Below are 42,245 nucleotides of genomic sequence, written 5' to 3'. Positions count from 1 at the left end.
CCCGCCGCACTCACCGGCACCGCGCCGGCCCCCGCCCACCGCACCCGCAAGGCGGCCCGGCGCCGTCAACTCGGCGCCTGTGGCGTCCTGATGGCGCCCTTCTTCGCCCTGCTGGTGACCGTCTTCCTGATCCCGGTCGGCACCGCCGTCTACCTCAGCTTCTACGGCGACGACCACCCGGGCCTCGGCTTCGGCACCGCCCGCACCATCTTCGTCGGGTTCCGCAGCTACACGGCCGTCCTGACCGACCCGACGTTCCTGTCCGGGCTCGGCACGGTCGCCCTGTACTGCCTGGTCTACATCCCGCTCATGGTGATCGGCTCCCTGGCCTTGGCGCTGCTGCTGGACTCCGGCGTCGTACGGCTGCGGGCCTCGGCCCAGCTCGGCCTGTTCCTGCCGCACGCCGTGCCCGGCATCATCGCCGCCCTGATCTGGCTCTACCTGTACACGCCCGGCATCAGCCCGGTCGTCGAACTGTTCGCCAAGGCCGACATCACGGTCGACTTCCTGGGGCTGCACACCGTGCTCCCGTCGATCGTGAACATCGCCCTGTGGAGCAACCTCGGCTACAACATGGTGGTCTTCTACGCCGCCCTGCAGGCCGTGCCCCGCGAGGTGATCGAGGCGTCGGTCGTCGACGGCGCGGGACCCGTGCGCACGGCACTGCAGGTCAAGACCCCGCTGGTGCGCGCCTCGGTCGTCATGGTCGCCATGTTCACCCTGATCTGGGGCCTGCAGCTGTTCACCGAGCCGATGCTGCTCAGCCAGTCCTCGCCGATGATCAGCTCCCGCTTCTCGCCGAGCATGTACATCTACGACGCCGCCTTCACCCGCAACAACTACAGCCTGGCCGCCGCCGCCTCGGTCGTCCTGCTGCTGTGCACCATCGCCCTGTCCTACGCCGTCACCCGCTGGACCAGCCGGCTCGACCGCACGGAGGCCCGATGAGCGCCGCCGACACCACCCTGCTGCGTCCGAGGATGCTGGGCCGGGCCACCGTCAACGTCGTGGTCGCCCTCTCCGTCCTCTACACCCTGCTGCCCGTGCTCTGGCTGGTGCTCGCCGCCGGCAAGACCCGCGACGCGTTGTTCGGCAGCAACATCCTGTCCCTGAAGGACTTCTCCTTCGGCCAGAACCTGCACGACCTGTTCGCCATGGACGGCGGCCAGTACGGCCGCTGGTACCTCAACAGCCTGCTGTACGCCGTCCTCGGCGCCGCGCTGGGCGCCCTGGTGAGCGTGGCCTGCGGCTACGCCTTCGACAAGTACCGCTTCCGGCACAAGGAAAAGCTGTTCGGGCTGGTCCTGGCGGCCGTCATGGTCCCGCAGACCGTCCTCGCCCTGCCCCTGTACCTGATGGCCTCCTGCACCGGGCTCGTCAACACCTTCTGGGCGGTTTTCCTCCCGGTCCTGTTCAACCCCTTCGGCGTCTACCTCGGCCGCATCTTCAGCCAGGGCTACGTCCCCGACGAGGTCCTGGAGGCCGCACGCATCGACGGCGCGGGGGAGCTGACCACGTACGCGCGGGTGGCGTTGCGCATGCTCGGTCCCGGCCTGGTGACCGTCTTCCTCTTCCAGCTCACCGCCATCTGGAACAACTTCTTCCTCCCGATGGTGATGCTCTCCAACCAGGACCTGTATCCCGTCAGCCTCGGCCTGTACACGTGGAACAGTCAGGCCACCGTCGAGCCCGACTACTACCCGGTGGTGATCATGGGCTCCCTGCTGGCCGTCCTCCCGCTCATCCTCGCCTTCGTCCTGCTGCAGCGCTTCTGGCGCAGCGGACTGACGGCGGGGTCCGTCAAGTAGACCGGCTCGCTGAGGAGTTCACGCGCCCCCATGACCGACTCGACGTTCCGTCCACGCGCCGCCCTCGCCATGTCCCGGGACGCGGCCGCGGCCGTCCTCGACCCCGAGTCCCTCGAAGCCCTGGCCGCGATCTGCGACCTCGCCCCACCCCCGGCGCTCGACGACCTCACCACCCCGCGCGCCCGGAAAGTCCTCGCCGACGTCGACCTGTTGATCACCGGCTGGGGCTGTCCGCCGCTGGACGCGGCCGCGCTGGCGGCGGCGCCCCGGCTGCGTGCGGTGGTCCACACCGCGGGCAGCGTCCGCGCACACATCACCGACGCCTGCTGGGACCGCGGCATCGAGGTCTCCTCGGCCGCCGCCGCCAACGCCCTGCCGGTCGCCGAGTACACCCTCGCCATGATCCTGCTGACCGGCAAACACGTCCTGGAGCGCGCCCGCGAGTACCACACCACCCGGGTCCGCGCCCCCTGGCTGCGCACCCCGCGCACCGTCGGCAACCACCGCCGTACCGTCGGCATCCTCTCCGCCTCCCTCACCGGCCGCCGCGTGATGGAGCTGCTGCGCTCCCACGACGTCGAGGTCCTCCTGCACGACCCCTACGTCACCGATGCCGATGCCGCCGAACTCGGCGCCGTACGCGTCGAGTTGGAGGAGCTGTTCGTGCGCAGCGACACCGTCAGCGTGCACACCCCGCTGCTGCCCGCCACCCGCGGCCTGGTCAGCCGGACCCTGATCGACGCGATGCGCCCCGGCGCCGTCCTCATCAATACCGCACGCGGCGCGGTGATCGACCAGGACGCCCTCACCGACGCCGCCCGGGCCGGCCGCATCCGTGCCGTCCTCGACGTCACCGACCCCGAAGTCCTGCCGTCCGAACACCCGTTGTGGGACTGCGACAACGTACTCATCACCCCGCACCTGGCCGGCTCCCAGGGCAACGAATGGGGCCGCCTGGCCGAACTCGCCGTCGCCGAGACGGCCCGCTGGGCCGCGGGCGCCGGTTTCCTGCATCCCGTACGACGCGAAAGGCTGGCGTACACGGCATGACCCTTCCCTTCCCACTTCCCCCGGAGGACCGGGAGTCGAGCCCGTACACCGGATACACCCGAGCCCACTGGGAGGCCGTCGCCGACGGTCTGCTGGCCGCCGCCTGGCGGTGGAGCACCCCGGGCAGCGCCCTGCTCGACCTGCCCGGACGGCCCTCCCGCTCGGGCGTGCGCTCCGACGGCCTGGAGGGCTACGCCCGTACCTTCCTCGCCGCCGCCTTCCGCGTCGCCGGGGCGGACGGCGCCGACCCGCACGGCTGGCTGGAGCGCTACGCGAGCGGCCTCACCGCAGGCACCCGCACCCCCGGCCGCGACGACACCGAGTCCTGGCCGCTCATCCTGGACCACCACGTCCAGGGCCAGCCCATGGTCGAGTCGGCGTCGATCGCGCTCGGCCTGCGTCTGACCGCGCCCTGGCTGTGGAAGAACCTCGACGCCGACGTCCAGGACCGCGCCGAGGAATGGCTGCGCGGCGCCCTGCGGCACACGCCCGCGCCGAACAACTGGTACCTCTTCCCCTACACCGTCGCCGGGTTCCTGGAGTCGGTGGGCCGCGGCGACGCCGAGACGGCGGCCGTACGGCAGCGCGCACGGGACCTGCTGGAGGGCTGGTACGTCGGCGACGGCTGGTACACCGACGGTGACGCCCGCGCCTTCGACCACTACAACGGCTGGGCCCTGCACCTGTACCCGGTCCTGGACGCGCATCTCGCCGGTACGGACGACGGCGTGTACGGCGCCCGCCTGCGCGAACACCTCGAAGCCTTCTCCCTGTTCTTCGCCGCGAACGGCGCGCCGCTGCACTACGGGCGCTCACTGACCTACCGCTTCGCCGCCTCGGCCGCCGTCGGCCTCGGCGCCGTCACCGGCCACACACCGCTCACCCCGGGCACCTCCCGTCGCCTGATCAGCGGCAGCCTGCGCCACTTCTTGGACCGGGGCGCCCTCACCGAGGACGGCCTGCTGAGCCTGGGCTGGTACGGCCCGCACGAGGCGACCCTGCAGATTTACTCCGGCCCCTCCTCGCCGTACTGGGCCTCGAAGGCCTTCGTCGCCCTGCTCGCTCCGCCGGACCATCCGCTGTGGACCGCCCCCGAGGAGCCCGCGCCGGTCGAGACGGCCGACCGTGTCCTCGCCCTGCCGGCCCCCGGACTGCTGCTCCAGTCGACCCGCGCCGACGGGATCGTACGACTGCACAACCACGGCACCGACCATGTACGGCCGCACGAGGGCGACTCGGCGGACGCGGACGATCCGCACTACGGGCGGCTGGCGTACTCGACCCACACCGGACCGACGGCGAAGGGAAATGCCGCCGACAACCATCTGTCCGTCGAGGTGGGCGGCCGGGGAAGCGTCCGGTGCCGCGTCCGTCCGCTGGGAGCGGGCGGTGGTGCCGGCTGGGGCTGGGCCGCCTCATGGCACCGACCGGTCTACGCCGCCGGCCCGCCGATGGTGCCCGGGCTGCGGGTGGAGAGCGTGACGGTGGCCCGGGGGCCGTACGAACTCCGTATCCACCGTGTCCTCGGCGCGCCCGCCAACTGCCGTGTCACACAGACCGGTTGGGCCATCGGCCCGGACGAGCCCCTCGTCTCGGCACTGCACGCCCTGCACGGCTGGGACGAGGAGCCCACCCCGATCCGCGCCCCCCAGGGAACGGCCTACACCCCATGGGCCCAGATCCCTCGCCTGGCCGGCCGCTCGGGCGGCACGACCGTCCATGTGTCCCTGGCCGCCCTCACCACGGAGCCCGTCGCGGTGTCGGAAGCCGTTTCCGGTGTGCAGGCCGGCGACTCCCGGGTGGAGATCACCTGGGCGCGGGACGGGGCACGGACACGGGTGGAGTGGGAGCCGCTCAGGGTGTCGCTCGTGGAGTAGGGGCGGCGGTCTCCTGCTCGCGGGGGCCGCCGTTGCGGGGATCTGGCAGTGGGCGGCGGGAGCGGTCGGCGTGCTGTACGGCGGCCCCCACGGCCGGTCCGCCGACCGGTCGATCCTCCTCGCCACCTGACTCACTGCGCGCCGGTGAGGCCGGGGCGTCCTTCGCAGTAGCACTCGGCGGCTGACCCCGGAAACGGGTCGCGCCGGCCGCCCTACCCTCCCACCCGGATCACCATGTACGCCTCACCGTCCCTCGGCGGACGTGTCCAGGAACGGGAGGCGAACGTGTGCAGCCGCCCGTTCACGATGGCATGCCGTGGCAGAGACGCACCGAACTCCCCGGCCACCGCTTCCAGAAGCGCCCGTTCCGCGTCGGACGCACCCTGCCAAGCACCGAAGAACCGGCTCGGATCCAGCGGCCCCGGTATCTCACCGGCCTTCTGGATCTCACCGCCTACGTAGGTGAACGCGTACTCCTCGGCACCGTCTCGCGCCACCGAAAGATGGAAGTACGGCTCCCGGTGCCCTGTCCGCAGGCCGCTCCACACCACCACCGCGCGGGTGCCGGCGCTGGCCGCCACGGCGGGTGAGACGAACCGTTGCCCGGCGAACGGAGCGGGGTCGCCGTCGAAGGCGAAACTCCACCCGGTGCCGGCCCGGCCGACCGCCATGAGAGCCCGGTCGTCGTACGACGAGAACTCGCGCCGGTCGCGCAGAGAGGCGCGGCGCGCCTCCCAGAAGGTCATGGGTGCGTTCAGCGCGGCGCCGTCCGCGTCCGCGAGACGTCCGGGCAGCTCCTCCGGCTCCACGCCCTCCACCAGGACGAACCGGTACGACGTGCGGTTGTTGCCCGGATCCGGTTCCGCGAGCCACGCCATGCCGCCCGGGTCGAGCCCGGCGCTCACACCCGGCGCCTCACCGGACTGCCCACCCCGTGGCGTGGACAGCAGTTCGCGTCCCCGCTCAGGCGTCAACAGCGGTCCCAGCAACGGGTCTGCCACCCAGGCCAGCGGCGCCAGATGGTCCGGACCCAGCGGCTCCCACAGCGGCAGGGCCCTCAACAGCGTCCGCCACGCCCCGTCGGTGTCCCCCCAGCGCGCCAACTCCCGTGCCGCGTCGACCGCTTCCCCGAACGGTCCCGCGGCCGTGTACCGGTAGGTGCCGTTCCTCACCTGCTCCAGCGTCGCGTAGGCCAGTGCCATGAGGTCGTCGTCCGCTCCGCGCAGATGGAAGGGCAGCGTGGAGTCGTCCCGGTACGAGTGCGCCGCGTGCTCGGCTACCAGCGGCGGCAGCAGCTCGGGAGCGTAACGCGGGTCCGTCACCAGTCCGTCGAAGTAGACCATGTAGGTCTGTCCGAGCAGACGGCGCAACTGGTCGCCCAGTCCGGCGGCACGCGGTCTGCCGTACGCCTTGGCCTCGTCCAACCCCTTCGCGGCGCGTTCCCAGTCACCGCGCAGCGCCTCCAGCCGGGCCTCGTCCATCAGGGCGTCCAACTCTCGCGTGGTGGCGTTGGCGAACGCGGGCTCCCCGTCTCTCCGGTTGGCCCGCAGGCTGTGGAACTCCCGGTGCATGTCCCGCATGAACTCGAGGAAGTTCGCATGCCGTTCGGGTGGCTCGGCCCGCCAGCTCGCCCATGTGTACACCGCCCACTCGCCGTCCTCGCCCACGTCCTCGGGGTCCATCAGGACGTAGGTGGCGTCGGACTCGGCGTCGAGCTGGAGTCCGCGCCTCCAGAGGTCCGCCTCCCGCCGTTCCTCGGGCCCCGCGTCCTCGTCCAGGTACTCCTCGAACATCTCCCCGAGTCCTGACGCGTCGTTGTGCCAGCGCGCGTCCTCGGTCCCCGCCAGCAGCCACACGAACCCACCCGCATGCCGCCACCCGTCGCTGACCGCCAGGAACTCCCGGTACGACGCGGGCATCCGTCGGCCGAGCCGCTCCTCCATCGCCGTGATCCGCTCCTGGGACGCGGCCGGGAACCCCAGCCACCGCGCCTGCCGGGCGGCCTCGTCGTCCTGGCTCCGCGTCTCGCCGTCGGCCAGGGAATCGGCCCACTCCTCGCTCCACCTGAGCAGAAAGGACCGCCAGTCGAATCCCGTGGTGTCCGTCATACGCCCGATGCTGCCACCCACCACTGACAACGCCCCGTCACGAGCCGCAAGCTCGCGGCCACGCGTGATCCGCGTGAAGGGTCGCGGTGCTGTGCGGTGCTACGGCGCGGTGGGCCGGTGTGGGGAGCGCAGTACCAGCAGGGTGATCTCGCTGGGGGCGAAGACGCGGAACGGAGGGCCCCAGAAGCCGGTGCCGCGGCTGGTGTAGAGGAGGGTGCGGGGGCCGTGGTGGGTGAGGCCGGCGAGGGCGGGCTGGTCGAGGCGGACCAGGTGGTGGAAGGGCCAGATCTGGCCGCCGTGGGTGTGGCCGGAGAGCTGGAGGTCGATGCCGGCGGCTGCCGCCCGGTCGACGAACTTGGGCTGGTGGGCCAGGAGCAGGACGGGCAGGTCGGGGTCGGCGCCGTCCAGGGCTCCGGCGAGGTGCGCGCGGTGGCCGGCCAGGCCGGAGGACTCGGCGGTGACGTCGTCCACGCCGGCGATCACGAGGGTGTCGCCTCCGCGTTCGAGCAGCAGATGACGGTTGCGCAGCGGCTCCCAGCCCAGTTCGTCCATCAGGTCGACCCAGCCCTGGGCCTCGCTGTAGTACTCGTGGTTGCCGGTGACGTACACACGAGCCCGGGTGGCCTTCACGGTGCCCAGCGGGACGGCCTGGGCGCGGCGGCGTTCGGCCGTGCCGTCCGCGATGTCGCCGGTGTGGCAGACCACGTCGGCCTCCAGGGCGTTCACCGTCTCGCACACCCGAGCCGACCAGCGGGCACGATCGAGTGGGCCGTAGTGGGTGTCGGTGATCAGGACGACCCGGAGCCCGTCCAACCCGGCACCCAGCCGCGGGAGCCGCACGTCGAGTCGGCGCACGCGTGGCACGCGGCGGGCCTCGGCGTATCCCCAGGCGAGAAGGACCGCGGTCACGGCGAGGACGGCCCAGGTGACGATCCGGGCCCGGTCCTGGCTCCCGCCGACGCCCGCCACGGTCAGGGCGAGCCGCAGCAGGATGCCGAGCAGCACCGACCAGGTGAACAGAACCCAGCTGCCGCCCAGCAGGCTGTCCCCGACGATCGCCATCCGGTCCTGCTGGCGCCGGCCGTGGCCGCGCACCATCGCGAGCGGCATACCGACCAGGCCCAGGGCGAACAAGGCGGTGCCGGCCAGCGTGACGGGCAGCGGCCAGTGCTGGCCGCCGTACAGCAGCACCCCACAGGGCACGGTCCACAGCAGGACGGGGGCGATCAGGGGCAGGTAGCGCATCAGGCGGTACAGTCCGCTCCGCCGCGGCGCCTGCGCCTCGCCCTCGGCGGGCCGGGTCTCGCTGGTGTCGGTCACGCTTCCCCTCCTGACCGGGCTGCCCTTTCGCGCACTGTATCCGGTCGGCCTCGGCATGAGCCGCGATCGGGGTGCCGCGGCCTCGGACACACGCGACCGCCGCGCCCATGACCAGCATGATGGCTGTGCCCGGGGCCGTCGATCCTTGCCAGAAGCCGTCCGTACCGGCCCTACGCCAGGCACGACCGTGACATGCCGCGATCCGCCGTGGCCGCCGCCATACGATGGGCCGCCGGCAGCACACCGACCGGGGCGCGGTCCGCGAGTCGCTTTTGGACGGGGCGGAGCCGAATCCAGTCACGGGCGTTCTGCTGCCGCCCATGTACATCTCCGTCGGACTCCAGCGCACGCAGATGCTGTGGCAGCGCAGCGTGCCGCTTCAGTCAATCCGGCCGGCGGGGAGGAGGGCATGGGTGTTGCCATGGCGATCCTCATTTGACCCGCAACGGGTGTGCCGCGGTGTTCACCGCTGATGGAATTCTTGAGTGGGAGTTCTAGCGAGGCCAGGCCTGTTCCCGCCCAAGAGTGCCTCTTTCCATGACGCACGGTGTCATGCGTGATTGCCTGGAGCGCAATGAGGTCTCCAGGCAACCGACTTCAGGCTCTAGAAGAACCCAAGCTTCCGTGGGCTGTATGAAACAAGCAGGTTCTTCGTCTGCTGGTAGTGCTCCAGCATCATCTTGTGGGTCTCGCGGCCGATGCCCGACCCCTTGTAGCCGCCGAACGCCGCGTGTGCCGGGTAGGCGTGGTAGCAGTTCGTCCAGACGCGGCCCGCCTGGATCGCGCGGCCGGCGCGGTAGGCGGTGTTGACGTCCCGTGTCCACACGCCCGCCCCGAGCCCGTACAGCGTGTCGTTGGCGATCTTGATGGCGTCGTCGAAGTCGTCGAAGGACGTCACCGAGACGACCGGCCCGAAGATCTCCTCCTGGAAGATCCGCATACGGTTGTGGCCCTCGAAGATGGTCGGCTGGACGTAGTAGCCGCCCTTCAACTCGCCGTCGTGCTCGATGCGTTCGCCGCCGGTGAGCACTTTGGCGCCCTCCTGCCGGCCGATGTCGAGGTAGGAGAGGATCTTCTCCAGCTGGTCGTTGGAGGCCTGCGCGCCGATCATCGTGTCCGTGTCGAGGGGGTGGCCGGTCTTGATGAGTTCGGTGCGGGCGACCGCCGCCTCCATGAACTCGGCGTAGTGGCCCCGCTGGACCAGCGCCCGCGACGGGCAGGTGCAGACCTCGCCCTGGTTGAGGGCGAACATCGTGAAGCCCTCGAGCGCCTTGTCCCGGAAGTCGTCGTCCGCGCCCCAGACGTCCTCGAAGAAGATGTTCGGGGACTTGCCGCCGAGTTCCAGCGTGACGGGGGTGATGTTCTCGGAGGCGTACTGCATGATCAGCCGGCCGGTCGTGGTCTCGCCGGTGAACGCCACCTTCGCCACCCGCGGGCTGGACGCGAGCGGCTTGCCCGCCTCCACGCCGAAGCCGTTGACGATGTTGACGACGCCCGGCGGCAGCAGGTCGGCGACCAGGCTCATCCAGTAGTGGATGGACGCCGGGGTCTGCTCGGCCGGCTTGAGCACGACCGCGTTGCCCGCGGCCAGCGCCGGCGCCAGCTTCCAGGTCGCCATCAGGATCGGGAAGTTCCACGGGATGATCTGCGCGACCACACCGAGCGGCTCGTGGAAGTGGTACGCCACCGTGTCGTCGTCGACCTCGCCGAGCGAGCCCTCCTGCGCCCGGATCGCGCCCGCGAAGTAGCGGAAGTGGTCGATGGCCAGCGGAATGTCGGCGGCCAGCGTCTCGCGCACCGGCTTGCCGTTCTCCCAGCTCTCCGCGACCGCGAGCTGTTCGAGGTTGGCCTCCATCCGGTCGGCGATCTTCAGCAGGATGTCGGAGCGCTCGGTCACCGACGTACGGCCCCAGGCCGGCGCGGCCGCGTGCGCCGCGTCGAGCGCCCGCTCCACGTCCTCCGCCGTGCCCCGCGCGATCTCGGTGAACGGCTGCCCGTTCACCGGCGACGGGTTCTCGAAGTACTGCCCGCGGGCCGGCGGTACGTACTCGCCCCCGATGAAGTGGTCGTAGCGCGCCTGGTAGGAGACGATCGCGCCCTCGGTGCCGGGCGCAGCGTAACGGGTCATGCGGTGGGCCTCCTTCAGAAGCGCTGCCCGCCGTTGGGCAGCTTTCGCGAGGAGGCTAGGAACACCTACGTTGCAACCACGTTGCCGTGCGCGGGACGGTGGCCCCGGTGGTCATGACGGCCTGCCCGGGCGGCGGACGGCGACTCCGGTCCAGTCGGCCGGTGCCCCCAACTCGGACTCCAGTGCCGCGAGGCGCGAACGGACCGCCGGCGTGGGCCGCACCGTCGCCAGCGCCCGCCACACCTCCAGGTCGTCCTCGCCCCAGGGCGCGTGCGCCCAGTCCGCCAGCAGGTCGGGATCGCGGCGGGCGATCAGCGCCGAGCGCAGGCCGTCGGCGAGGCGGTGCCTGAGCCGCACCACCGCCGGAGCCTGGGAACCCGGCAGCAGCGGACCGCCGTACCCCTTGGCGGCCGCCGTGATCGCGCCCGTCTCCAGACGCCGCTCGACGACGGCGACGTCGGACTCCACCGGCACGGTCAGCCGATACGGCCGCGAACCCAGCAGCGCCGGGCCCAGTACCCGGCGCAGCCGCGCCATCTCGGCACGCAGCGTCACCGGTGTCACCGACTCGTCCTCGTACAGCGCGCACAGCAGCTCGTCCCCGGTCAGCCCCTCGGGATGCCGGGACAGCAGTACGAGGATCTCGCTGTGACGCCGGCTGAGCCTGATCCGCCGCCCCTCGACGAGGAGTTGGGCCTCGTCCCGGCCGAGGGCCGTCAGCTCCGGCGTGCCGTCGGGGGACCGCTCGGGGACGAGCAGCGCCAGCTGGGACTCCGCGGCCCGCGCGACCGCCTGTACGAACCCCAGGCTGTGCGGATGCGCGAGCCCGTCCCCGCCGGTGATGTCCACGGCGCCGAGCACCCGCCCGGTGCGCGGATCGTGCACCGGCGCCGCCGCGCACGTCCACGGCTGCACGCGCCGGCTGAAGTGCTCGGCCGCGAACACCTGTACCGGCCGGTCGACGGCGACCGCGGTGCCCGGCGCGTTGGTGCCCATCGCCGACTCCGCCCAGCGGGCACCCGGCACGAAGTTCATCCGCCCCGCCCGCTGCCGGGTCGTCGAATGCCCCTCCACCCACAGCAGCCTGCCGTGCGCGTCGCACACCGCCAGCAGATGCTCGCCGTCGGCGGCGAAGGTCCCCAACAGCTCCCGGAACAGGGGCATCACCCGTGCCAGCGGATGCTCGGCCCGGTAGGCGCCGAGATCGCCGTCGGCCAGTTCCACGTTCGCCGTGCCGTCGGGCCCCACCCCGGCCCGCGCGGAACGCCGCCACGACTCGGCCACCACCGAACGCACCGGGCGCGTCACCGTGCCCGCCTCGGTGAACGTCTCGTGCGCACGGCGCAGCATCCGCGCGTGCTCGGCAGGGTCGGCCCCCGGCTCCAGGGCCACCCACGGATCGGTCAACTGGGCCTCCCCGGCTGGTGATGCGGCTGGGGACATCGTCACTCCCCGTGCGCGCTCGGACAACCGTTTCGACCGCGCTCACCTCGAACGGTGGCCCCGTCGCACGGTCAGGCGAAGTTGACCAGTCTGATGTAGCGCGACCAGTCCCAGTTCGGCCCGGGATCCGTGTGGTCCGTCCCCGGCACCTCGTAGTGACCGATGATGTGCGCCCGGTCCTTGGGGATGCCGTACTTGTCGCAGACCCGCGCCGTCAGCCGGGCCGACTGCTCGTAGAGGGCGTCGGTGAAGTACGCCGGTTTGTCCACCCACCCTTCGTGTTCGATGCCGATGCTGCGGGTGTTGTAGTCCCAGTTCCCCGCGTGCCAGGCGACGTCGGCCTCGCGCACGCACTGCGCCACATGGCCGTCGGCCGAGCGCACCAGGTAGTGCGCGGACACGTTCTTCTGCGCGTTCTCGAAAATGGCGAGCGTGTCGGAATAGGTCTCCTGCGTGACGTGGATGACCACGTGGTCCAGCGGATAGGACGAGGGGCGGTCGGAGACCGTGTAGTTGGCGGCGTTCGCCGGCTGCCACTCGGCGGACGGGTAGTCGGGCGCCTGGACCTGAGCATCGGCCTGCGGGTCGGGAAGCAGCGCGTAAGGGACGGCGGCGAGGGCGGCGCCCTTCAGGAACCGTCGCCGGGTGGTGCTGGGTCTTGCTCGCTCCATGGAGCCGTGCCTTTCGGACGTGGGGGGTGACGAGTAGACGTTGGGGGTGACGAGTAGAGGTGGGATGAAGAGAAGGGGCGCGACGAGAAGGGGTGCGACGAGAAGGCGGGCAACGGGGCAGGGAGCCGGCCGCTCAGCGCCGCAGGGCCGCCGCGGTCTCGCGCAGCCGGTCGTGCATCCCGCGATGGGTCTCGCGCGCGGGCAGCCACTGCTTGCGGATCTTGGCCACGCACGTGTAGTTGGTGTCGCACACGTTGGCCAACGGCGACTCGACGGCCTGGGTTGTGAACTGGTAGGCGTCCAGCTCACTGAACCCGTAGTCGCGCACCAGCCACTGCACCAGGTCGAGCTGGGATATCCGGAACGCGTCCTCCAACGGGCGTGCGGAACCCGTCGAGATGATGTGCGTGTCCGACTCGATGCGCGGCCACGGAGTGGCGAGCCCCTTCAGCAGTTCGACGATCACCACGGTGTTCATCGCGCACTCGACGGCGACCCCACAGGTCTCTCCCTCGCCCTGCCGGGCGTGTCCGTCGCCCAGACTGAGCAGCGCGCCCTCGACGTTCACCCCGAAGTAGGCCGTCACCCCGGCCCGCATCTCGGGCGTGTCCATGTTCCCGCCGTGCGCGTCCGGCACCAGGGCCGAGCGGACCTCCAGGTTGGCCGGGGCCACGCCCACCGTGCCGTGCATCGGGTCGATGGGCAGCTCCGCCTCGATGTCGCTGTCATGGGCCCGGAACAGCGCCGTGCGCCGGGTCCGGTCGAGCTGCCAGATCCACACGGTCTCCGGCAGCGGTGGCTGCAGGGTGGCCGTGGTGTGCGTGGAGGTGAGCGCGCCGAACAGGGGGACCGTGGTCGACGCGGCCCAGTCGCGGGCCGGTTCGATCGACACGAAGTGCACGGCGACCGTGTCGCCCGGCTCGGCGCCCTCCACGTGGAAGGGACCGGTCTGCGGGTTGAGGAACGGGAACTCGCACACCTCGGACACCAGGTCCTTCTCGGACCGCACCCGCCCGGCGAAGCAGTCCTCCGTGTACAGGTCCAGGACCGTGCCGGGCGCGATCCGCGCCACGGGCGGTGCGCCGCCGAACGTCCAGGCGTACTCGCCCGGTTCGGGCCGGACGGTCAGGATCCTCGGGTCGTTCATCGCTGTGCTGCTCCGTTCTGCGAGGTGCCGGTGAGGGCAGGTTCGTCCAGGTGGACACGGGCGGTCTCGGCTATGCGCTCGGGATGCCGTCGCAACAGCACGGCCAGCACCACGAGCCCCGCGGCCATCCACACCCCGACGATCGGGCCTGCGTACGACACCGGGGCCGTCAGCTCGGTGACGAAGTCGAAGACGGGCAGCCCTGCCGCGGTCAGCAGCGCCGGCACGAAGGCGACGATGCCGAGCAGCGGCAGCAGCAGATGCCTTATCGGCTTCAGCGCCTGACGCCTGCGGCGCAGGAAGTATCCGGCACAGGCGAGGTTCACGACGATGTACACGCCGATCATGACCGTCACGATCACCGTGGCCAGCAGGAGGAAGGCCGTCACCGGGTCGTAGCCGAGTCCCAGTCCCAGCACCGCGCCGACCGCCACCACGCTCTGCACGGCGATCCCGGCGACGGGGGAGCGGTGGCGGGGATGGAGCGCCGTGAACATCCGGGGCAGCACCCGGATCCGGGCCAGGGCGAAGGCCGTGCGCGTGGAGACGTTGGAGCACGCGTTGGCGTTGGCGATCGTGGAGTTGACCACGGCGAGGAAGACCAGCACCCAGAACAGGCCGAACGACGCCCTGGCCACTCCCTCCCACGACGCCTCTCCGGACGCCCCGAACCCGGCGAACCGGTCCGGCCCGAAGTACACCGTCATGGCGTAGGTCGTGACGACGTAGAACAGTCCGATCGCGAGCGCCGCGCCGAGGACCGCGCGAAGCATCGTCCGGCGCGGATCCCGGGTCTCCTCGGCGAGCGGCGCCGCGGCCTCGAACCCGGCGAAGGCCAGCACCGTGTACACCGATCCCGCGAAGACCCCGCTGACCCCGCCGTATCCGTCGGCCGTGTGGGACGTGCCGAACACCGAGAGTGTGTTGTGCTCTCCGGCCTTGCCGATCAGCCAGAGGGCGAAGACCAGGAAGACGAGGATCTCGAAGACACCGAGAACCGTTCCGAAGCGGGCCGAGGCGCGCACGCCCAGGTATCCGGCCGCGGCGATGATCGCGGCCCCCGCGAGCGCCCACGGCCACCACAGGTCCGCCGGATACGAGGACCACTCGTCGTGCAGCGTGCCCGCCGTGGTGAACCCGAGCTGCAGGAGCAGCAGCGGTGGCACCAGGGCTTCCACGAACACATAGCCCCAGCCGACGAGGAAGCCGACGGCGGGATGCAGACCCTGGGCCGCGTACGTGGCCACCGAGCCCGCGGCCGGCAGTTCCCGTGCCAGCTCGGCCACGCAGGACGCGGTGAACAGACAGGCCACCAGTGCGATCAGCACCGCCAGGGGCAGACTTCCGCCCGCGAAGGCCGCACCGGACGGGATGGACGCGGCGACCGCCGCGGCCGGTGCCATGGCCGTGATGCTCTGGAACAGCACCTCGCGGAGCCCGATCGCGTCCCGCCTGAGTCCCGCTGTCCCGTCCCCCGCCGTCACATCCCCCGCCATGTGAATCCCCCTCAATTCACGTCGACATGCGAGCGGTCCGCCGATCCGACGGATGCGCCTCGCGTGAATCACGGTACGGCGCTTGCGGGTTGGGCAGAAGGGCGCGGTGTGCTTCGGTGGACGGGGGTCCGTATGTGGAAAACTCCGTCACCCGGACGGGTGATCAGGGGCGTGGGCGAGGGCCACGGCGGCCCGGTTCGGCAGGTCTCAGTTCCGCTCGGCCACGGCGGCGGGGTCGTCGAGGACCGCTCGTACCACCGAGTGCGCCGCCCCCAGCAACGGCCCCTGCGGGCCCAGCCGTGACACCGACACGGGGCAGGCCGGCCCTGCGGTGCGCCGGTCCAGCTCGGCCTCCAGCGACGGCAGCAGCCACGGCGCCAGGCCCGCCAGCGCACCGCCCAGCACCACGCTCTCGGGGTCCAGCAGATTGACCGCGCCGGTCAGCGCGATGCCGAGCGCCTTGCCCGCGTCGCGCAGTGCCCGCCGTACCGCCGCGTCGCCCTCGGCCGCCCGGCCCGCGAGGAGCCCCACCCGGTCCTCGCCCGGCTCCAGTCCCGCGGCCCGCAGCACCGCCTCCTCACCGGCGTACTGCTCCAGACACCCCCGCCCGCCGCAAGCACACCTGGGGCCCTCCGGACGCACCGGCACATGACCCAGCTCGCCGGCGAACCCCCGCGTCCCGCGCAGCAGCCCGCCGGCCACGACCACCGCCGCGCCGATGCCGATCTCCGCCGACACGTGCAGGAAGTCCCCTCCAGTGCCCTCGCCGAGCCAGAGTTCGGCGAGGGCGCCGAAGTTGGCCTCGTTGTCGACGGTCAGCGGGAAGTCCGCCGGGAGCAGGGCGCCGAGGTCGGTGTCGTGCCAGTCCAGGTTCGGGGCGCGGACGACGGTGCGGGCGTCGCGGGCGACCAGGCCGGGGACGGCAACCGCGAGTCCCGCGGGCCACAGTCCTTCGCCCTTGGCCTCGGCGACGACCTGACGCAGCAACTCGGTGAGCTCGTCGATCACGGGTTCGGGGGAGCGGCCGCGGTTCGCGCCGTGGCGTATCGCCCGGGCCCGCACCTGTCCGCGCAGATCGACCGCGCACACCGCGAGATGGTCCACGCCGATCTCGGCGCCGATCCCGGCGGGGCCGTGCCCGCTGACGGCGAGCGCGGAGCCGGGCCGTCCCACCCGGCCGGGCCGCTCCGGGCCCAGCTCCTCCAGCAGGCCCGAGCGTATGAGCTCGTCGACGAGGGTCGACACCGCGGCACGGGTCAGCCCGATGCGGGAGGCGACGGCGGCCCGGGAGAGCTGTCCCTCGGCGTTGACGGCGTGCATGACCCGGGCGAGATTGCGCCGGCGCATGCCCTGCTGGGTGTCCGGCAGCACCCGGCCGGGTCCGGACGGGTGCGCCTCGTGCAGCGGTGCGGTCATGCCCCCGTCCTCAACGGCTGTCGGTGCTCCGCTCCAGCAGCGGGGCCGCGTCGGAGAGTACCCCGGCGATCCTGGCCAGCGTCTCCTCGTCCCGTTGCACGGGCTCCAGCACCGGGCCCGCGGCGGTGTTCCAGCGCCGTGCGACCGCGGCCGGATCCTCGCCGGTCAGCAGGCCCGCCGCCTGTGCCGCTGCGCCGAGCGCGACCAGTTCCCTGGCCTCGGGCACCTGCACCGCGCGGCCCGACAGCCGCCGTACGGTCTGCTGCCAGGCCGCGCCCCGGGCGCCGCCGCCGATCAGCAGGAGCGGAGCCGAGCGGTCCGCGTCCGCGTCCAGGACCAGGTCGAGTGCGCCGAGCAGCGAGTGCACGGCGCCGTCGTAGGCGGCCTGCAGCAACTGGCCGGCGGTCGTGTCGTGGCGCAGGCCGTGCAGCAGGCCCGAGGCGGACGGCAGGTTCGGGGTGCGCTCGCCGTCCAGGTAGGGCAGGAGGGTGACGCCGGTGGCGGGTTCCACGGCCTCGCGGTCCAGGCCCAGCAGGGTCGCGACCCGGTCGACGGCGAGGGTGCAGTTCAGGGTGCAGGCCAGCGGCAGCCAGTCGCCGTGCGCGTCGGCGAAGCCCGCCACCGTGCCGGTCGGGTCGGCCGGGCGCCGCCTGGAGACGGCGTACACCGTGCCCGAGGTGCCGAGACTGAGCACCGGCGTGCCGGGGCGCAGACCCAGGCCCAGTGCGGCGGCCGCGTTGTCGCCGGTACCGGGGGCGACCAGGGTGCCCTTGGAGAACGGCAGGTCGTGACTGTCGCGCACGGTGCCGGCCACCTCGCCGGGCCGCACCACCCGGGGCAGCAGCGCCGGGTCGAGTCCCACGTGCGCCAGGGTCTCCTCGTCGTACGCCTCCGTGCCCGACGCCCACCAGCCGGTGCCGGAGGCGTCGCCCCGGTCGGTCGTGCCCTGGCCGGTCAGACGCTCGGTGAGGTAGTCGTGGGGCAGGCGCACGGCCTTGGTCGCACGCACCGCCTCCGGCTCGTTCTCCGCCAGCCAGGCCCACTTCGTGACCGTGAACGACGGGCCGGGCACGCTGCCGGTGCGCTCCGCCCACGCCTTCGGGCCGCCCAGCTCCTCGATCAGACGGCGGGCCTGCGGCGCCGATCGGACGTCGTTCCACAGCAGCGCCGGACGCACGGGCTCGCCCCGCTCGTCCAGGGTGACCAGGCCGTGCTGCTGTCCGCCGACCGACACCGCGGCCGCCTCGTGCGCGGCGTCGCCGCACTGGCGCAGCGCCTCGGACAGGGCGTCCCACCACTGCCGCGGGTCGCTCTCCCGGCCCGCTCCGGACGAGACGGTGTGCGGTGCCTGGCCGCTCGCGACGACCTGCCCCGTGGCCGCGTCGACGACGAGCACCTTGGTGGACTGGGTGGACGTGTCCACGCCGACGACGAGCGGACCCTCGGCTGCTGACATCGGGCTCTCCCTTTTTTCCGCGGCTCAGCGGGGATGTTCCGGCACACACACCCTGCACCTCTTCCCAGGGCTGCCTCCGCATACTAATTTGTAAACGGCCATGACGAAATAGGCGTGAGCACGCGTCGCAATCAAGCAAGGAGCCGCGGCATGAGCTACCAGCCCACCCCCGACGACAGGTTCACCTTCGGCCTGTGGACCGTCGGCTGGCAGGGAAGGGACCCGTTCGGCGACGCCACGCGGCGTGCCCTCGACCCGGTCGAGACCGTGCAGCGCCTGAGCGAGCTCGGCGCCCACGGAGTCACCTTCCACGACGACGACCTGATCCCCTTCGGATCCTCCGACACCGAGCGCGAGTCGCACATCAAGCGCTTCCGCCAGGCCCTCGACGCGACCGGCATGACCGTGCCGATGGCCACCACCAACCTCTTCACGCACCCCGTCTTCAAGGACGGAGCGTTCACCGCCAACGACCGTGACGTGCGCCGCTACGCCCTGCGCAAGACCATCCGCAACATCGACCTCGCGGTCGAGCTCGGCGCGAAGACCTACGTCGCATGGGGCGGCCGCGAGGGCGCCGAGTCCGGCGCCGCCAAGGACGTCCGCGCCGCCCTGGACCGCATGAAGGAGGCCTTCGACCTCCTCGGCGAGTACGTCACCTCCCAGGGCTACGACCTGCGCTTCGCGATCGAGCCCAAGCCGAACGAGCCGCGAGGCGACATCCTGCTGCCCACCGTCGGCCACGCCCTGGCCTTCATCGAGCGCCTGGAGCGCCCGGAGCTGTACGGCGTCAACCCCGAGGTCGGTCACGAGCAGATGGCCGGCCTGAACTTCCCGCACGGCATCGCGCAGGCCCTGTGGGCGGGCAAGCTCTTCCACATCGACCTCAACGGCCAGTCCGGCATCAAGTACGACCAGGACCTGCGCTTCGGCGCCGGCGACCTGCGCGCCGCGTTCTGGCTGGTCGACCTCCTGGAGAGCGCCGGCTACGACGGCCCGCGCCACTTCGACTTCAAGCCGCCGCGGACCGAGGACCTCGACGGCGTGTGGGCCTCGGCCGCCGGCTGCATGCGCAACTACCTCATCCTCAAGGAGCGCGCGGCCGCCTTCCGAGCCGACCCGGAGGTGCAGGAGGCGCTGCGGGCCTCGCGCCTGGACCAGCTCGCCGAGCCGACCGCGGCCGAGGGGCTGCAGGCCCTGCTGGCCGACCGGAGCGCCTTCGAGGAGTTCGACGTCGAGGCGGCCGCCGCGCGCGGGATGGCCTTCGAGCGGCTCGACCAGCTGGCGATGGACCACCTGCTGGGGGCGCGCGGCTGAGCATCGGCACACACGCGTGCAGGCGCTCGGCGATCTCCGTGGCTGAGCGGTCTCCGTACGGAATGCTTCGGAATCATGCGGTCCACGGCATGGATCCGTATCAAGTTCCGTACGGGGGTCGCCGCGCGCCCGGTTCGCGGCGACTCTGGACGGTATGGCCATGCCGCCCGTACCGCCTCAGCCACCCGGGCCGCCGGGTGGCGGCTTCGGACCACCCTCCGACCCTCCCGGCTCCGGCCACGGTGCGGGAGGGAGCTATGGGCCCGCAGGTGCCTACGGCCCTCCTCCGGGGGGCAACGAGCCGCCCACCTACACGGATTGGCAGCCTCCGCTGCCGCCCAGAAGGCGCCGGAGCCCGCTGCTGGTCCTGCTGGCCGGTGTCGCGGCGGTGGCGGTCGTGGTCGTCATCGTGCTGACGGCCACCGGCCGCCACGACTCGCCGGACAAGAAGTCACCGGCCGGCAGCGGCAGTTCCAGTCCCTCACCGTCCCGGTCGCTGCGCATCCCGACCGCATTGCCGAGCGAGCTGCCCAGCCGGCTGCCGTCGAAGCTGCCCAGCGAACTGCCGAGCGGAATCCCGAGCGGTCTGGAGTCGCTGATCCCCTCGCTCGGGGATGTGGACCTGCCCTGACACTCAGACGCCGTGCGGCAGCCGCACGTACACCACCGTCGTCTCGACACCGCTGTCGACCAGCCGGCCCTGCGCGTCGAACGCGCCCGCGCCGTCGGTCATCCCGAAGTCGTTGTCGTTGATCAGGGCGAGCGTGTCGTGATCCACGCGCGCGACGCCCTCGATCTTCCCCGGCACACCGGTGACCTTGCCCAGGTCGACGACCAGCCGCTTGTCGAGCACCGGGACACCGGCGGCCGTCGGATCGTCGAGCTGCTCCAGGGAGGGTGAGGTCGTGTCGTCGTCGTAGGGGCCGCCGAGGATGTTCGCCTTGCGCCCCAGCTTCACCAGCTGCAGCCGCGCGGCCTTGTCCGTGCGCTCCTCGACCAGCAGCCGGTCCCCGCCGACGGCGACCACCGAGGAGATCTTCAGCTCCGAGGTGTCGTCCTCGCTCGGGTCGACGACGTCGACCGGATCGAAGCGGTAGGCGTACTCGCCGGTGACAGCCTTCCTCTTCGGCGAGAACCGCAGCAGGCGCGTGGTCCGCGATGCCTCGCCCGCGGCCGTGTCGGGCAGCGACAGCGGGCTCTGCAGCGCGATCACCAGATCGCCGCCGGGCAGCTGCGCGAGCCCCTCGAAACCGCGGTTGGTCTTCCGGTGCAGCAGGACGGCGGGCAGCGCCTCCACCACCGGGTAGTCGGCGCCCGTGAGGTTCAGGCCCTTGGGGACATAGCGCGTGAGCACCTCCCCGCGCGCGGAGACGTGCACGAGCGAGGGGCTGTACTCGTCGACCAGCCAGAACGTCCCGTCCGCGGCGCGCACGATGCCCTCGGTATCCAGCCCGTTCGGGTTGTACGACAGCGGGCTCTTCGCGTCGAAGGAGTACGGCGCCTCGTCGCGCCCCTGCTGGTTCGACAGCCCGGTGACGGCCTTCCCGGAGGACGTGGTGACCGGGATCGCGTCCAGAACCTTCACGGTGTCGCCACTCACCCGGATCTTCACGATCGCCGGATCGAAGCCCGGGACGGGAAAGGTCCGGCGCTTGGTGCCGCTGACCTTGATCTGTCCGTTGGGCCCCCGGTCGGTCACCGTCCAGAACTCGCCCTTTTTGCCCGCCGGATAGATGTCGCTGCCGATCCCGCCCAGGTCGATGCCGTGGTCGTCGCCCACCGAACCGGGCAGCAGCGCGTTGCTGAACGCCCCCAGCGGAATGTCCCCGAGCGTTGCCGTGCGGACGACATGGGCGTCCTTCTGCGCCGGTGCGCTCACGGCCGGAGCGGCCGTCACGAGGGCGGCGATCACGGCGAGCGGGACGCCCACCGTGACGGGGCGTCGAACGCGGAGCCGACCGGTGGCGTACGGGGACATCGGGCCTCCTCAGGGGCAACTACGGTGACAGCGGCCAGATTTGGCGGCAGGGGAGAACGCGCCGCGAAGGCACGGTGAACGGCATGTGTCCACTGTCCGAGCACACAGGCCTCACTCAAGCGGTGTCGTCCTCTGCAGCCGACTCCACAGAGGCCAGCGCTGTCGCCGGGTCCGGGGACGGCCAGCCGGCCGGTGCCCAGCGACCGCGCTCCTTGCCGTACGGCCACCACCGGCCGTCCCGTCCCAGGCGCAGCTGGACCGGTGAGCCGAGCAGCGTCCCGCGGTTGCCGCTCGCCAGCAACGACGGTTGCTCACCCTCGGCCCAGGCCGACCCAAGAGCGGCACGCGCGCGTGAGAGCGTTTCCCCCGTCACGGCCCACTCCTCCTCCAGCACGGCAAGCGCGGCCGCACCGCCGAGGCCCCACGCGCGCATGGCATGAGTCAACCCCGCCCGGTCACGCCCCCGATCCGGCCGCCAGGCGATCCATGACCTGCTGTTCCGGCGTCCCCATGGCAAGGCGTACCGCGTCCTGAGCCATCGTCAACTCGGCTTCGGCATCGGCGGATTCGGGGGCGAGCGCCTCGGCCGGCAACCGGTGGGCCTCCACGGCGGTGCGGGCGGCCAGGTACCGGACGGCGCCCGGATCCACGCCGGTGCTGACCGCACTCTTCAAATTCGACCACCGCTTCGGAGCCGCCGAGAGGACAGCATTCGGCCGGCCTTCGACACGAGCCGACGGGACGGCTCACCGCGCTCCCGACATGCCGAGGTGTCGTCAACCCCCCTACGCCACACGGGCTGCCCCCCGCCCGTACATGGGGGGCCGCCTCATGGTCGCGGAAGCAGTCCTCTACGTACGTTTCCTCAGGTCAGCCCGTTGCCGAGGGAGCCGGAGACCCGACATGCCCGAGCCCACCACAGCCGTTGCCGAACCACTGCCCAAGGCGCGGGACGCGCCGACCGGAAGCGAGTTCGCACCCCTCCTGCGCACGGTCAAGGAGCAGGGACTTCTGCAACGGCGCCTGGGCTGGTACGCGCTCGGCATCGCCGTCAACGCGCTGGCGCTGGCCGGAGTCGTCACGGGCGTCGTCCTCGCCGGCGACACCTGGTGGTCGCTGCTGCTGGCCCCGCTGCTCGCCCTGTTCTCCGCCCGCACGGCCTTCTTGGGCCACGACGCCGGCCACTACCAGATCACCGGCGACAGAAGGGCCGCCCGTGCGATCGGACTGATCCACGGCAACCTGCTGCTGGGCATGAGCTACGCCTGGTGGAACGACAAACACAACCGTCACCACGCCAACCCCAACCACATCGACAAGGATCCGGACGTCGTCGCCGACGTCCTCGTCTTCACCCGAGAGCAGGCCAGGGACCGATCCGGTTTCCGGCGCCGGCTGACCCGCAACCAGGCCTGGCTCTTCTTCCCGCTCACGCTTCTCGAAGGCGTCGCTCTGAAGGTGCACGGCTTCCGGTATCTGCGCCGGCAACCCGCCGGCCGGGCCGCCGTGGAAGGCGCCCTCCTCGCTCTGCACGTCGCCGGTTACGCGACACTGCTGCTGACCTCCCTGTCGCCGGGCAAGGCACTCGCGTTCGCCGCCCTTCACCAGGCGCTGTTCGGCCTGCACCTCGGGATGGCTTTCGCCCCCAATCACAAGGGCATGGAGATGCCCGACCCGCACGGCGAGCGCTGGGGCCATCTGCGCCGGCAGGTGCTCACCTCACGCAACGTCCGCGGCGGCCCCCTGACCGACTGGTTTCTCGGTGGCCTCAACTACCAGATCGAGCACCATCTCTTCCCCAGCATGCCCCGGCCCCATTTGCGCCTTGCCCGGCCTCTGGTGCGGGCGCGCTGCCGGGAGTTGGGTATTCCCTATGCGGAGACCGGGCTCGTCGACTCCTATCGGCAGGCCCTGCGTCACCTGCACGAGGTCGGGGAGCCCCTCAGGACGTGATGTCCGTGGGGGCTCTCAGGGACGACTCGGGGTCGCGGCTCAGGGACGTCTCAGGGTCGCGACTCGGAACCGCGGGAAGCGCGGGCCCGTTTTCAGGACAGAGAGCGGCAGTGGCCGCGAAGGAGGCGACGTACATGTCGAAGAACGCGAAGATCGCTGTGGGGGGTGTGGCGGTCGGAATCATCCTGCTGTTCTGGCTGCCCTGGTGGGTGTCACTCCTGATAGTCCTGGGAGTCCCGGCCGCCGCCTACCTCACCCTGGACCCCTCCCAGCGGCGCAGGCTGCGCCGCGTCACCCGCAAGGAGCTCCGTCGCTGAGGCACTACCGCGCGAGAGTGCCCCGGTCGTCCAGTGCGCATGAGTCGACCACATCGCCGCTCGTGGGCCGCGCGACGGTGTGGTCCGCGGGCGGCCGTACGCCCTCCTCCACCCAGGCGACCAGCGCGTCGAACGCCGACCGGTAGCACGGCAGGATCGGCCGCAGCCGGTCCGAATAGGTGTCGTACAGCCCGTCGACATGCGTGCCGCCCTCGATCGTGTAGGAGCGGTGCAGTGCGCCCCGCCCGCGCGCGTCGACCATGTGCGCGTACACGTCCGAGTCGGCGGCCTTGGGCAACAGGGCGTCCAGGTCCCCGTGCAGAGTGATCAACGGCCTGCCGATGCGCCCGGTCAGCGCCACCCTGGCCACGGCGCGACGGACGGCGGCGGGGCGGGACGCGTAGTCGTAGCGGGCATCGCTCGGACAGGGGGCCAGGATCTGCTCGGCCGTGCCGCCGGCGGACGGACCGGGGCAGCCGGGGTCGTAGGCCGGGTCGAACTCGGCGCGATAGATCTTCTGGGTGACCCCCCAGTAGGCGTTCTCGTGGTAGGGCCACAGGAACTCCGAGCCCCGCGCGAAGCCCACCGCGTACATGTCCTCGTCCCGCGCCGAGCCCAGCATCCGCGCCACCGCGGTGGGCAGCGAGGTCAGCAGGTTCGGACCGTCGGCGGTCCATACGGCGCCCTCCCAGTCCACACCGCCGTCGTACAGCTCCGGATGGTGCTCCAGCTGCCAGCGGGTGAGATAGCCGCCGTTGGAGATGCCGGTGATGTACGTGCGGCGCGGGGCGTGCCCGTAGCGCTGGGCCACCGCACGCCGGGCCGCCCGGGTGAGCTGGGTGGTGCGCGCGTTCCATTCGGCGACGGCGTCGCCTGGCCGGGTGCCGTCGCGATAGAAGTCGGCACCGCTGTTGCCCTTGTCGGTGGCCGCGTACGCGTATCCCCGGGCGATCACCCGGTCGGAGATCGCCGTGTCCGTCGCGTACTGCCGGCGGGTGCCCGGGGCGCCCGTGACCACCAGGCCGCCGTTCCAGTGGTCCGGCAGCCGGATCACGAACTGTGCGTCGTGCTGCCAGCCGTGGGTGTGGTTGAAGTGCGAGGAGTCCGGGAAGTAGCCGTCGATCTGTGTCCCGGGCACCCCGGAGGGGGTGATGGTGCCCTTGGCCGTCAGTCCCGCCTGGTCGGCCATGTCGGTGTATCGCGTGCCGGCCAGCCCGGTCGTCGTGAGGTCCGGCAGACAGGCGCCGCGCTGGAAGGCCGCACCAGGCACCTGGACGCGCTCCTGCCGGGCGCAGTGCCCCGCACCGACGGCCGTGGCCGTGGCGGGAGCCGGCCAGGTCACGGCTGCCGCCAGCAGTGTGGCGGCGGCGAGCGGAACGGCACGGGACGGACGCATGACGGCCTCCAGGGCAGCACGGGAGGAAGGGCGTCCCGGCAGGGCGGGGCGCCTGTGGCTGCCTCATGCTGCGATCCGTGCCGTGCGGCATCCATGGGGTGGGAGCACACGGAACGGAGCCGCAATATGGGTGCTGGAAACAGACGGGCGGCGAATCGTCGTGCGGGTGGGCTCAACTCGGGCGGACGGCCATCTTGTCGAGCGCTTCGAGGAGTCCGGGCAGTTCCGGCCCGCGCCCCACCGGCAGCACCTCGCCGGGCTCCGCGTCCAGCAGCACGAACGCGATGTCGTCGGTCCTGGCCACCAGCGACCAGCCGGGACCGTCGGCCCGCAGGGTGCGTGCGTCGCCCGAGGCGAAGGACGACCGGACCCGCCCGAGCGGCGGCGGCGAGTCCACGTACGCGCGTGCCTCGGCGAGCACACGGCGGATGCCGCTGTGGCCCTTGCCCTTCTCGTCGTCCTCGCTCCGGGCGGCCGTGCCGCTCTCCGCCGCCTTCTCGCCGCCCGCGGAGCCGGCAGCGGTCCCCGTCTCCTCCGCCGTCCCGGCGGCGGCCGGATCCGGGCGGGGGACGAAGTCGGCGTCGTCGATCTGCTCCCGCCACAGAGCCCATTGCAGCGCTATCTCGTCCGCGCCCAGGCGCCGCTGAGCGGGGCCCCAGGTCGCCGTGTCCGGCGGCGACAGCGGCGGACCGTCCGCTGTCTCGGGATCCGGATCATGTGGTGCGGGCACGCCGGGGGCCGCTACGGCGACCGCCAGGGGCCAGCCCGGCAGGGCGGCGACGACCGAGCGTTCGTCGGGCGACAGGTCGTACTCCATGCCGCAGTCCCACGACGCGATGGCGACGGCGACCAGGGAGACGTCGTCGACGACGACCGTCCACCGGGCGCCGTCGCCGTCCTGGCCCAACACCAGGCCGTAGCCGTCGGCGAGCGGCGCGAGGCCGAGCGCCGCGCAGGCCTCCGGATAGTCGTCGCCCAGCACGCTCGGAAACTTCGCCGGCGTCAGCAGCACCGCCGTGAGCACATAGAGCGCCTCGTCCGCGGCGGCGACGGCGTCTTCGTCCGTCCCGGCCATCCCAGCCTCCCCATCGGTTCGTCCAACGGCGCGCACCCTAATGCGCGTGGAAGCTCCTTGTCACGACTGGCAAGCCCACCCGGAGCTGCTGTTTTCCGGCTGGACGGGGCGAATCGACCATCCGTCGTGGGGCGCGTCAGGCCGCCGGAAGCCCCAGCAGCGTACGCGCCACGGTCCACGGCGACTCGTCGCGCTCCCGCGCCAGCGCGATGACGGCCCTGCACGCCAGCTCGTTGACCCCGAAGGACAGCGCCTCCGGCGACACCCAGCCGGCCGCCTCGTCGATGCGATCCTGGTCGTCCTCCGCGCAGGCGGAGACGTACGCGGCGGCCGCTTCGAAAAGATTGTGTGTACGTTTGTCCCGGCCGTGGTTCATCTCCGCCCGCACCGCGGTGAGGAATCTGGCACAGGACTTGCGCACCCTGCCCAACATGCTGACCACCTTCCCCCTGCGTGGTTGTCCTCGCTGATCGTCCATCTCCTGCCATTCAACGTAGAGTTGGAGCTTCGGCGGCAGAAGGGGGACGGCCCGGTGAACCGCTTCGAACGGCTCGAACAGATCCGGCGCCTGGATCCGTACCGGGACGCTTCCGAGATCTACCGGCTCAGCGCGGCGTACGAGTTCCCGTGGACTTCACCCGCTCCCTCGAACTGGCCCTCTACCGCACCTATGCGGTACCCAGCATCGGGCGACTCCTGGCGGAGACGGCGGAGCTGACGGAGCGCTCGCAGAAGCGGTACGACGACACCACGCTGCTCCTGGACGCGGTCGTCGAGCACGGCTTCGCCGGCGAACAGGGCCGCACCGCCATCCGCCGGATCAACCAGATGCACCGCGCCTACGACATCGGCGACGACGACATGCGCTACGTCCTGTGCACCTTCGTCGTCATGCCCAAGCGGTGGATCGACGCCTACGGCTGGCGCCGGCTGTCGCGGCACGAGACCGTGGCCGCCGCCGAGCACTACCGCACCCTGGGGCGGCACATGGGCATCAAGGACATCCCCGGGTCCTACGAGGAGTTCGAGGCCTGTCTCGACGCCTACGAGGAGGCCCACTTCGCCTGGGACGAGAACGCGCGCCGTGTCTCGGACGCCACCCTGGCCCTGATGGCCTCCTGGTACCCGCGTCCCCTCGCACCCCTCCTGCGCACCGTCACGCTCTCCCTGCTCGACGACCACCTCCTGCGGGCCTTCCGCTACCCGCCTCCGAGCGCCGTTACGCGCGCGTGCGTACGTCGTGCGATACGCGCGCGTGGCCGCCTCGTCCGGCTGCTGCCGCCGCGCAGGGCACCCCACTACGCGCGCCAGAACCGGGAGGTCAGGGGGCTACCCGAACGGCTACGAGCTGGGCCGGTTGGGCACGCGCCCCGTTCCCGGCCTCGGAGGATGCCCGGTGCGACGCCAGGAAGGGGCATCCGCCGAGTGAGGCGATGGTCTCCCGCAGCCGCCTGAGCTCGGCCCGCGAGGTGGCCCGGGCGATGGTCAGCAGGCCACGCCGGAAGGGATCGGGCAGTTCCTCGGTGCGCAGCGGCCGGTCACCTTCGTAGAAGAAGCTCGCCGGCTCCTCCAGGAAGGCCGGCCGACGCCGCGCACGGCCGACTGGCCGGGGGCGTCGTCGAGGTGGCGCAGGAAGGCGAGCACGGTGAACCACCGGCTCTCGTCGGTGCTGCCGCGCTGGTCCGGCTCGGCGAGGCGTCGACGCAGTTCTTGCCGGCCCTCTTCGGTGAGGGTCAGGACGTGCCGGGGCGCGCGACGGCACCGGGCTCCGTCGCGCGGGCCAACACGCCGGCCCTCTCCCCGCGCTTGATCGCCGGACAGAGCGTGCTCTCGGCGACGGGGTGCGGCCAGAACTACGTGATCGACAAGGCGCCGGCCAGGTGCCCCCGTCGCCGGTTCGACGGCGGGGGAAGTCACATCCGTTGGACGGAGACGCCGGGCGCGGATCCCGCGCGCGTGCACGTGCATGGACTGGGCTCGGTCTCGGCGGTGTACCACGCGCACATCGCTGCCCGGCCCGAACTCGCGGGCCGCGCAGTCTGTTCGTCGACCTTCCCGGGCACGGCATCAGTGACCGCCCGGCCCATTTCGGCTACACGCTCCACAACCACGCCGACGCGCCGGGCGCCGCCCTGGACGCCGCGGGCGTCGGCGGAGCCGAACTCGTCGCCCACGGCATGGGCGGCGCCGTCGCCATCGTGCTGGCGCACCGGCGGCCGGAGCTGGTCTCCCGGCTCGTCCTCAGCGAGGCCGACCCCGACGCCTTCCCGCCGGCCTCCGCGAGCAGCAGCGGCATCGCCTCCTACGAGGAGGAGGAATTCGTCGACGGCGCCCACGCGCGCGTGCTGGAGAGGGTGGGTTCGCTGTGGGCCGCCACCACGCGCCTGGCCGACCCGCCTGCCCTGCACCGCACGACCGTCGCCCTGCGGCACGGATCGACTCCCGTGATGCGCTACATCCTCGAACGGCTGCCGGTCGACCGCGTCGGTCTGCAGGGCGAGCTGAGCGGTGAACAGGCGGGCACCGCGTCGTGGCGGCGGTCGCGGGCCGGCTGTGACGGTCAGTCCACGCGTACGGCCAGGGCGAGGAAGCGGCTGTCCTCGTCGACGTACGAGGTCATCCTCCAGCCCGAACCGGCCAGCAGAGGGCCGAGGTTGGGCTCGGCGCGCAGGTCGTCCGGGGTGATCTGCCGGCCCTGGCGGGCCGCGAGCGCGGCGCGGCCGATGGGATGGAACAGCGCGAGCGTGCCGCCGGGACGCGTCACACGCCGCAACTCCCGCAGATTCTCGTCCGGCCGAGGAAGGTGCGCGATCAGTCCCGCGGCGAAAACCGCGTCCAGCGAAGCCGACCGCAGCGGCAGCGCGGACACGTCGGCGAGCAGCAGCCGCCCGTCACGATCCCTGCCGGCCCGTACGGCGGCCTGGAGCATCTCCGGTGTCAGATCGGCTCCTACGACCACCCCCGAGGCCCCCACGGCGGCACGCAGCGGCGTCAGTGCCCTTCCGGTGCCGCAGCCCGCGTCGAGCACCCGGTCGCCCTCGCGCAGCCCGAGCTCGGCCACCGCCGCCGCGTAGGCGGGGCCGTCGTCGGGGAACCTGCTGTCCCAGCCGGCGGCACGGATACCGAAGAACTCCTGGACGTGTGTGTGGTCCTCGCTCATGTTCCGCATGATCTCCCACCGACAGGGATGACGCCGCTGCGCACACGTTCGAGCGCGAGGCGGTCGTTCAGCTACCTCTCTGCGTCATATTCCAACACCTTTCGAAATGTGCCCCCTTTGCGCACCCGCGACGGGGCTACCGTCCCGAGGCCATGGGACACCTGGACCACGCCACCTTCGGCTGGCTGACCCCCGTGCTGTCGTACGTGATGGCCTCCATAGGCGCCGCGCTCGGACTGCGCTGCACCGTCCGCGCCCTCGGCGCCACCGGCCGGTCGCGCCGCAACTGGCTGATCACCGCCGCATCCGCGATCGGCACCGGCATCTGGACCATGCACTTCGTGGCCATGCTCGGTTTCGGCGTGAGCGGCACCGACATCCGCTACGACGTGCCGCTCACCATCGCGAGCCTGCTCGTCGCCGTCCTGGTCGTGTGCGCCGGTGTCTTCGCCGTCGGCTACAGCAGGGACCGCAACCGGGCGCTGTTCCTCGGCGGACTCACGACCGGACTCGGTGTCGCGAGCATGCACTACCTGGGCATGGCGGCGGTTCGGCTGCACGGACACGTCAGCTACGACCCGGCCCTCGTCGGCCTCTCCGTGCTGATCGCCGTCGTGGCGGCGACCGCGGCCCTGTGGGCGGCACTCAACATCAAGTCGCCCGTCGCCGTCACCGTCGCCTCCCTGATCATGGGCGCCGCCGTGAGCAGCATGCACTACACCGGGATGTTCGCGGTGAGCGTCCGGGTCACCCCCTCGAGCCAGCCCCTGCCCGGGGCCACGGCGATGCAGTTCATCTTCCCCCTCGCCGTCGGCCTCGGGTCCTACCTGTTCCTGACCTCCGCCTTCGTCGCGCTGTCACCGACGACGGGGGAGCGCGAGGCCTCCGCCTCGGCGCAACGGCCGGTCGAGAGCGTCCCCGGCTAGTGCCCGATCCGGCGCCCACGGCCCGCCCACGAACCACTCCTGAGCGAGGAGTCCATGCGTACACCCCGTAGGAGCCCCACCACCGGCGCCGAGGCGCCGCCCTCGCCTCCCGTGCGCGGCCGTCGCGCCCACGCGGGACCGCCGGCCGACGAAAGCACGGAGGAACCCCTCGGCGCGGTGCAGCAGGATCCGCCCACGCGCGCGGGGTACTGGCGAATACGACCCCGCACCGTCCGAGCCAAGATCGTCTGCCTGCTGATGGTGCCGGTCGTCTCGCTGCTCGCCCTGTGGGCCTACGCCACCGTCACCACCGCCCAGGACGTCTCCCGGCTGCGTCAGTTGCAACGCGTCGACACCGAGATCCGCTCACCCGTCGGCACGGCCGTCGCCGCGCTGCAGGCCGAACGAACCGCCGCCGTGGGATACGCCTCCGCCCCGTCCACGGGGCAGCGCCGCGACTACAAGAAACTCACCGAGCGCACCGACGAAGCCGTGGCCAGGCTGCGCCTCGGTGACGACCACACCGTCGCCGACAGCACCGAGCTGCCCACCGGAGTGGCCCGCCGGCTGCGGGCCTTCGTCACCGGCGCCGAGCAGCTGCGGGCCCTGCGCGCTCAGGTGCTCGACCGCCGTGCCGACTGGGCTGAAACGTACCGCCAGTACACCAGGACCGTCGCCGACGCCTTCGCCGTGGACGGCGCGCTCACCGGCATCCAGGACGCCGACCTCGGCTCCGACGCGCGCGTACTGCTCGAGTTCTCCCGCGCGGGGGAGTCACTGGCCCAGGAGGACGCGATCCTCGCCGGTGCGCGCCCTGCCGAGGGCCTGAACGGGCAACGGCTGCGTCTGTTCACCGGTGCCGCGCAGACCCGACGCACGCTCACCGAGGCCGCCGTCGCCGACCTCAGCGGCTCCGAGCGCGACGCCTGGCACACTCTCGCCGCCGACAGCGCCTACACCGACCTCGGCGACGCGGAGGACCGGATCGTCGACGGCACCCCGGGCCCGCTGCAGGCGGCGGCACCGGAGGACACCTGGGGCAAGGCACACGCGCGCGTGCAGGACGGCATGCGCATGATCGAGGCCGACGCGGGACACGGAGTCGCCGAGCGCGCCGACCCGTTCACGCGTGGACTGCTCACCCCGGCCGGCGCCGCCGTCCTCTTCGGTCTGGCAGCCGTGGCCGCCTCGCTCGTCATCTCCGTACGCATCGGCCGCGGTCTCGTCGTCGAACTGGTCAGCCTGCGCAACAGCGCCCTGGAGATCGCCCGCCGCAACCTGCCCGAGGCGATGCGCAAGCTGCGGGCCGGCGAGGAGATCGACGTCGAGGCCGAGGCCCCGCCCGGACCACCCGCCGAGGACGAGACCGGACAGGTCGCCGAAGCGCTCGGCACCGTGCACCGCGCCGCCCTGCGGGCCGCCATCGAACGCGCGGAGCTCGCCAGCGGCATCTCCGGGGTGTTCGTCAACCTGGCCCGCCGCAGCCAGATCCTCGTCCACCGCCAGCTCAGCCTCCTGGACAGCATGGAGCGCCGTTCCGACGATCCCAACGAACTCAGCGACCTGTTCCGCCTCGACCACCTCACCACCCGGATGCGGCGCCACGCCGAGAGCCTGATCATCCTCTCCGGCGCCGCGCCCGGCCGGGCCTGGCGCATGCCGGTCTCCCTGACCAACGTGGTGCGCGCGGCCGTGTCCGAGGTCGAGGACTACGCGCGCGTGGAGGTACGCCAGCTCCCCGAGGCGGCCGTCATCGGCGCGGCCGTCGCCGACCTCACCCATCTGCTCGCCGAACTCGTCGAGAACGCCGCCCAGTTCTCGCCGCCCCACACGCGCGTGCGCATCACCGGCGAACCCGTCGGCAACGGCTACGTCGTCGAGGTCGAGGACCGGGGCCTGGGCATGGGCGGCGAGACCCTCGCCGAGGCCAACCGCCGCATCGAACAGTCCGAGGCCCTCGACCTCTTCGACAGCGACCGGCTCGGGCTGTTCGTGGTCAGCCGGCTCGCCGCCCGCCACGGCATCAAGGTGCACCTGCGCACCTCCCCCTACGGAGGCACCACCGCGGTCGTCCTGCTGCCCACCGCCCTCCTGCACGGCGGCGCGGCGGAACGTTCCCCCCGCAGGGCCGCCGCCGAGGCGGAACGCCCCGAGGAACGCGAGTACGCGCGCGTACCCGGCGCCGAACGGCAGGAGTCCGTGCCGGCCCTGGCCGAGCGGCCCGCCCTCGCGGCCCCCGCAGCGGCCGCGGCGGACAGGTCGGCGGAACCCCCACCCCCCGGAGTCACCACCTTGCGCCTGCACCGACCCCAGGACGACGCCGAGGACACCGACGACCTGCCCCGCCGGGTACGGCAGGCCAGCCTCGCCCCGCAACTGCGCGAGCGACGCACCGAGAAACCGGCCACCCAGAACTCCGGCCCCCGCCACGAGGACCAGCGCACCCCCGAGGTCGTGCGCGACCGCATGGCCGCCTACCGCGACGGCTGGGCACGCGGCGGCGGCAGGCAGCCCGGCCGCGGTGCCACACCCGACCACACAGCGCGCAGCGACAGCAGCGAAGGAGATCGCGCATGATCCAGGACCCGAACACGAGGGCAGACATGGGGGTCCCCCCGCTCGAGCGAAGCCGGGAGTGGGGAAAATCCGGCGAACTCGACTGGCTGCTGGACGACCTGGTGCTGCGCGTGACCGAGGTGCGGCACGCGGTGGTCCTGTCCAACGACGGACTCGCCGTGGGCGCGTCCACCGACCTGCGCCGCGAGGACGCCGAACACCTCGCCGCGGTCGCCTCGGGCTTCCACAGCCTGGCCAAGGGGGCGGGACGGCACTTCGGCGCGGGCGGGGTGCGCCAGACCATGGTGGAGATGGACGACGGCTTCCTGTTCGTGGCCGCGGCGGGCGACGGCTCCTGCCTCGCCGTCCTCACCGCCGTGACCGCCGACATCGGCCTGGTCGCCTACGAGATGGCCCGGCTGGTCAAACGGGTCGGCGAGCACTTGTACACGGCGCCGCGCGTGGCCGCGCGGCCCCCCGCCGCCGGTTGACGCGAGAGGCGGTCCGCGCGACATGAGCGACGACAGGACCGGCGCCGGGCAGCAGCAGCCGGGCAGCCAGTGGTACGACGGCGAGGCCGGGCCTCTCGTACGGCCGTACGCCATGACCGGCGGACGCACCAGGCCGGGCCCCACGGGGGTCCGCTTCGACCTGATCGCCCTGGTCACCCTGGACGTCGGCGCCCCCGGCCCCGACGAGGTGGGCGGGCTCGGTCCGGAGCACCGGGCCCTGCTCGACCTGTGCCGCACCGAGACCCAGTCGGTCGCCGAACTCGCCGCGGGAGCCGACCTGCCCGTCGGTGTGGTCCGGGTGCTTCTGGGCGACCTGCTCGAACTCGGCTGCGTCACCGTCAGCCGCCCGGTACCGCCCGCCCAGCTTCCCGACGAACGGATTCTGCGCGAGGTGATCGAGGGGCTGCGCGCGCTGTAGACGACAGTTCACAACCACCCGGGCACGGACGGTCCCGACTTGTGCACCCACCCGGACACCGAACAGGTACCGGTCGGTCGCATCGGGCAAAAAGCGGTCCAATCCCACGGAGAAGGGACGCAGTTGTCATGATGCTGATTTCGACCGATGCCGACCGTTGCCGGCACTCCCGAGAGAAGTGATCCATGGTCTCCGAGCACTCCGACGCCGACGGCGGCGAGACGACCGCGCTGGCGCTGAAGATACTGGTCGCCGGCGGATTCGGCGTGGGCAAGACCACCCTGGTGGGCGCGGTCAGCGAGATCCGGCCGCTGCGCACGGAGGAACTGCTCAGCGAGGCCGGGCAGTGGGTGGACGACACCGACGGCGTGGACCAGAAGGTCACGACCACCGTCGCCATGGACTTCGGCCGCATCACCATCCGTTCCGGCCTGTCGCTCTATCTCTTCGGCACCCCGGGCCAGGACCGCTTCTGGTTCCTGTGGGACGAGCTGTCACAGGGTGCCCTCGGTGCCGTGGTCCTCGCCGACACCCGGCGCCTCGAGGACTGCTTCCCCGCCGTGGACTACTTCGAGCACCGGCACATCCCGTTCGTGGTGGCCGTCAACTGCTTCTCCGGCGCCCGCCGTTACAACGCACAGGACGTCTCACGCGCCCTCGACCTCGACCAGGGGACGCCGGTGGTGCTCTGCGACGCCCGGGACCGCGACTCCGGCAAGGAGGTGCTGATCCGGCTCGTCGAGTACGCCGGGCGGATGCACACCGCCCGGCTGCTGGACTCGGTCGGCTGACCGGACGTCAGCTCGAGACGGCCTTCTCGGCCAGGACCTTGTCGATCGTGACGCGTACGAGGAGTTCGCCCGGCACGCCGTTGCGCGCCCCGAACTCCTCGGCCCGGTCCTCGCCCATGTACCGCGCGCCGATGCGGGTGGCCCAGTACCGCACCTCCTCGAGGTCCTCCGAGATGTGGGCGCGCCCTCGCAGCACGACGAAGTCGTACGGCGGCCGGTCGGCGTCCACGCACAGCGCCGCCCGTCCGTCCCGGGCCAGGTTCCGCCCCTTCACGCTGGTCTTGGCGGTGTTGAACACCAGGTCGTCGCCGTCCAGGACGAACCAGACGGGCGTCACGTGCGGACTCCCGTCGGCCCGGACGGTCGACAGTTTCGCGGTGCGGGTGCCGTCCGAGACGAACGCCCGCCATTCCTCATCGGTCATCTTCTGTGCCATGCCCCTATCCTCCTTGCCCGCGGGCGCGATGGTGGGGAAGGCTGACGGGAGATCCTCCGGCCAGGGGGAGTCGTCACACGGGGAGATCCGGAACATGGCGCAGAACCAGACACTTGGCTGGCTGCTGGACGACCTGACCGAGCGCGTCGAACATGTGCGGCATGCGCTGGTCCTGTCCAACGACGGGCTGGTGACGGGAGCGAGCACGGGACTGCGACGCGAGGACGCCGAGCATCTCGCCGCCGTCTCGTCCGGGCTGCACAGCCTGGCCAAGGGCTCGGGACGCCACTTCGGCGCGGGCAGCGTACGGCAGACCATGGTCGAGTTCGACGACGCGGTGCTGTTCGTCACCGCTGCCGGCACCGGCAGCTGTCTGTGCGTCCTCAGCGCCGCGGAGGCCGACATCGGGCAGATCGCCTACGAGATGACCCTGCTCGTCAACCGCGTCGGCGAACACCTCGACGTGGAGGCCCGACAGCCCGACCGGTCCCCGTTCCCAGACGCCTGACCTGCAGGTTCTCCCTCTCCCGTGGAGTTATCCACAGGCCGGCCACGAGATCCGCCCCAGCGGCTACGGTTTTTTCCGAGGCCGCACGAACGGCGGCGGCCACCTACTCCACGGGGGAGAGATCATGTCGGGCAACATCGTCGCACCATCGACCGCCCAGGCGTACACGCCCAGCCGCGCCGCGCGGGAACTGGGGCTGAAACGAGGCGAGTTCGACCTCGCGGCCGATCTCGGACTCGTCCGTACCGTCCCCGACGAGGGCGGGGGCGGACGGCGCGTCACCCGCGCCGAGATCGACCGGCTGCGTGCCCTGGACGGTTTTCCCGAGACACTGCTGAAACGCGTCGAGGTCGTCGGCACCACGGCGGGCGCGGCTCTGCTGGAGGTCTCCACCGGCAGGTTCACCCGGCTCGCCCGGCTGGGCATGATCGTGCCGGTGCGCTTTTACCTCAACCGCTATCGGGCCGTGGTCTGGCTCTATCTTGCCGACGAACTACGCCAGTTCGCGGCCGACGAGGACAACGCACCGCTCCTGAGCGGCCGAACGCCGGCCGATCTGCGGCAGAAGCTGGAGGAGGGCATCGACGCGCGGCGGCGCAACTGGCGCGGTCGTCGGCTCGGCTTCCTGACCCGGCAGGCCGGGGGCCACCCCTGGGCCAGGGCGGCGGCCGTGGCCTCGATGCTCGACCCCGTCCAGGTCGCGGACATCGTCAAGGACCCGTACGAGCACGCCCACTTGAGCCGGTTCCTGCCCAAGCCCGTGTCCTACGGGACCCCCGGCTCACCCAGCGCGGAGCTCGCCGAGCGGATCCTGAAGGCCGACGAACCGGACGAGATCGGCTGGTTCCGAGCCGACCTCGCGCACGCACTGGACATCGCCCGCACACAGCATCCGGCCCCCCGGCCGCGGCAGACGGCTGCGGAGGAGCCGAGGCCGGCGCCCGCAGCCGCGGAGCAACCGACGCGGGCGGATCCCCGGACGCGGGAGGAACGGATGCACCCGGTACCAGCGGTGGCGGAGCCGGTTCCGCCCGCCGTCGACGCCGGCGACCGCTCCCGGGGGCTGCTCGGCTGGCTGCGCCGCAGAAACTCCTGACCTACAGCGGCCGGAACAGGCCCTCCTGGACCACGGACACCAGCAGGCGTCCCTCCACGTCGTAGATCCGCCCACGGGCCAGGCCCCGGCCGCCCGTCATGATCGGCGACTCCTGGTCGTACAGGAACCACTCGTCCGCGCGGAACGGCCGGTGGAACCACATGGCGTGGTCCAGCGACGCGATGTCGAAGCTCCGCGGACCCCACAGGGGCTGGACCGGGATGCGCACGGCGTCCAGCAGGGTCATGTCGCTGGCGTAGGTCAGCGCGCAGGTGTGCACCACCGGATCGTCGCCCAGGGGTCCGACCGCGCGCATCCACACGGCACTGCGCGGCTCGGCGTCCTTGATCTCCTCCGGGGTCCAGCGCAGACGGTCCACATAGCGGATGTCGAAGGGCTGACGGCGCGCCATGCGCTCCAACTGCTCCGGCAGCGCACCGTGATGCTCCTGGATCTCCTGCACGACCGTCGGCAGGGACTCCGGGTCCGGGACCTTGCGGGCCGGCGGCAGCTGGTGCTCGAAGGGACCTTCCTCAGGCTTGTGAAAGGAGGCGGTGAGATTGAAGATCGTGCGGCCCTGCTGCACGGCGGTGACCCGGCGTGTGGTGAACGACCTGCCGTCCCGGACCCGCTCGACCTGGTACACGATCGGCACGCCCGGCCGGCCCGGGCGCAGGAAGTACGCGTGCAGCGAGTGCACGGGGCGGTCGCCGTCCGTGGTGCGGGCGGCGGCGACCAGCGCCTGGCCCGCCACCTGGCCGCCGAAGACCCGTTGCAGGGACTCGTGGGGGCTCAGGCCACGGAAGATGTTGACCTCGATCTGCTCCAGGTCGAGCAGGTCGACCAGTCTCTCGGCCGGGTTCGTCATGGGTGGGTCGCTCCTTGGCTCACAGCTGTCCGACGTCGGTGACACGGACGATCGCACGGCCCTCCGCGTCGGAGGCCGCGAGGTCGATCTCCGCGCTGATGCCCCAGTCGTGGTCGTCGTTCGGGTCGTCGAAGATCTGCCGGACCCGCCACAGACCGTTCTGCGGTTCCTCCTGGATCACCAGCAGCTTGGGGCCGCGGGCGTCGGGGCCGGTGCCGAGGTCGTCGTACTCGTCCCAGTACTTGTCCATCGCCTCGCCCCACGCCTCCGCGTCCCAGCCGGAGTCGGCGTCCATCTCGCCCAGCTCCTCCACCTGGTCCAGGGCGGCGAGCTCGACGCGGCGGAACAGGGCGTTGCGGACCAGGACGCGGAAGGCACGCGCGTTGGCGGTGACGGGCTTGACCTCGTCCGCCTTCTCCTGGGCCTCCTCGGCGGTCATCTCCTCCGGGTTCGCCAGCTGCTCCCATTCGTCCAGCAGGCTGGAGTCGACCTGGCGGACCATCTCGCCGAGCCACTCGATGAGGTCCTGCAGGTCCTCGGACTTCAGGTCGTCGGGGATGTTGTGGTCGAGGGCCTTGTAGGCGCTGGCGAGGTAGCGCAGCACGATGCCCTCGGTGCGGGCCAGTTCGTAGAAGGACACCAACTCCGTGAAGGACAACGCCCGTTCGTACATGTCGCGGATGACGGACTTCGGCGACAGCGGATGGTCGCCGACCCACGGATGGCTCTTGCGGTACGTGTTGTACGCGTGGAAGAGCAGTTCCTCCAGGGGCTTGGGGTAGCTGATGTCCTGGAGACGCTCCATGCGCTCCTCGTACTCGACGCCGTCCGCCTTCATCGCGGCCACCGCCTCGCCCTTCGCCTTGTTCAGCTGGGCGACGAGGATCTGCCGGGGGTCGTCCAGCGTCGACTCGACGACGGAGACCATGTCCAGGGCGTAGGACGGCGACTCGGGGTCGAGGAGTTCGAACGCGGCGAGCGCGAAGGTGGACAGCGGCTGGTTGAGCGCGAAGTCCTGCTGAAGGTCCACCGTGAGACGGACGATGCGGCCACTGGCGTCCGGCGTGTCGAGCTTTTCGACGATGCCGCCGTCCAGCAGCGAACGGTAGATCGCGATGGCCCGGCGGATGTGCCGCAGCTGCTGCTTGCGCGGCTCGTGGTTGTCCTCCAGCAGATGCCGCATCGCCTCGAAGGCGTTGCCCGGGCGGGCGATCACCGACAGCAGCATCGTGTGCGTCACCCGGAACCGCGAGGTCAGCGGCTCCGGCTCGGAGGCGATGAGCTTCTCGAAGGTGTTCTCCGTCCACCCGACGAAGCCCTCCGGCGCCTTCTTGCGCACGACCTTGCGACGCTTCTTCGGGTCGTCGCCCGCCTTCGCGAGGGCCTTCTCGTTCTCGATGACGTGCTCGGGCGCCTGCGCGACGACGAAGCCCGCCGTGTCGAAGCCCGCCCGTCCGGCCCGGCCCGCGATCTGGTGGAACTCACGTGCCCGCAGCGTGCGCACCCGGCTGCCGTCGTACTTGGTCAGCGCCGTGAACAGCACCGTGCGGATGGGGACGTTGACGCCCACGCCGAGGGTGTCGGTACCGCAGATGACCTTCAGCAGGCCGGCCTGGGCGAGCTTCTCCACCAGTCGCCGGTACTTGGGCAGCATGCCGGCGTGGTGGACGCCGATGCCGTGCCGGACGTAGCGGGAGAGGTTGCGGCCGAACTTGGTGGTGAAGCGGAAGTTGCCGATCAGCTCGGCGATCTGCTCCTTTTCCTCCTTGGAGCACATGTTGATGCTCATCAGCGCCTGCGCCCGCTCCACGGCCTGGGCCTGCGTGAAGTGCACGATGTAGACCGGCGCCTGCCTGGTCTCCAGCAGGTCGGTGAGGGTCTCGGTGAGCGGGGTGAGCCGGTACTCGTAGGAGAGGGGCACTGGGCGGGTGGCCGAGCGGACCACCGACGTGGGGCGGCCGGTGCGGCGCGTGAGGTCCTTCTCGAAGAAGGACACGTCGCCGAGTGTCGCCGACATCAGGATGAACTGCGCCTGGGGGAGTTCCAGGATCGGGATCTGCCAGGCCCAGCCGCGGTCGCCCTCCGCGTAGAAGTGGAACTCGTCCATGACCACCTGGCCGACATCCGCGTCCTTGCCGTCGCGCAGCGCGATCGACGCCAGCACCTCGGCGGTGCAGCAGATGACGGGAGCGTCGGCGTTGACCGACGCGTCGCCGGTCAGCATGCCCACGTTCCCGGTGCCGAACATCTTGCACAGCTCGAAGAACTTCTCCGAGACCAGCGCCTTGATCGGCGCCGTGTAGAAGGTGACCTCGTCGCGGGCCAGCGCGGCGAAGTGGGCACCCGCGGCGATCATGCTCTTGCCGGAGCCGGTGGGTGTCGACACGATCACGTTCGCGCCGGAGACCACCTCGATCAGCGCCTCCTCCTGGTGGGGGTAGAGCGTCAGACCGCGCTCCTGGGCCCACGAGTCGAAGGCTTCGTAGAGGGCGTCGGGGTCGGCGGTCGAAGGAAGCTGATCGATGAGTGTCACGGACCCATCTTGCCTGGCGTCCTCCTCCATAGGGGAATCGGATGCGAGGTCGAAGATCACGACCAGTACGCTGTGTCGCCGACGGAGCGTCAGCGCACCCGGTCAACTGGACAGCGGCACACGAGGAATGGGGCGGGGAACGGCCATGATGGGACCAGCACACTCACTGTCGGGGGCCGCGGCCTGGCTCGGCGTCGGTGCCGCGGCCGCCGCGGCGGGACACCCGATGCCCTGGCCGGTCCTCCTGGTCGGTGCCCTGATCTGCGCCGGAGCGGCCCTCGCCCCGGACCTCGACCACAAAGCGGCCACCATCTCCAGGGCGTTCGGTCCGCTCTCGCGCGGGCTGTGCGAGATCGTCGACAAGCTCTCCTACGCCGTCTACAAGGCGACGAGGAAGCAGGGCGACCCGCGCCGGTCCGGCGGCCACCGCACGCTCACCCACACCTGGCTGTGGGCCGTCCTGATCGGTGGGGGTACGGCGGCCGCGGCCGTGACGGGTGGCCGTTGGGCGGTCCTCGCCATCCTCTTCGTCCACATGGTGCTGGCCATCGAGGGCCTGCTGTGGCGGGCGGCCCGCGGCTCCAGCAGCGATGTCCTGGTGTGGCTGCTGGCGGGGACCAGCGCCTGGATCCTCGCCGGGATACTGGACAAGCCGGGCAACGGCTCGGACTGGCTGTTCACGCAGCCCGGCCAGCAGTACCTGTGGCTGGGGCTGCCGATCGTGCTGGGGGCGATAGTGCACGACATCGGCGACGCGCTGACCGTCTCGGGCTGCCCGATCCTGTGGCCGATCCCGGTGGGCCGCAAGCGCTGGTACCCCGTGGGCCCGCCCAAGGTCATGCGGTTCCGGGCGGGCAGCTGGGTCGAGCTGAAGGTGCTGATGCCGGCGTTCATGCTGCTGGGCGGGGTGGGTTGCGCGGCGGCACTGAACTTCATCTGAGCGGGCCCCGAAAACCGGCGAGCGGGACGCAGAGGAAGCCCTCCTCCCGGGCGCCCTTCGCCCAGGCGTCCTCCGCCCAGCCGGCCGTCCCCCCAGCAGTCGGCCCCCGCTCAGGTCCCCTGGCCCGCGCCCGAGCCGTAGCGGCGTTCGAACTGGGCGATGCGGCCCTCCGAGTCCACGGTGCGGGCCTTGCCGGTGTAGAAGGGGTGGCTCTCCGAGGAGATCTCCACGTCCACCACCGGGTAGGTCTCGCCGTCGTCCCACTCGATGGTCTGGTCGCTGCTCGCGGTGGACCGGGTGAGGAAGGCGTAGCCGGCGGCGCGGTCGCGGAAGACGACGGGGTGGTAGTCGGGGTGCTTGTCCTGCTGCATGCCTGCTCCTTGCCGTCAGCGGTAGAGGTGGATCAGCCGGACAGCGCGTCCTCGTCGACGATGTGCATGGCGGCTTCCTCGGCGGAGGCCGCCGCGCCGTCGATGCCCACGTCGGTGGCGACCAGCGCGCTCTCCTCGTCCTCGTGCGCTCCCTCGTCGGGGGCCACGAGCCGGCCGGAGCGGACCGCGCCGACCTCGTTGTCCAGGAGTTCCCCGTCGGTGCCGTCGCAGTCGCCCAGACCGTCGCCCTCGCTGTCGGTGAGGTCGGGCAGTTCCTCGGCGAGCCGCTGGTCCAGCGTCTCCCCGACCCGGCGTTCGGCGGCCGTCACACCGAGGTGCTCCACGGCCCAGGGCCGCTCCGGAGGGGACCAGCCGCGGTCGAGGGGGTCTTCCACACCGTCGTACTCCAGGGTGTCCTCGGAGTCGAGCAGCCCCGTGTCCTCGCGCTGGTCGTCTCCGTCGGGCTGGTAGACGTCGTCTCCCCATCCGTCGGCGCTGTTCACGGGTACCTCCAGGTGGTGGGGACCGGCCCTCACCACGCCGGGTGTCGCCACCGGGCGCGGAGCACAGGCTGTGCCGGGGACGCGTCCACGGTCCCCGGGCACTCCCCGAGCCGGTGCCGGTATCCAGACTTCCACCCCCGTTCGGCACCGCGCAACGGCACGGGGCGAGGAGGCGCCGGGACCGTGAGGAAGGCCCACGGGCCTACGCGCCGATGGCGGTCGGGTCCGTCCAACGGGCTCGGGCACCGGTGCGCCCCATGGACCCACTCGGTCCCCGCGCCTCCCGGTTCACCCGTGCGCCGGTCCCCGTCGGCCCCCGCGCCGCACTGGCCCACCAAGCGCTGCGGCTCCCGGCCACCTCATCCCGCGCCTCCCGACTCACCTCCGCGCCGCACAGGCCCGCCCGGCCTGCGGCTCCGGGCCCGCCCGGCCCTGCGGCTCCCGGCCACGCGGCCCCGCGCCTCCCGGCTCAACCCTGCGCCGCATAGGCCCGCCTGGCCCTGTGGCTCCGGGTGCACCGGGCCCTGCGGCTCCGGCAGCACCGGGCCCTGCGGCTCCCGGCCACGCGGCCCCGCGCCTCCCGGCTCAACCCTGCGCCGCATAGGCCCGCCTGGCCCTGTGGCTCCGGGTGCACCGGGCCCTGCGGCTCCGGCAGCACCGGGCCCTGCGGC

Annotated in this window: 35 protein-coding genes and 4 pseudogenes; 18 read left to right on the top strand and 21 right to left on the bottom strand. The window is 71.8% G+C overall.

From position 1 onward, the window contains the following. From GRC12_RS11165 to GRC12_RS11150, 4 genes are all read left to right on the top strand, one after another. Positions 1-948: carbohydrate ABC transporter permease (locus GRC12_RS11165; RefSeq protein WP_208779044.1), on the top strand; the 948-nt coding region annotated here is incomplete at its 5' end. Continuing rightward, the gene (locus GRC12_RS11160; RefSeq protein WP_208779043.1) at positions 945-1,808 is read left to right on the top strand and encodes a carbohydrate ABC transporter permease; all 864 of its coding nucleotides are present in this window, start codon (positions 945-947) and stop codon (positions 1,806-1,808) included. The genes GRC12_RS11165 and GRC12_RS11160, both read left to right, overlap by 4 nt. Positions 1,809-1,838: 30 nt before the next feature. Beyond that, positions 1,839-2,858, top strand: a complete 1,020-nt coding sequence (locus GRC12_RS11155; RefSeq protein WP_208779042.1) for a hydroxyacid dehydrogenase — start codon at positions 1,839-1,841, stop codon at positions 2,856-2,858. Further along, on the top strand, positions 2,855-4,735 hold the full coding sequence (locus tag GRC12_RS11150; protein ID WP_208779041.1) for a DUF2264 domain-containing protein: 1,881 nt from the start codon (positions 2,855-2,857) through the stop codon (positions 4,733-4,735). Before GRC12_RS11155 ends, GRC12_RS11150 begins: the two co-directional genes overlap by 4 nt. Positions 4,736-4,947: 212 nt before the next feature. Here the strand turns inward: GRC12_RS11150 and GRC12_RS11145 are convergent, their stop codons facing one another. The 9 genes from GRC12_RS11145 to xylB all read right to left on the bottom strand — a co-directional run bounded on the left by GRC12_RS11145 (position 4,948) and on the right by xylB (position 17,920). Next, positions 4,948-6,843, bottom strand: a complete 1,896-nt coding sequence (locus GRC12_RS11145) for an SMI1/KNR4 family protein (protein WP_208779040.1) — start codon at positions 6,841-6,843, stop codon at positions 4,948-4,950. 99 nt (positions 6,844-6,942) lie between these two features. Next, the gene (locus tag GRC12_RS11140) at positions 6,943-8,163 is read right to left on the bottom strand and encodes a metallophosphoesterase (RefSeq protein ID WP_208779039.1); all 1,221 of its coding nucleotides are present in this window, start codon (positions 8,161-8,163) and stop codon (positions 6,943-6,945) included. A gap of 604 nt (positions 8,164-8,767) precedes the next feature. Further along, complete coding sequence (adh, locus tag GRC12_RS11135) at positions 8,768-10,291, bottom strand: aldehyde dehydrogenase (RefSeq protein ID WP_208779038.1); 1,524 nt, start codon at positions 10,289-10,291, stop codon at positions 8,768-8,770. Positions 10,292-10,402: 111 nt separating this feature from the next. Beyond that, positions 10,403-11,734 (bottom strand): GAF domain-containing protein, encoded by a 1,332-nt coding sequence (locus GRC12_RS11130; RefSeq protein WP_208779037.1) that lies wholly within the window; start codon positions 11,732-11,734, stop codon positions 10,403-10,405. A 71-nt stretch (positions 11,735-11,805) separates the two neighbouring features. Next, positions 11,806-12,405 carry an N-acetylmuramoyl-L-alanine amidase gene (locus GRC12_RS11125; protein WP_208779036.1) on the bottom strand — a complete coding sequence of 200 codons (600 nt, stop codon included), beginning with the start codon at positions 12,403-12,405 and terminating at the stop codon, positions 11,806-11,808. Positions 12,406-12,538: 133 nt separating this feature from the next. Further along, on the bottom strand, positions 12,539-13,552 hold the full coding sequence (locus tag GRC12_RS11120; RefSeq protein WP_208779035.1) for an acetamidase/formamidase family protein: 1,014 nt from the start codon (positions 13,550-13,552) through the stop codon (positions 12,539-12,541). After that, entirely contained in the window at positions 13,549-15,048 is a 1,500-nt protein-coding gene (locus tag GRC12_RS11115; protein WP_208779034.1) for an APC family permease, read from the bottom strand. Before GRC12_RS11115 ends, GRC12_RS11120 begins: the two co-directional genes overlap by 4 nt. Before the next feature lie 207 nt (positions 15,049-15,255). Then, positions 15,256-16,464: an ROK family transcriptional regulator gene (locus GRC12_RS11110; RefSeq protein WP_208779033.1), complete on the bottom strand. Its 1,209-nt coding sequence runs from the start codon at positions 16,462-16,464 to the stop codon at positions 15,256-15,258. A 10-nt stretch (positions 16,465-16,474) separates the two neighbouring features. Further along, positions 16,475-17,920: a xylulokinase gene (xylB, locus tag GRC12_RS11105; RefSeq protein WP_208779032.1), complete on the bottom strand. Its 1,446-nt coding sequence runs from the start codon at positions 17,918-17,920 to the stop codon at positions 16,475-16,477. Between the two features lie 150 nt (positions 17,921-18,070). Between xylB and xylA the strand changes: the two genes are divergently transcribed. Next, on the top strand, positions 18,071-19,237 hold the full coding sequence (xylA, locus tag GRC12_RS11100) for a xylose isomerase (RefSeq protein ID WP_208779031.1): 1,167 nt from the start codon (positions 18,071-18,073) through the stop codon (positions 19,235-19,237). A 154-nt stretch (positions 19,238-19,391) separates the two neighbouring features. After that, positions 19,392-19,868 carry a hypothetical protein gene (locus tag GRC12_RS45480; RefSeq protein ID WP_244372619.1) on the top strand — a complete coding sequence of 159 codons (477 nt, stop codon included), beginning with the start codon at positions 19,392-19,394 and terminating at the stop codon, positions 19,866-19,868. Positions 19,869-19,871: 3 nt separating this feature from the next. On the opposite strand, the gene GRC12_RS11090 is transcribed toward GRC12_RS45480, so the two are convergent. Both GRC12_RS11090 and GRC12_RS45475 read right to left on the bottom strand, forming a co-directional pair. Then, entirely contained in the window at positions 19,872-21,215 is a 1,344-nt protein-coding gene (locus tag GRC12_RS11090) for an esterase-like activity of phytase family protein (RefSeq protein WP_208779030.1), read from the bottom strand. Positions 21,216-21,330: 115 nt separating this feature from the next. After that, positions 21,331-21,868: pseudogene (locus GRC12_RS45475) on the bottom strand (SWF or SNF family helicase); the annotation flags it as partial. Between the two features lie 250 nt (positions 21,869-22,118). Here GRC12_RS45475 and GRC12_RS11075 point away from each other — a divergent pair. Beyond that, complete coding sequence (locus GRC12_RS11075) at positions 22,119-23,168, top strand: fatty acid desaturase family protein (RefSeq protein ID WP_208779027.1); 1,050 nt, start codon at positions 22,119-22,121, stop codon at positions 23,166-23,168. A 134-nt stretch (positions 23,169-23,302) separates the two neighbouring features. After that, on the top strand, positions 23,303-23,485 hold the full coding sequence (locus tag GRC12_RS11070; RefSeq protein ID WP_208779026.1) for a hypothetical protein: 183 nt from the start codon (positions 23,303-23,305) through the stop codon (positions 23,483-23,485). A 4-nt stretch (positions 23,486-23,489) separates the two neighbouring features. Here the strand turns inward: GRC12_RS11070 and GRC12_RS11065 are convergent, their stop codons facing one another. The 3 genes from GRC12_RS11065 to GRC12_RS11055 form a co-directional block, all read right to left on the bottom strand. After that, positions 23,490-24,881, bottom strand: coding sequence for a tannase/feruloyl esterase family alpha/beta hydrolase (locus GRC12_RS11065; RefSeq protein WP_208779025.1), 1,392 nt, complete (start codon positions 24,879-24,881; stop codon positions 23,490-23,492). Positions 24,882-25,053: 172 nt separating this feature from the next. Next, positions 25,054-25,956: a hypothetical protein gene (locus tag GRC12_RS11060; protein WP_208779024.1), complete on the bottom strand. Its 903-nt coding sequence runs from the start codon at positions 25,954-25,956 to the stop codon at positions 25,054-25,056. Between the two features lie 136 nt (positions 25,957-26,092). After that, positions 26,093-26,389, bottom strand: a complete 297-nt coding sequence (locus GRC12_RS11055) for a hypothetical protein (RefSeq protein WP_208779023.1) — start codon at positions 26,387-26,389, stop codon at positions 26,093-26,095. A gap of 99 nt (positions 26,390-26,488) precedes the next feature. Between GRC12_RS11055 and GRC12_RS11050 the strand changes: the two are divergent. After that, positions 26,489-27,385: pseudogene (locus tag GRC12_RS11050) on the top strand (oxygenase MpaB family protein). On the opposite strand, the pseudogene GRC12_RS45470 reads toward GRC12_RS11050, so the two are convergent. Beyond that, a pseudogene (locus GRC12_RS45470) lies at positions 27,374-27,797 on the bottom strand (PadR family transcriptional regulator); the annotation flags it as partial. The pseudogenes GRC12_RS11050 and GRC12_RS45470 overlap by 12 nt on opposite strands. A 115-nt stretch (positions 27,798-27,912) precedes the next feature. On the opposite strand from GRC12_RS45470, the pseudogene GRC12_RS11045 reads away from it, so the two are divergent. After that, positions 27,913-28,478 (top strand): annotated as a pseudogene (locus GRC12_RS11045) (alpha/beta fold hydrolase); the annotation flags it as partial. 38 nt (positions 28,479-28,516) lie between these two features. On the opposite strand, the gene GRC12_RS11040 reads toward GRC12_RS11045, so the two are convergent. Next, complete coding sequence (locus GRC12_RS11040) at positions 28,517-29,116, bottom strand: class I SAM-dependent methyltransferase (RefSeq protein WP_208779022.1); 600 nt, start codon at positions 29,114-29,116, stop codon at positions 28,517-28,519. 152 nt (positions 29,117-29,268) lie between these two features. Here GRC12_RS11040 and GRC12_RS11035 point away from each other — a divergent pair, with 152 nt between their 5' ends. From GRC12_RS11035 to GRC12_RS11015, 5 genes are all read left to right on the top strand, one after another. Continuing rightward, the gene (locus tag GRC12_RS11035; protein ID WP_208779021.1) at positions 29,269-30,042 is read left to right on the top strand and encodes an MHYT domain-containing protein; all 774 of its coding nucleotides are present in this window, start codon (positions 29,269-29,271) and stop codon (positions 30,040-30,042) included. Between the two features lie 54 nt (positions 30,043-30,096). Further along, positions 30,097-32,619, top strand: a complete 2,523-nt coding sequence (locus GRC12_RS11030) for a sensor histidine kinase (RefSeq protein WP_208779020.1) — start codon at positions 30,097-30,099, stop codon at positions 32,617-32,619. Next, positions 32,616-33,089 carry a roadblock/LC7 domain-containing protein gene (locus GRC12_RS11025; RefSeq protein ID WP_439959879.1) on the top strand — a complete coding sequence of 158 codons (474 nt, stop codon included), beginning with the start codon at positions 32,616-32,618 and terminating at the stop codon, positions 33,087-33,089. The genes GRC12_RS11030 and GRC12_RS11025 overlap by 4 nt, the downstream gene beginning before the upstream one ends. Positions 33,090-33,111: 22 nt before the next feature. Then, the gene (locus GRC12_RS11020) at positions 33,112-33,528 is read left to right on the top strand and encodes a DUF742 domain-containing protein (protein WP_208779019.1); all 417 of its coding nucleotides are present in this window, start codon (positions 33,112-33,114) and stop codon (positions 33,526-33,528) included. Positions 33,529-33,713: 185 nt separating this feature from the next. Beyond that, a complete protein-coding gene (locus tag GRC12_RS11015; protein ID WP_208779018.1) occupies positions 33,714-34,319 on the top strand; it encodes a GTP-binding protein in 606 nt (201 codons plus the stop codon). Between the two features lie 7 nt (positions 34,320-34,326). Here the strand turns inward: GRC12_RS11015 and GRC12_RS11010 are convergent, their stop codons facing one another. Then, on the bottom strand, positions 34,327-34,755 hold the full coding sequence (locus GRC12_RS11010; protein WP_208779017.1) for a PPOX class F420-dependent oxidoreductase: 429 nt from the start codon (positions 34,753-34,755) through the stop codon (positions 34,327-34,329). A gap of 94 nt (positions 34,756-34,849) precedes the next feature. Here GRC12_RS11010 and GRC12_RS11005 point away from each other — a divergent pair, with 94 nt between their 5' ends. Beyond that, on the top strand, positions 34,850-35,263 hold the full coding sequence (locus GRC12_RS11005; RefSeq protein ID WP_208779016.1) for a roadblock/LC7 domain-containing protein: 414 nt from the start codon (positions 34,850-34,852) through the stop codon (positions 35,261-35,263). A 124-nt stretch (positions 35,264-35,387) separates the two neighbouring features. Next, the gene (locus tag GRC12_RS11000; RefSeq protein WP_208779015.1) at positions 35,388-36,359 is read left to right on the top strand and encodes a DUF6397 family protein; all 972 of its coding nucleotides are present in this window, start codon (positions 35,388-35,390) and stop codon (positions 36,357-36,359) included. 1 nt (position 36,360) lies between these two features. Here the strand turns inward: GRC12_RS11000 and GRC12_RS10995 are convergent, their stop codons facing one another. Both GRC12_RS10995 and GRC12_RS10990 read right to left on the bottom strand, forming a co-directional pair. Continuing rightward, complete coding sequence (locus tag GRC12_RS10995) at positions 36,361-37,227, bottom strand: acyl-CoA thioesterase (protein ID WP_208779014.1); 867 nt, start codon at positions 37,225-37,227, stop codon at positions 36,361-36,363. Positions 37,228-37,246: 19 nt separating this feature from the next. Continuing rightward, a complete protein-coding gene (locus GRC12_RS10990) occupies positions 37,247-39,760 on the bottom strand; it encodes a DEAD/DEAH box helicase (protein WP_208779013.1) in 2,514 nt (837 codons plus the stop codon). 145 nt (positions 39,761-39,905) lie between these two features. Here GRC12_RS10990 and GRC12_RS10985 point away from each other — a divergent pair, with 145 nt between their 5' ends. Beyond that, entirely contained in the window at positions 39,906-40,700 is a 795-nt protein-coding gene (locus GRC12_RS10985) for a metal-dependent hydrolase (protein ID WP_208779012.1), read from the top strand. A gap of 110 nt (positions 40,701-40,810) precedes the next feature. Here the strand turns inward: GRC12_RS10985 and GRC12_RS10980 are convergent, their stop codons facing one another. Together GRC12_RS10980 and GRC12_RS10975 are read right to left on the bottom strand one after the other, a co-directional pair. Continuing rightward, a complete protein-coding gene (locus tag GRC12_RS10980; RefSeq protein WP_133046901.1) occupies positions 40,811-41,071 on the bottom strand; it encodes a type B 50S ribosomal protein L31 in 261 nt (86 codons plus the stop codon). A 32-nt stretch (positions 41,072-41,103) separates the two neighbouring features. Then, positions 41,104-41,574: a DUF5709 domain-containing protein gene (locus tag GRC12_RS10975; RefSeq protein WP_208779011.1), complete on the bottom strand. Its 471-nt coding sequence runs from the start codon at positions 41,572-41,574 to the stop codon at positions 41,104-41,106. Positions 41,575-42,245 lie beyond the last annotated feature (671 nt).

The organism is Streptomyces griseorubiginosus (genome assembly GCF_017614965.1).
In the GTDB taxonomy this organism is placed as follows: domain Bacteria; phylum Actinomycetota; class Actinomycetes; order Streptomycetales; family Streptomycetaceae; genus Streptomyces; species Streptomyces griseorubiginosus_B.
This window is presented reverse-complemented; position numbering and strand designations above follow the sequence as displayed.

What these genes read in the sequence shown, in the direction of transcription:
- GRC12_RS11160 (WP_208779043.1), top strand. Translation starts at nt 945, where the DNA reads ATGAGCGCCGCCGACACCACCCTGCTGCGTCCGAGGATGCTGGGCCGG.
- GRC12_RS11155 (WP_208779042.1), top strand. Translation starts at nt 1,839, where the DNA reads ATGACCGACTCGACGTTCCGTCCACGCGCCGCCCTCGCCATGTCCCGG.
- GRC12_RS11150 (WP_208779041.1), top strand. Translation starts at nt 2,855, where the DNA reads ATGACCCTTCCCTTCCCACTTCCCCCGGAGGACCGGGAGTCGAGCCCG.
- GRC12_RS11145 (WP_208779040.1), bottom strand. Translation starts at nt 6,843, where the DNA reads ATGACGGACACCACGGGATTCGACTGGCGGTCCTTTCTGCTCAGGTGG.
- adh (WP_208779038.1), bottom strand. Translation starts at nt 10,291, where the DNA reads ATGACCCGTTACGCTGCGCCCGGCACCGAGGGCGCGATCGTCTCCTAC.
- GRC12_RS11130 (WP_208779037.1), bottom strand. Translation starts at nt 11,734, where the DNA reads ATGTCCCCAGCCGCATCACCAGCCGGGGAGGCCCAGTTGACCGATCCG.
- GRC12_RS11125 (WP_208779036.1), bottom strand. Translation starts at nt 12,405, where the DNA reads ATGGAGCGAGCAAGACCCAGCACCACCCGGCGACGGTTCCTGAAGGGC.
- GRC12_RS11120 (WP_208779035.1), bottom strand. Translation starts at nt 13,552, where the DNA reads ATGAACGACCCGAGGATCCTGACCGTCCGGCCCGAACCGGGCGAGTAC.
- GRC12_RS11115 (WP_208779034.1), bottom strand. Translation starts at nt 15,048, where the DNA reads ATGGCGGGGGATGTGACGGCGGGGGACGGGACAGCGGGACTCAGGCGG.
- GRC12_RS11110 (WP_208779033.1), bottom strand. Translation starts at nt 16,464, where the DNA reads ATGACCGCACCGCTGCACGAGGCGCACCCGTCCGGACCCGGCCGGGTG.
- xylB (WP_208779032.1), bottom strand. Translation starts at nt 17,920, where the DNA reads ATGTCAGCAGCCGAGGGTCCGCTCGTCGTCGGCGTGGACACGTCCACC.
- xylA (WP_208779031.1), top strand. Translation starts at nt 18,071, where the DNA reads ATGAGCTACCAGCCCACCCCCGACGACAGGTTCACCTTCGGCCTGTGG.
- GRC12_RS45480 (WP_244372619.1), top strand. Translation starts at nt 19,392, where the DNA reads ATGGCCATGCCGCCCGTACCGCCTCAGCCACCCGGGCCGCCGGGTGGC.
- GRC12_RS11090 (WP_208779030.1), bottom strand. Translation starts at nt 21,215, where the DNA reads ATGTCCCCGTACGCCACCGGTCGGCTCCGCGTTCGACGCCCCGTCACG.
- GRC12_RS11075 (WP_208779027.1), top strand. Translation starts at nt 22,119, where the DNA reads ATGCCCGAGCCCACCACAGCCGTTGCCGAACCACTGCCCAAGGCGCGG.
- GRC12_RS11070 (WP_208779026.1), top strand. Translation starts at nt 23,303, where the DNA reads ATGTCGAAGAACGCGAAGATCGCTGTGGGGGGTGTGGCGGTCGGAATC.
- GRC12_RS11065 (WP_208779025.1), bottom strand. Translation starts at nt 24,881, where the DNA reads ATGCGTCCGTCCCGTGCCGTTCCGCTCGCCGCCGCCACACTGCTGGCG.
- GRC12_RS11060 (WP_208779024.1), bottom strand. Translation starts at nt 25,956, where the DNA reads ATGGCCGGGACGGACGAAGACGCCGTCGCCGCCGCGGACGAGGCGCTC.
- GRC12_RS11055 (WP_208779023.1), bottom strand. Translation starts at nt 26,389, where the DNA reads ATGTTGGGCAGGGTGCGCAAGTCCTGTGCCAGATTCCTCACCGCGGTG.
- GRC12_RS11040 (WP_208779022.1), bottom strand. Translation starts at nt 29,116, where the DNA reads ATGAGCGAGGACCACACACACGTCCAGGAGTTCTTCGGTATCCGTGCC.
- GRC12_RS11035 (WP_208779021.1), top strand. Translation starts at nt 29,269, where the DNA reads ATGGGACACCTGGACCACGCCACCTTCGGCTGGCTGACCCCCGTGCTG.
- GRC12_RS11030 (WP_208779020.1), top strand. Translation starts at nt 30,097, where the DNA reads ATGCGTACACCCCGTAGGAGCCCCACCACCGGCGCCGAGGCGCCGCCC.
- GRC12_RS11025 (WP_439959879.1), top strand. Translation starts at nt 32,616, where the DNA reads ATGATCCAGGACCCGAACACGAGGGCAGACATGGGGGTCCCCCCGCTC.
- GRC12_RS11020 (WP_208779019.1), top strand. Translation starts at nt 33,112, where the DNA reads ATGAGCGACGACAGGACCGGCGCCGGGCAGCAGCAGCCGGGCAGCCAG.
- GRC12_RS11015 (WP_208779018.1), top strand. Translation starts at nt 33,714, where the DNA reads ATGGTCTCCGAGCACTCCGACGCCGACGGCGGCGAGACGACCGCGCTG.
- GRC12_RS11010 (WP_208779017.1), bottom strand. Translation starts at nt 34,755, where the DNA reads ATGGCACAGAAGATGACCGATGAGGAATGGCGGGCGTTCGTCTCGGAC.
- GRC12_RS11005 (WP_208779016.1), top strand. Translation starts at nt 34,850, where the DNA reads ATGGCGCAGAACCAGACACTTGGCTGGCTGCTGGACGACCTGACCGAG.
- GRC12_RS11000 (WP_208779015.1), top strand. Translation starts at nt 35,388, where the DNA reads ATGTCGGGCAACATCGTCGCACCATCGACCGCCCAGGCGTACACGCCC.
- GRC12_RS10995 (WP_208779014.1), bottom strand. Translation starts at nt 37,227, where the DNA reads ATGACGAACCCGGCCGAGAGACTGGTCGACCTGCTCGACCTGGAGCAG.
- GRC12_RS10985 (WP_208779012.1), top strand. Translation starts at nt 39,906, where the DNA reads ATGATGGGACCAGCACACTCACTGTCGGGGGCCGCGGCCTGGCTCGGC.
- GRC12_RS10980 (WP_133046901.1), bottom strand. Translation starts at nt 41,071, where the DNA reads ATGCAGCAGGACAAGCACCCCGACTACCACCCCGTCGTCTTCCGCGAC.